This is a genomic window from Agarivorans sp. JK6, assembly GCF_045277145.1.
GTDB lineage: Bacteria > Pseudomonadota > Gammaproteobacteria > Enterobacterales > Celerinatantimonadaceae > Agarivorans > Agarivorans albus.
In genome coordinates this window covers 3,748,309-3,805,979 of sequence record NZ_CP113525.1, presented here as the reverse complement: position 1 = coordinate 3,805,979, position 57,671 = coordinate 3,748,309, and the positions used below count along the sequence as shown (strand labels likewise).

The following is a 57,671-nucleotide window of genomic DNA, read 5'->3' as shown; positions in this document are numbered from 1 at the left end:
GACGGCACTGATGCAACAACTAGCCCTGCCAAAAATAGCTTTATTTGGTTCCTAGAAAACCAGCGTTATACCGGTGGAATTGCTGACCTAAACGCAGCCTGGGGAACCGATTATGCGTCTTGGGATGCGATGCGCCCAGCGCAAGAGTTAGCTTATGTGGCTGGCATGGAAGCTGATATGCAGTTCCTTGCTTGGCAATTTGCTTTCCAATACTTCAACACCGTAAACACGGCATTAAAAGCTGAGTTACCAAACCACTTGTACTTGGGCTCTCGCTTCGCAGATTGGGGACGTACTCCTGATGTAGTAAGTGCTGCTGCGGCTGTTGTTGATGTAATGAGTTACAACATCTACAAAGACAGCATCGCAGCTGCCGATTGGGATGCTGATGCTTTAAGTCAAATCGAAGCCATTGATAAGCCAGTAATTATTGGTGAGTTCCACTTCGGTGCGCTTGATAGCGGTTCGTTTGCAGAAGGTGTAGTAAATGCCACTTCGCAACAAGATCGTGCAGACAAAATGGTTAGCTTTTACGAATCAGTAAATGCCCATAAAAACTTTGTAGGTGCGCATTGGTTCCAATACATCGATTCACCATTAACGGGTCGTGCATGGGATGGCGAAAACTACAACGTTGGTTTTGTTAGCAATACTGACACGCCATATACATTGATGACAGATGCTGCGCGTGAGTTTAACTGTGGTATGTACGGCACTGACTGCTCTAGCTTAAGCAATGCTACTGAAGCTGCTTCGAGAGCGGGTGAGTTGTACACCGGTACCAATATTGGTGTTAGCCACTCTGGCCCAGAAGCGCCAGATCCAGGTGAGCCAGTAGATCCACCAATTGATCCGCCAACACCACCAACGGGTGGCGTAACTGGCGGTGGCGGTAGCGCAGGTTGGTTATCGCTACTAGGTTTGGCCGGCGTATTTTTACTAAGACGTCGTAAAGTGTAAGGACTGTGCCGCCTCGTAAATTAAGTTGTATTGCGAGGCGGCCTTTTTATTTTCAGGAAGAAATATGAAGTATCTATATATTGTCCGCGGGCCATTTGGCAGCGGTAAAACCGAGTTTGCAAAAACCATCACCAATGACGTGGTGTCCTGCTGGGATTACTACGCTCAATATGGCCAAAACAAGTGGAATGAAGAACTTAAGCCGCATGCCGATGAGTATTGTCGTGCCTCTGTTGCTGAGTTAATGGAAAAAGGCGTTAACAGCATCGCCGTGACTAACTCCTTCTCTAAATCTAGTGACTTAGATTTTTACCTTGAAGCCGCCAACCTGCATGAATACAAAGTATTCACCCTGGTGATGGAAAATCAAAACAGTGAAGAATACAAGCGAGATGCCCCAGAAGATGTGGTACTCAAGCAGATTATCAACTTAAAAAATAGCGTGGTATTCCACCAAGGTTTTTAACAGCAATTGATAGCGTTTTGGTAAGAGAAAAAGTATGAAAAAAATAACCATTGCCAGCTTCTTTTTGTTTTGCGGTTTAACCTTATCTAATAGCGTTCTAGCACAGGTAACAACGCCCATGGTTTTGGGCGAACGCGACCGCTTAGTCGTTGATTTGATTAAATTAGCATTTGAAAAAAGTAACTATTCGCAAAAAATTCAACCCATCGATACCTATTACAGTGAGGCTCGATTAGTTGAAGAAGTAAAACAAGATCAGGTGAGTGTTATTTGGGCTGGTGCGTCAAACTCGATGCAGCAACAGCTTAAAGCCATCAAGATCCCTATTTTTAAAGGATTATTGGGCCACCGCGTTTTTGTTATTGAAAAAAGCAATCAAGCAGCCTTTGAAGGTGTGTCTAGTTTAGCCACGCTAAAGCGCTTAAAAGCAGGCTTAGGCCGTTTTTGGGGCGATACCGAAATCCTAGAAAATGCCGGACTAGAAGTAGTTAAACCGGTTAAAGCACAAAGCTTATTCTACATGGTAGATGGCGGGCGTTTTGACTACCTGCCTTTAGCCGTGCACGAAGCCTGGGAAGTGGTAGAAACTCAAAAGGAAGTAAACCTTGCCGTAGAAGATGACATTCTGTTGGTCTACCCAATGGCGATGTATCTCTACGTTAATCCTAAGAATCGCGCCTTGTATGATGCGATTAACGATGGCTTAGAAACCGCCATTGCTGATGGCAGCTATAACCAGCTGTTTTATCAATCTCCCCTTATCTCAAAAACCTTTGAAACAGCGCGCCTTACCGAGCGCCGAATAATAAAAATAGATAATCCTTTACTGCCCGCAGACGCACCTTTGCACCGCGAAGAGTTGTGGTTGGACATACAAGAAAGATAGACATAAGCGAGACTAAACGTGAAAGCAAGTTTGAGTAAATCCCTAATTATTATATTACTGCTATTTGGTTTGCTAGGCCTGTTATTAGGCGGTGGCGTTAGCTACTTCAATACCAAAAGCAAATTGGCTGAAGGCTACTTAGTAGAGCAACAAGCCATTACCGAGATGGCCAAAGCATCATTAATAGAGGCCGTGTTTGTTTATGATTTTGAACAAGCGCAAGCTATTGTAGATGCTCTGGTTCAATCCCCAATCCTAAATGCAGTGGAAGTAGTAGACCAGCGTGGTAAAGCTATTTCTCAGGCCAGCATTGCCAATCAAAAGCAAGACTTCAATCTAATTGAGCTGCAACGTGGCGAGGACTTTATTGGTACCTTAAAGCTGCAATTTGATGATAGCAGCGTGATTGCCACGCTTAACAGCGAAATAACTAATGTAATGCTCAACATTATATTGGTATTAGCGGTTGTGGTTGCGGCCGTGTTTTTCTACGTGCGTAAGCTGGTGGTAATTCCAATCAACGACGTGGCAAACTCTTTGCACCAAATTGCCACTGGTGACGGGGACCTTACCCGACGTATTCCAGTGAACAACGATAACGAGATAGGTGTACTTAGTAGCAACTTCAACTTACTGATGGACAACCTATCACACCTGCTTAATAGCATTCGTTCGGTGAGTGAGCAGGTAAGCTCGGTGTCTCATTCGTTAAGTTCATCTTCTAGCGAATCTCAGCGTGATTCTTTATCACAACAAGATCAGATGGAGCAGGCCGCTACTTCACTGCAAGAAATGAGTGCCTCCGCTGAAGAGGTGTTTGTAAACGCTGAGCAAACCGCCGAGAAGTCGCAAACGGCCCGTGAGCAAACCTTGCTTGGTGTAGAGTTGGTGCGCGAAAACAGCCAATTAATTACCCGTTTATCGCAAAGCATTACCGATACCTCTTCACGCATCGATAAGTTAATTGATTCAAGCTCAGCGATTGGCTCTGTAGTGGAAGTTATTCGTAATATTGCCGAACAAACCAATCTACTTGCCTTAAACGCGGCAATTGAAGCCGCTCGAGCTGGTGAGCAAGGGCGAGGGTTTGCGGTGGTTGCCGATGAAGTAAGAGCACTGGCCCAGAAAACCCAGGAGTCTACCCAAGAAATTGAATCTATTGTTGCTGCGCTGCAAGACAATGCCTCAAATGCGGCTAGCTCTATGGGGGCAAGTTTGCAATCGAGTAAAGAGGTGGATAATGCGGCGGGGTCTATTTCACAAGCCTTACAAGATATCTGCGAGCACATTGAGAACATTAACCAAATGAACACCCACGTTGCGGTAGCTGCTAAACAACAAAACAGCGTTACTCAGACCATTGCTGAAAATGTTACCACCTTAAATACTCTGGCTAGTTCTATTGCAAATAATGCAAAAAATGTGAACGGACAAGTGATCTCACTCGAAGAACACAACAATGAGCTTGTAGTAAATATCAAACGTTTTAAAGTATGACAAATAAACTTAAATAGTAGGAAGTAATCAATGTTATTTGGAAACGTGAATAAGCTCTCTTTAGTAAAATATGTAAATCCATCCTTTGTTACCTGGATTGATGAAGCGATGGCTTTAGCTGCTGAGAAAGAAGACGGTAGATATGAGCTTTCTGGTGAAGGTGTATTTGTATTACTAATGTCGCCAGAAACTGAAGAATTTGCTAAGCGTAAAGCGGAAATTCACAAACAGCATTTAGATATTCAAATCGTGTTAGACGGCGAAGAGCAAATTGGCTATACCCACGAACTAGCCGAAGAAGCTTTAGCCTTAACCGAACTTGAAAATGATGTGGCGTTTTTTGAGCAAGCGAGCAATGAGCAAATGGTTAAGCTTGGCAAAGGTGACTTTGCAGTGTTTTACCCAGATGAAGTTCACCGTCCTCTTTGTGCGGTAGCCGAGCCTCGCCAAGTGCGCAAAGCGGTGGTTAAGATCCCTGTTAGTGCTTTGTAAGTGCACTAAATCCACTTAGCCAAGGCTAAGTGGATTCTTTTTTGCTGTTATTCGCTTATTAGCCTTTCACCCATCACTACTGATATTCCTTGATTAATGCCAGTTAGCCTGCGCGCTGCTGTTTACTTCACCATAAAAAATCCCAGCAATATTGACTGTTATGCTAGTCGAACCCCATAGTGATACCTTTATTGACTTAGGGTTAAAGCATTAAGGCTTAGCACTTCGTTTACGCTTAAGCTTGGCTAACACGAGGCATGGTTCACAAGTTTGCAAAAATTGGTTTTCCAATAATTTGAATTGGTTGACATTTGTTTGGCTGAAGTCATTATTACCCTTAGATATTTTTCTGTTTTAACGCGTCGCTTGGCAGCTAGAAAGTTTAATACTTAAGGTTTGTTAGTTAAGTTTTCTCTATGGCTTAGTTATATTGCCTAGACTCTGCCATGGCTATCAGGACGCTAATCATTTGAGGATACATAATGGAAACGCGCTTAAGGGCTGACTCAGCTAAAACTATATCTGAGCATGAGCAATCAATTTTGATTTATGATTTTGCTGAGCAAATTCCTAAGGCTTTTAGTTTTAGCAACGTGGACGCAGAACTGGTAAGTGAAGGCAACGGCATTACTACTGGTTCGCAAGCCTTAAAAGTTACTACACATAGCAAAGAAAACTTTTACACCTCAATCTTTATCGAACCTGAGCAGCCTTTTGATTGGAGTGCGCTTCCTAACTTTAGTTTTGCATTTGACGTCACAAACTTAGGCCGTCGTTCAACACAGATTTTCATCAATATCTTCGACAAGCAGGGGCAAATGCATAGCCGCAGCATTAACGTGGCGGGCGGTTCTTGCAAAACCTATTTAAACGAGCTTAAGGGTGAGTTTTTAAAGGGTGGGCTTAACTATGAATCGGGTTTTCGCTCTAACCCTGCAGCCTGGGATACGCCATTTCACTATGCAACGTGGATGTGGGGCGAGATGAACATCGATTTAAGTGCTGTTGCCAAAATTGAACTAAGCATTCACGGTACATTGATTGATCATCAGTTGGTGTTAGATAACTTTAGAGTGATTTTTACCCCGGAATGTAATCCCAATTTTCTTAAAGGTTGTTTAGATAAGTTTGGTCAAAATGCTTTAGTAGAAACCGCGGAAAAAGTGCATTCTGAAGAAGAGTTATTGGCGGTTACAGCCAAAGAGCTTAAAGCCTTAGAGCAAGGTGCTATGCCCCAGCGTTCGCGCTTTAGTGGTTACACTGGAGGTCCGCAGCTAGAGGCTACCGGCTTTTTCCGTACCGAAAAAATCGACGGTAAATGGTCGTTAGTTGACCCCGATGGCTACCCATACTTTGCTACCGGCCTCGACATTATTCGCCTAGCAAACTCATTTACCATTACCGGTATTGATTACGACCACTCAAAAGTGGCTGCGCGTAGCGATGACGATGTAACTCCTGAAGACTCTAAAGAAAAGCTCGAAATTAGCCAAGAAGCCTTTGATTCAGCCTATGTTGCTAACCAAACTCGCCGAGACTTTTTTGATTGGTTGCCTAGCTACGACGACCCCTTAGCTGAGCATTACAGCTATATGCGTGAGCTGTTTGAAGGGCCAGTTGATCGCGGCGAGATCTTTAGTTTCTACTCGGCAAATCTACAGCGCAAGTACGGTCAAGATGGCGCCGATTACATGGGCAAGTGGCGCGAAGTTACCATGGACCGCATGCTTAACTGGGGCTTTTCTTGTTTAGGTAATTGGACTGCTCCAGAATTTTACAGTAACGACAAAATTCCTTATTTCGCCAATGGCTGGATTATTGGTGACTTTAAAACAGTGACTAGTGGCGATGACTTTTGGGCGCCACTGCCAGATCCTTTCGACCCGGTATTTAGAGAGCGCGCCGAAGCAACGGTAAGCCAAGTTAAAGCCGAAATGCAAGGTTCACCATGGTGTGTGGGTATTTTCATTGATAATGAGAAAAGCTGGGGCCGAATGGGCACCATTAATGGCCATTATGGTATTGCGATCCATACTCTAGGTCGCAGCGATGAAGAAAGCCCAACTAAGGCGGTATTCACTCAAGCCTTAAAAGACAAGTACGGCACTGTAGAACAGCTTAATCAAGCTTGGGGGACGAACATCGACTCTTGGCAAGCAGTAGCTGGTGGCGTTAGTGATTTAGCCCATAACGAAGCACAGCTTAGTGACTACTCCATGTTATTAGAGTTGTACGCCAGCGAATACTTCAAAGTGGTAAACGAGTCGCTTAAAGCTCAATTACCTAATCACTTGTATTTGGGGGCTCGATTTGCTGATTGGGGCTGTAATCCAGAGGTGGTAAGAGCGGCTGCAAAACATGTGGATGTTGTAAGTTACAACTACTACAAAGAAGGGCTACATCCAGAACCTTGGAAGTTTTTGGCTGAAGTAGATATGCCGAGCATTATTGGTGAGTTTCATATTGGCGTTAAAGAAGGTTTCTTCCACGCAGGTTTGGTGACGGCTAATGACCAAACCGAGCGCGGCGAGATGTTTGAAGATTACTTAAACTCAGTAATCGACAACCCATATTTTGTCGGCGCACATTGGTTCCAATACATTGATTCACCGATTACTGGGCGTTCGTTTGACGGTGAAAACTACAATGTGGGTTTTGTAGGCATAACCGATGTGCCATATCAGCCAATGGTTGATGCTGCTAAGCGGTTAAATGGCGGCATGTATCAGCGCCGTTTTAATAAGGCGAAAAAGTAGCGCACTTTGACGTTTAACCATAAGTAAGAAAGGGGGCTTCGGTCTCCTTTTTATTGATATACCAATACGTGGTTTATCTACTGGGAAAGTCTGTTGCTACTTCTTGTTTATCGTGGTTAATACGATCAGCGGTAAGCATGTCGATGTAATGATTGGCTTTGCGCCAGGTGATACAAGAATTGTAGCCACACCTTAATGAATCCGTTTGTTAAATAATCCAGTGTGGCTATAACGCCAGAAGTGCAAGATCGGCTTCTGGTGTTTTTTTGTCCTTTCTACTCTCGTTACTAAACTTCAACAATTAGCTTGTGACTCATTACTCTTGGCTCATGATAGTCTTACAAGCTGATGGCTTAATTGCTTAGTTATATAAAGCTGCGTGATGTCTGTTTAGTATGATGCTGGTGGCTTAAGTATGCTTCGACTAAGGGGCGCTTAATGATTGCCAGTGGCTAACCCGCTGCTGTTTAACTCCTGATTGCTGAATGGCTTTTTCAACTAAACCTAAGCGAATGATCTCAGCTAAGCCTTGATCAATGGCTTGAGCAATTTCAGCGCCGTGTGGGTGCTGTTTCGACACCATAAAATGACGGCTTTCTTGAAATTCTATTTTCATATTAGGGATCGGATAAAAGCTGCCATAACTATCTTGAATGGCTAGATCTGGGGTATTCGGGAACTCTAAAAAGGCAACGTTAATTCGGCCCTTACTTAACATGCCAAACAATGACTGATTTCGGTTGAGTTTATCTATGTTGTTAAAGCCACTACGCTGTAACTGGGCTATGTCTTGATACCAAGTACTTCCCACACTGATGGGTAATTCTCTGAGCTGTTCATGAGTTAAGGTTTGGCTGAGCAGGGGAGAACCTTGGTTTACATAAAAGCCTTTTTCAAAGGTATTCTTAGGGATAATAGCCACCGATTTGTAGGTACTATCATCAAAGTCACTCTCCCAGATGTCGGCTTGATATACCGCCACATTGCCTTGTTTCAACTCTCGCAGGCTGCGACCGGTATTCGGCGAGGTTACAAAGGTGAGCGAATACTGCAAATCGCTATAGCTAAGGGCTTGAGTTAACAGCAGCAAGCTTACGGTTGCGCGATCTGAGTAGGGCGATTGATAATCACTGATTTGGGCTGGGTTGCCGCCTTTTAGCTCAAGCACTTGCTGGTAATTTGAGAAGGTGCCTTGGTCACCAATAATCGACACTTCTATAGCGGCGAAAGAAGAAAAGCTATACAGGCATAATATGCTAAGTATCCACGATCTCACTATTGCTCCTTATTTGTTTAGGGCGGCCTTAACTAATTTGGCAGTTACTTACTGTAGCGTAAGATAACAACTTAAAGTGTAGACCGCTTCACAGTCGCTATTAGGAACAGCGGTTTTAGGAGCGATTAAGCCTTGTTTTTAGATGATTTAATACGCTGAATAATGGTGAGAATCAGCACCCAGGAGGCGAGGATAAAGGTAATAATATTGGCTAAAAAAACCGATAAATCTTGTATTAAGAAGCCGTAAATCATCCACAGACCTACGCCAGTGGTTAATATGGAATACATGGTTAATGAAATTCCAGCAACATTCTTGGTCTTAATAATGTGAATTACCTGCGGGACAAACGACAAAGTGGTACAGCTAGCTGCTATTAATCCAAGAACCGTAAGGGCAGTCATCTAAACTCCATTTTATTGGTAAACCAATTTTGGTGAATTATACCTTTTTGGTTAACCTTGTAAATGATGAAACCGATTAAACCCTGCACTCATCACTTAGTTAAGCACGCTAGCTTCTAGGATGTTTTGACTAACCAGCTTTTTGAGTAGTTGCTGGGTATTCTCCCGCAAGTTATCCCGTAACAAACGCATCGCTGGAGTAATTGATTGGCGGCTGGGGCAAATAAGCCATAACTCGGTAGGAGTAGGTTGGTAATCGTGCATCATGCTCACTAAGTTACCGGCTAAGATATCAGAAGCCATATCTAAGCTAGATTTAACCGCCAGCCCATGGCCGGCTACACACCAGCGCCTTACTAAATCGCCATCGTTTGCTGCTCTGTTGCTTGTCATTTTAATCTTGTAGCTTTGTTGCTCATCACTAAAGCGCCAAACATCATGAACAATGTCGTGCAGCTGATAGAGCAAGCCGTTGTGTTTGCTTAGCTCTTTAGGGTGCTTGGGCGTCCCATGTTTTAATAGATATTCTGGGCTAGCGCACAATAGCCGTGGAGCGTTACATATTTTGAAGCCGTAAACACTGGCATCGCTGGGTGAACCATAGCGCAAAGCCATATCTACTGAATCACGATAAAAGTCGATGTTGCTGTCGCTAATACTGCTGCGCAGGTTTAGTGCAGGGTAGTGCGACATAAATTCATCTAGCCAGGGGCTGATTACATTTCTTCCCAGATCAGAAGAAAGAGCGATTCGTAGCTCACCGTCAATCACATCCAAATCGTGTTTCATATTTTGTTTGGCTTGTTCAAGCATTTGCAGCGCTTGTTCGCATTGCGGAACATAACGCTCACCCGCGGCAGATAAACGCAGGTGTCTGGTTGTTCGAATAAATAGCTCCGCACCTAGTTGGCTTTCTACGCGCTTTAGTGCGGCACTAGCCGTGGCTGAACGCATATCTAGCTTGGCTGCAGCGGCTGTAATACTGCGGCATTCTGCTACCTTTAAAATTACCTGTAAATCTTCCAGTAGCATAACGGCACCTTTTATTGTCTATTTATTTTTGATAATGATTCAAATATTACCCTGTTTATTGAGCTGTATGCAAAAGGCTACTATTTAACCCGTTAAAGCGAACCAGCAATTTACTTATTTAGAGGATAGCCAAATGGCCAAGTTAACTATCGTTGCAAACATTAAAGCAAATGCAGACAAAATTGAGTTAGTAAAAGCAGAGCTGCTTAAGCTGATAGATATCACTAGAGCCGAAGAAGGCTGTATTAACTACGATTTGCATCAAGACAATGAAAACCCAGCGCACTTTATGTTTTACGAAAACTGGGAGTCACGTGAACTATGGCAAACCCACATGGGCAATACTCACTTAGCAGAGTACATGGCGGCCACTGAGGGCGCAGTAGCAGAGTTTACCTTGAATGAGATGACGCAAATTGCTTAGGCTGTTTGCTTTGAAATGAGCAACAAAAAAGCCAGTCGAATGACTGGCTTTTTCTATATGGGCAATAAAGCTTAGTGAAGGATTCGGGCGCGAATAGTGCCGTCAATTTCTTTAAGCTTAGTAATCGCTTGTTCGGCTTGCGCTGTTTCTACATCAATCACTACATAGCCAATGCTGTCATTGGTTTGCAGGTACTGGGCTGCGATGTTGATTGAGTCTTCGGCAAAGGCCAAGTTAATTTTGGTTAGCACACCCGGTTGGTTATGGTGAATATGCAATAAACGGCTAGTGCCAGTGTGCTCTGGTAGTGCTACTTCTGGGAAGTTAACTGCAGACAAGGTTGAACCGTTGTCAGAGTATTTAGCCAGTTTAGACGCTACTTCAATACCGATATTTTCTTGTGCTTCTTGGGTTGAACCACCAACGTGTGGGCTAAGAATTACGTTGTCGAAGCCACGTAAGTTAGATACAAACTCTTCTTTGTTTGATTTTGGCTCAGTTGGGAATACATCAATCGCCGCACCAGCAAGCTTTTTGCTTACTAATACCGATACCAAAGATTCAATCTCAACTACCGTACCGCGAGAGGCGTTAATCAGAATAGAACCTTGCTTCATAGCGGCAAACTGCGCTTCACCAAACATGTACTTGGTTTGCGCGGTTTCTGGTACGTGTAGGCTTACTACGTCACTCATTGCTAGTAGTTGGTCAAGGTCGGCGATTTGGGTGGCGTTACCCAAAGATAGCTTGTTTTCTATATCGTAGTAGTAAACTTGCATGCCTAGGGTTTCAGCCAAAATACCCAGCTGAGTACCAATATGGCCGTAACCGATAATGCCTAGCTTTTTACCACGTGCTTCATAAGAGTTGTCGGCCGATTTTATCCATTCGCCGCGATGTGCTTTGGCGTTTTTCTCTGGAATGCCACGTAGTAGTAAAATAATTTCACCTAATACTAGTTCAGCTACGCTACGAGTATTAGAGAACGGTGCGTTGAATACTGGAATACCTTTTTGCTGAGCAGCTTTAAGGTCAACTTGGTTAGTACCAATACAGAAACAACCAATTGCAACAAGCTTGTTTGCTGCTGCTAGCACACGTTCGTTTAGGTCTGTACGGGAGCGAATACCAATGAAGTGAACGTCTTTAATTTTTTCAATCAGCTCTTCTTCTGCTAGCGAGGTTTTGATCATTTCTACATTTTCATAACCCGCAGATTGGAAAGATTGCAGTGAGCTAGGGTGTAAACCCTCTAACAACAATACTTTGATTTTTTCCTTGCCTAACGAATACTTTGCCATGTTTGCTTCCTAATACCCATGTTACCGCTCGAGCGGCTAAATTTAGCAAAAAAGCAGCACTTAGGGAATGTAATTTTATTACATCAAATTTTATTCATGATGTGTTTATTATTCTATACGATGATTTTTTTGTAGTTTTTAATGTTGCAGTGAGGGTTTGGTTTAGTGCTTGATCGAGATTATTTATGGGGTGTTGGAATATTTCACAAAAAAAAGAGCGCGCAATGCACTCTTTTTTTTTAAGGTCTTACTTGATTAGCGTTTTTTAGCGCCTTCTGGGGTGCCAATGATCACTTCATTTGCGCCGCGAGCAGCAAATAGACCATTAGTTACTACACCTACAATTGCGTTAATGTCGCGTTCCATTGTCACTGGATCTACAATCTTCATGTTGTGAACATCTAAGATCACGTTACCGTTATCGGTTACTACACCTTCACGGTAAACTGGGTCGCCGCCAAGCTTAACCAGCTCGCGCGCTACATAGCTACGGGCCATTGGAATCACTTCAACCGGAAGAGGGAAATTGCCTAATACTGGCACTTCTTTGGTATTGTCTACGATACAGATGAACTGGTCGGCAACCGCGGCAATAATCTTTTCACGGGTTAGGGCTGCACCACCGCCCTTGATCATGTGGTTTTGTTCGTTGATTTCATCGGCACCGTCTACGTAAACCGACAAGTCACTCACACTGTTTAAATCAAACACTTCAATGCCATAAGCAAGTAGCTTTTCGGTAGACGCTTCAGAGCTTGAAACAGCCCCTTTAATGCTGTCTTTCATGGTCGCTAAGGCGTCAATGAAATGGTTCACGGTAGAGCCTGTGCCTACGCCAACAATGGTGTCTTCTTGAACATATTCCAATGCGGCCCAGCCAGCGGCTTTTTTCATTTCATCTTGTGTCATTACAGTGCTCCGAGCAAAGTGAGGGGGAGGGCAAAAGTAGCCCGCTTGTTTGGCGCGGATTATAACCAAGCGCTGGCGTTAACGCCATGCTCGTTTGGCGCTTTTTTCGGCGCTTTTATTATTACTGTTTTAGTTATTACCAGCACCAATATCTGCTAGGGGTAATAATCCGTTTAAGTGGTTGATCCCATGCTTGAACCGGCACTTCGTTTATTTGCTGGCAATCGTGAGCGAGGCCAATAACTAAAGGTTTATCTCCACTGATTTGTGCCAGCAAGCGATCGTAGTAGCCGCCGCCCATGCCTAGGCGGTTACCCTGCGAGTCAAAGGCTACCAAGGGGGCTAATATTAAATCCAGTTGCTGAGCGTCAATTACCTGTTTGGCATCGAAGATGGGTTCGCCAATGCCAAATCTATTGGCTTGTAAGGGGCTACTGGCTTGGTAACGATGAAAGCACATCTCGCCATTTTTCGTGGGGTCAACTAAGGGCACATAAACCTGTTTGCCTTGTTGCCATAGCCAATTGATTAACAGGCTCAAATCAAGCTCGCCGTCAAAGGCTAAATAGAGTGCTACCCGTTGCATAGGAATAAGCTCGGGATCGTCTTGCAAGTATTCAAGAATGGCTTGGCTGGCCTCTAGTTGTTGCAAAGGGCTTAAGGCGCTACGCTGTAGGCGTATCTGTTTGCGTAATTGCTGGCGAGGATCTAGCTGGGGCATATAAACAGACTTAACTGACAAATTAGACTTTTAGTGTGTATCTATATTGGCAATCAAGCAAGGCGCTGCAAAACATTAAGCCAAAATTTGAGTCGATACCGAGAAGAGGAAGTAAAGGTCACCAAGCCTGATGAACAGGCTTGGTAAAAACCAGTAGAGTTATTCTTGCTCTACGTTGTGATACACGTTTTGCACGTCGTCACAGTCATCAAGCATGGCTTGAAATTTCTCGAACATCGCCACGTCATCACCGCTAATGGTGGTGTAGTTTTGCGGAATAAAGCTAATTTCTTCTAGTTCAAACTCTAACTCAGGCAAGGCTTGAGTTAATGAAGTTTTAACTTTGAAGTATTCAGTATGTGGAGCAAATACGGTAATCATTCCGTCTTCACTTTCTACATCGGTAACTTCCACGTCGTCCATTAATAGGATTTCTAGAATGGCGTCTTCGTCGTCACCTTTAAAAGCAAAAATAGCTTGGTGGTCGAACATATGCGCCACGCTGCCTTGGTTACCAATCTTAGATTTGGTTTTTACAAAGGCTTGGCGAACGTCGGTAAAGGTACGGCTGTTGTTATCGGTTAAGCAGTCAACAATTACCATACAGCCGCCTGGGCCGTAACCTTCGTAACGTGCTGGAACGTAGTCTTCGCCAGCGCCGCCTTTGGCTTTGTCGATAGCTTTATCGATTACGTGACTAGGAACTTGATCTTTCTTAGCGCGGTCTACAACACTGCGTAATTGCAAGTTAGCTTCTAGATCGGCACCGCCATTTTTAGCGATAACGTAGATTTCTTTACTGTATTTAGAATAAACCTTGGTTTTTGCACCAGCGGTTTTGGCCATTGAGGCCTTACGTACTTCAAAACTTCTGCCCATAGGGATGCTCTTTTTGTTCGATGCTTAAAAATTCTGGGAAAGGATTTTACCAGCTGAAATACAAGGAACAAGGGCTGGCGCGGGTTCTCGATCAATAATGCGGTTAATTTAGTTAAATCGTGAGGTATTTAACTGTTAAATCCTCACGATTATCTAGGTGCTTGAGAGCCTTTTGCGACTAAATAGCTGTTTGTAGCATATTTAAAGCTGCTCTAAAGACTGCTTACTTAAATAGGCAGGGTTATAGTATTTGTCGGCAAGGCTATGCGCTTGCACCGACTCGTAATCAATCACCGTGCTTTTATTGGTTTGGATGCTATCAACCAAGGTCATGGTTTTAACTACGGTTCGCCCATCTCGCTGGCCTTGCTCAAAGTAAGCTTGTTTTGCCAGTTTGCCAGACTTTAAGTAGAGGTCGGCTTTTAGTGGGAAATTGCTGCGGTGATCCACCCACAAGTCTATTTTTTGATAGCTGGCACCACTGGTTTTAGCCTGCAATTGTAAGTGCAGAGCCGTTACCCCATCTAACTCACTAACTTCACCCAACTCGCCTTGGTAATCTTCGCTCCAAGTGAGGGTGGAGATGTCGCCTACCGAGGCTTCTCCCAATAGCTTTTGCATGGGTGTAATGCGAATTGGCCTGCGGCTATTTGGCATAAGCAGCCAGTAGTTGTCGCCAAGCATCAGCATTTTTTGCCCCAGCTCCGATTGCTCTTTAAACACCACCAATGATTCACGCTCCGGGCGAATATACACGTTGTAACGGTGTTTCTTTTTTAGCTGCTGTTTATCAAATTGACTCACCTCGGTAACCACTTTGGCCGATGCGCTTTGTAAGCGGTAACTGTCGGCTTCAAGCAAGCGCAGGCTAACTTCTTCATTCGCTTGCACTAAACCAATGCTAAACAAGCTACCTAATAACCACAGTTTAAATAGACTAAACATAAATAAGTGCCTCGGTAATGGGCTTTTTTAAGCCTTTGTTTGCAGCAATGGCAGACGCCAATGCGCATATACACACCACGCCTAAAGAGACGATGGCAGCCAACATGAATGAGAAACTAATATGTAGTGGGTAGCCTACGCTGCGCCCCGGTGGAGGAGGCATTTGAATATCAGCAAATAGCAGCGTTAATGATACTGAGCCACTAAGTAGCACGCCTATTAGGCTGCCAATTAAGGCCAGAACTACAGCTTCTAATACAAAGCCAATTAGCTGTTCTGAATTGGCAGTGCCCAAGGCTGATAGGGTGCCTATTTCTCGGGTTCGCTCGGTGACCGACATGCTCAAGGTATTAAATAACGACACAAACACCACTAGCGCCATAATAAAGCCCATCACTCCAAAGATGCGGTTGTACAAGCCTTTTACCGCTTCGTAGAAGAAGGCCTGTTCCCACCATGGCGTTACCAACAAACTTGGTTGCTGTTGCTCAACCTGTTGTTTGAGCTGGCTAACATCTTGATTAGCGAAGGCAAATACCGACATTAGGCTCACCTTATCGGTGGCGAGCAGGGCTTGGCTATCACTTAATGAGATATACACTAGGCGTTTGTCCATCTCTGGAACACCAGTAGAAACAATGCCTTGCACGGTAAAGTCGAAGGCATTTAGCGCGCCCTCTGTGGTGGTGCTAAGCAGCGTTAGCCAATCACCTGGTTGTACCTTCATGTTGCGAGCTAACTCGTCGCCTAGCAGAATTTGTGGCAAGTCTTGGTCACTTTGCTCGGTGAGCAATTTACCAGCCTTTAGGTCTAAAAAGGGCCCTTTCTGGGTGAACTCGCTGGGCAATACGCCTTGGCCAACAAAAATTGCCGATTTGTCGCCGTTACTAATTAAGCCGCTAAATTCGATGCGCGGTTGCACCGCCTTTATGCCGTTTAAGGCCATTAAGCCTTGGCGCTGCTGTTGCCAATTCGCTAAGCCGTATTGCAGGGGAGTGTCTTCTTGCTCATTAAAATACTCTGGGCTAGACAAGGTTAAATGGCCTGTGTCGCGTGCTGCAGCTTCGGCGAGAGATTGATAGGTAAACAAGCCAAACCCGCCGGAGGTGACCAAGGCCATTACCGCAATGGCGATAATAAGTACCGACATAATGCTGCGGCGGCGATTTCGTTGCACATTAAGTAATGCATGTTTTAGGCGACGCATGCGCTAACCTCCTTGGATAATACCTGTCCGTCTAGTAGTTCTATTTGTCGATCACAGTGTTCACTCATCCGGTTATCGTGAGTGGCGATCACAAATGTAGTGTTGTGGCTCTTGCCAATGGCCTTCATCAGCTCTACAACTTGGTGGGCGGTGTGGCTGTCGAGGCTAGCTGTTGGTTCATCGGCAATGACCAAGCGTGGCTGGTGAATCAAAGCTCGTGCCACAGCAATGCGTTGTTGTTGGCCTCCCGACAAACGGTCGGGTTTAGCTTGTGCAAAATCGGCCATGCCTACTGCATCTAAAATTTGCATAATGCGCTGCTTGCGTTGTTGGCTAGGCACTTTATTTAGCATTAGCGGGTACTCTACGTTTTCGTAGGCGCTCATTACAGGCACCAAGTTGAAGCGTTGGAATACAAAGCCCAGCTGTTGTCGCCTTAGCTGCATACAATGCTGCGGATCTTTATCCAGTTTTACCCCATCAAAATACAGCTCGCCTTGGTAGCTAAGATCTAACAAGCCACAAATATTAAGTAAGGTGCTTTTGCCTGAGCCTGATGGGCCGCAAAGGGCAATCATTTCACCAGCTCGAATATGTTCATTAACATTGTTTAACGCCTGCTGGCTTACTTGGCCGGTTTGGTAAAACTTACTTAAGCCTTTAAATTGCAACATATTCTGTCCTTAGCTCTTGTTTTGTTTAGCCATTAGCTGCGCGGTGAGCTGGCTGTAATCATCATTTACACCGCTTTGCTTAAGTTGCTTAAACCATTGTTGAGCCAGTGCCGGTTGCTGATTGTTTAAGGCCGCCTCTACAGCAAAGCGGTACACCCAAGAAGTGGCTTGCGCAGGAGATTGCAAAAAGCGCTGGTCATTAAGTACTTGTTTGAACAACTGCATACCTTGGTCTTGGTAATTAAAAAAGTCTGGCACGCTGGTAAAGGTAACTGCGGCCGTTGCCTGCATATATATCGCTTGAGGAAGGTAGCGATATTGCTGCTGCCATTGCTCTTCACCAATCAAATTTAAGGCTTTATCCATGCGTGCTAAGCCATCTTCGGTGTAGCGCATTTTGCTCCAAGGCATCCAAGCATCGTCACCTTTTAGAGTCTCGGTGCCGCCTAGATAGAACAAAGTCCAAGGGTCTGAAGGTTGCTGCTGATGGGCGAGTTGTAACTCTTTATACAGTGAATCTAGCTGCGAGTAGTCGCCTTGAGCTGCTTGAAAGTAAGAGGCAAGTTGTTGCTCGTTAATGCTAGCGCTTGCTGAATAAGAGCAAACAAGTAGTAGGCTGGCTAAAGTAAGCTTTTTCATGATCAATCCTTGTCAGTTGAGTACATGAGCAAGATTACGATTGATGTTCCCTTACAGCTGCATGATGCGATAAAAGGCAAAACCGCCGGACTAAATGCCGATAGCGAAGGATGAATGGATTGAGAGTACCGTTATCGATGGCGACGCTTTTCTGTAAATTGCGGCTAGCATTGGATTGTCATTAAAACCTTATAAGTTAATCCTTAGCGCTGCCATTGCTGAGGTTGAATGGTTATTTGGAGTGGTAGCGTTGTTTACCTGTGAAAAATGCGCTGCTTGATGAGTTCACCATTTAAAAGCTGAATAAATATAAAATCTTAGAATTTACAGATTATAAACACTGCTTTAATGTCAGCTATTTATACAAATATTTTTTTTGAATCACTTATTATTTATTAACTACTTGTTTTAAAAGATATTAGTGTTTTGGTATGACAAGTGCATCCGTGTTTAGTGATATGTAGGAAATTACTTGCTACATCCTAAAAAGGAATTAAACATGCTGAATCTACGTCATTCATTGGTATTAAGCTTATTACTGGTGTTAGGTAACGCCCACGCTGGAGTGATAGTTGTTGATTACAATGGGTCTTTTGATGAGGCAGATGTAGTTGCAGAAGGTGGTTTGCCTGCTGGTGATTTTGACACCATTGGTGGGGTCGATGATGTTGCACTTTTCAATTTAGTGGAAGGTGAGAACGCCTTTTATGGTTCAATTTACAGCCCGCTGGACAGCGGAGATGTTTTCAATATTGGCATCACTGCAGGTATGCGTTTAGTGGGAGCCAGTATCGATTGGGGAACCAACTTGCCTGGTATTAATTGGACCTTCGGCACACCTATTTCACCTGATTATCGCCAACAAACTACATTTGGCGCTACTGCGCCAACTTGGTTCCTTGAAGAGAGTTCTACAACGCCAGAAATTTTTACCATTCCTGAACTAGAAGATGGGGTTTTGGGTTTAAATGGCAAAAGCTTTGATGCACCAAGTTTAGATGTTACTGAAGGTATTTACTTGAGTAGCCTGCTTGATCAAGGCAACACCTGTGCACAAACCTATGTGGTTAATTTTCCAGGTTATAGCCCTGAATGTGTGGAAGGTATCGATTATAAACTTACTTTCATTGTAGAGAGCACTTTGCCGGTAACGCAGGTTTCTGAGCCGAGTACTATTTTGTTAGCTATGTTTGCGATGCTTGGATTTGGTGTTTCAAGAAAAAGACTTAGCAAATAACAAGCTAGTTGTTTATTCATTAAAGCCTTGGTCTCACCAAGGCTTTTTTTATTGGCTGGTTTAGCACTACAGCACAATATTAGTGGTGATTTTGCTGTTCACGGAGTTGGCAATAAAACATTGCTGGTGGGCTTGATGATGCATTTTCTCAAGCTTAGCTAGGCTCACCTCTTGCCCTGAAAAAATCACTTTAGGGTTGAGCTTTACCTCTGTCATGGCCATTTCTCCTTGTTCATTTAAGGCCATTATTCCTACCGCTTTGTCTTCATAGCTATCCACTACCAAACGGTTTTTCGCGGCAATGGATAAGAAAAATAACATATGGCAGCTAGACAGTGAGGCAACAAAAGCTTCTTCTGGGTCAACGTTTGCTTCTACCGAGTAAGGCAGCGGCACCACATGCGGTGACGACGAGGCGGCAACAGTTTGGCCGCCATCAAAGTGCCAATGGTGGCCTCGGCTGTAATGGTTGTCGGTATAAGCTTCATCGGTTTGGCGTTGCCACTCTACAATGGCGAAGTATTCAGACATAAGCATTCCTGCGGTGAGTTAGCAAAGTTAAAACAACACGGCCTTAGCATGCTGCAGTCGTTAGTGCTTGGCAATGACAAATTCAAGCTTAAGGGCATGAGCTTGAAATTTATTGTCAAGCAAGCAACTCTAATGGTTAACAGCGTTTTTTAGGAACCATTATGCTCAACATGAATTTTGACCAAGCCTTGGCGATCGATACCGAACAAATGGATTGGCTAGCTAGCCCCTCTGCTGGGGTATTGCGTAAACCGCTAGAGCGAGAAGCTAAAGAGTCTGGTCATGTCACCAGCATTGTCCAGTATCAGCCAAAGTCTTTTTTCCCTGAACATCCGCATCCACAAGGTGAAGAAATCTTGGTATTAGAAGGCGTGTTTTCTGATGAGCATGGCGATTACCCAGCGGGTACGTATATTCGTAATCCGCCAGGCAGCAAACATAGCCCTTTTAGCAAACAAGGCTGCGTGATATTTGTGAAACTTAATCAGTTTGATGCGCGCGATCTTACTCAGGTAAGAGTTAACACTAAACAAACACCTTGGCTGCCGGGAATTGGGGGCTTGGAAGTAATGCCTTTGCATGAGTTTGAACATGAACATGTGGCATTGGTTAAGTGGCCTGCCGGTGAGATTTTCCAACCGCATCGTCATTTTGGTGGTGAAGAGATTTTAGTTTTGTCGGGAGAGTTTAAAGACGAACATGGTAGCTACCCTAAACTTACTTGGCTGCGTAGCCCGCATATGAGTCAGCATCACCCCTTTGTTGAACAAGAAACGATTATTTTGGTGAAAACGGGTCACTTACCGGTAGAGAGTTAAGCATAATTGTAGGCAGAGGGATGAATCAGGACTTAGCGAGAAAGAAGTAAGAGCGGTGCCCAATGAGGAGAGTCGGGCGGGCACCGCCCCTACAAAACTGTTTACTGATCGTGTGCTCATTTGTAAAAGCTAACTTGGTTGTAATCACCGGCTTCTATACCTATGTGGATAAGGCTTTGAACCCAATTAGCTTTGTTTAAAGAGTCAAACAAGCAGCCATATGACTGAGCGACCAAAATAGTACATTCTATTATTGTATTACAATATGTGATTTAGCTTACAAAAGCAGCGATTATTTTGTTTTTGTTTATCTTAGCGATGACGACGTTAGTCGTTAGCGACTAGGGCCTGTTGATCTTTGGTGTTGAAATTTTATTCAAGATAAGCGGGCTTTAATCGCGGCGAGCACTTTGTGGGCTAAATGAAAAGTGATCAACGAAGAGTAAAGTTCGCTTATCTGAACCCTTCGGGCAGCATTTCTTAGCTATTTATTCAGCGTTAGCGAGTGATTATTAAGCCCACTTAACTTCACACTCACTGCCTTGCCTAAATGGCTAATAAATTGCTGTAAAAACCATCAGCAAAGATCAACAGGCCCTAACAACAAAGTCGCCTTAAATTGCGATAAGCAAAAAAAAACAGGTGCGTAAAAAAACCTACACCTGCCTATAACAAGATCTAAAGGATTAGATTTTTTTGTGTTGGCGTCTTAAACCTAGGGCGATAAGGCCGATGCCAAATAAAGCCAAGGTTCCAGGTTCCGAAACTGAGACAATGGCAAATTGACCGTTAAGAATGGTATCGCGATAGGCTTCACCTTCATCACCAAGGTAAGGAGTATTCATATTGTCGGTGATGTTAAAGTTAAGCTGCCACACTAGGTTGTCTCCATTTTCCCAAAGCTCAAATAAGCTGCCGTAATCGGTAGAGAAAAAGTCTTCAGCTAGCGCATCGTCTACGGCTGCATCGTACCAGCTGTAGTCAAAAGACCCGGTTAGCGATACATCACCCATTACTGCGCTGCCAGAGTTAACAACTAGCTGCGCCACTTTAATGCTGTCACCATAAATAATCTCTCCACTGTTTTGGTCGTAGCCTAAAACGCTAGTGAAGTTAATATTGATGTTGCCACCCTGGTCGAAGCTAACGCCACCCGTATCGGTAAACCCGCCGCTTAAATCGTTGTAGTCAAAGGTCATCGCCCAGTTATTATTTAAGCCAGCGTTATAAAGTGGGGTATTAGGGTTTCGGTATAAACCTGTAGCATTGCCGTTGCCTGACTCAGTAAAGCTTGAGTTGACATCTGGGCTGCAAAAGCCACCAGAGCAGTTGCCATTTTGCAGAGCCGAAGTAGCATGAATGTTAGTGGTTAAGTAGTCTGCCTTGGCTGTGCTAGTACCACCTAAATTTAAGTAGAAGGGCACCGCATGGGCTACGTTTATGCTAGCCGCGAGCACCAAGGCCCAGCAGCAAGAAGGGAGTATCTTCATTTTACATTTCCATTATAAGTTGATGATAGTAATCAGCTTTTCCGTTTTACAATAATTGCTGACTTATTTGTTGTTAAGCAAAAAACAGACCTATCAATATAACCTTATAAAAAATATGGATATTGATTTTTAATTGATGTATCAAAGACTTATATAATGTAAAAAAAGTCGACAGCGATTTGTTTAAGCGAATTGACCTAGGGAGAAAGGATCTAAAATGAATGTGATTGAATTACGCGAGTACCAAATTAAGCCCGGAAAAACCGCTCAGTGGCTTAATTTGATGGAAAAGGAAATATTACCCTACCAGCGAAGTAAGGGGGTGGAGGTGATTAATAGCTACCTATATTGTGACGACAATGGCGATGAATGGTTTGTTTGGTTGAGGCAGTTTAAAGATGAGCAAAGTCGCCAAGAGATTTGCAGCCAGCTGTATGATCAATGGTGGATTTACGAAGTACGCCCTAAGGTGTTTAGTTTAATTGAAGAAAGCAGTGTAAAAGTACGCACGCTGCAAGCGGCTTTTAGCGCAAACTAGATTAACTTTACTTGCTAAGGCAATGCATTTTTAACTTGCTGTAGTAGCTGCTCTATTTGTGCCTTATTGTAAGTTTTCGAGTCTAAGGTTTGAGTACTCGCTCGCTCAATCAGCTGGGTTGCTACAGAGGCTTTAAAGGGTGGTTCGCTGGCCGAATCGTTAAACAACATGTCTACCGCCTGGGCCGATATTGCCGCAAAGTCTTGCTTAATGGTGGTAAGCGGAGGGTAGAAGTAGGCGCTATCGGCGCTGTCATCAAAACCAATTACCGCAACCTGTTGCGGTACCGCTAGGCTATGCTCGTGCAGGGCGCGTAATACTCCCAAGGCCATCTGGTCACTCGCAACTAATACGCCGTCGATAACCGCGCCATTGTTTAATGCTTCACGAGTAAGCTGATAGCCACTGCTGGCCAGCCAGTCTCCTTCAAGTTGAGCAACCACAGTAGCCTCAAAGTGCTTAATTTGGCTAAGCCAGCCCTGTAAACGCAGGGTTGAAGCCGTTGAATCGTGAGGACCTGTAATGAGCAACAAACGTTGGCGTTGCTGCTTAAGCATTAGCTGAGCAGCTTCACTGGCACCTTGATGATGTGCTGCACTCACCGAGTTAACTTGGCTGTTATTGGGAACATCGATAAAGACAAAGTGCAGATCTGTGAATAGCTCTACCAATTGCTCGGCTTCTTCTTTAGTGAGAGGCAGGTTCACAATGATGTATTCAATACGTTGTGATTTTAACTCTCGAGTCGCTGTTACGATCTTTTGGTAGGCGTGTTCATCCACCACCGCAAACGAGGTACCGTAGCCATGCAATTGGGCTTGAATACGAATATTGTTGGCAATAATCGAAATGCCATGCAGTGATACATCAAGGGTAATTAAACCAATAACCTTAGATTTAGCCCCACTTAATAGCTGCGCTCCTTTGTTAGGCACGTAACCAAGTTTGTCGATAGCGGCATTTACTTTGTCACGTGTTTCTTGGGCAACATTACTGGCACCGTTGGTTACCCGAGAAACCGTTTGTGTAGATACGCCCGCCAACTCTGCAACCTGTTTAAATGTAACGCTCACCTGCAAATCCCTTGTTTTTAGTTCACTGTTTCGCTTTAGCAAGCAAATTGTAACACCCAGTTTAAGGGAAATCTTAGTTGAGCCAATAAAACGCGATTTAGCGCTACAGTAGTTACTGTGTTTTCGAAAACATAACTCGATCAATGTCACAAGTAAACGTTTTCCCTGTCGATCTCGATCACATTGTGCTGGCGATTAAATAGCCTTACACACCAAATAGGCGCATATTTCGGCTAAATGTTTACGCAAACACTTGGATGTTGTTATGAGTCAGATTGTTCACCTTTGTAGCAAAAATTGCAGCCTCATTATTAAGCTGGCGCGAGTGCCAGAAATTTTACATTGGGGCAATAAAATAGAGCAGATAGATGAAGATATTCTGCTATCGACAGAGCGGCCAATTTCACAAGCTCGTTTAGATGTGGATGTGCCTTTAAGCCTTTGCCCTGAATTGGGTAGTGGCCACTTTAATGCCCCCGGAATAGAAGGGCATCGCAATGGTTACGACTGGGCGCCGGTTTTTACCACCACGGAACATTATTCAAGTGAAGGCTGTGCAGTATTCACTTTACGAGACGACGTTGCGCACTTAGAGCTTAAGATTGAGATAGAGCTTGATTACGATAGTGATGTGGTGAAAAAGCGCATTAGTGTAACCAACTTGGAACACACCAAGTACTATCTCACTAAGCTTTCCGCCACTTTACCCTTACCGCATCACGCCAACGAGTTGATGACTTTTCATGGTCGCTGGAGCCGCGAGTTCCAAACGCACCGTCAGGCGTTCTCCCATGGTGGCTTTATGCAAGAGAACCGCCGCGGCCGTACTTCACATGAAAACTTCCCTGGCTTGTTTGCCGGTAGCAATAACTTCGACCAGCAAAATGGTCAGGTGTGGGGCTTCCACTTAGGGTGGAGTGGTAACCACCAGTTACGGGCTGACGTAAAAAGTGATGGCCGACGTTTTGTGCAAGCTGGTGAGTTATTGTTAGCTGGCGAAGTACGTTTAGATTACATGCAAAGTTACAGCACTCCTTGGTTGTATGCCTGTGCTAGCAATACCGGCTTAAATGGTATCTCGGATCGCTTCCATCGCTATGTTCGCGCCAACATTATTAAATTCCCTGAGAATAAACCTCGACCAGTACACCTAAATACCTGGGAAGGGATTTACTTTGAGCACGATCCTGAATACATCATGAAAATGGCCAGCGAAGCCGCCGAAATGGGGGTGGAACGTTTCATTATTGACGATGGTTGGTTTGTGGGACGCAGTGGCGAGCGCAGTGCCTTAGGTGATTGGTATTTAGATGAGAAAAAATACCCCAATGGCCTAGAGCCGGTTATTGAGCATGTAAATCAACAAGGCATGGAGTTTGGTCTTTGGGTTGAGCCTGAGATGATCAGTAAAGACTCTATCCTATTTCGCGAACATCCAGAGTGGGTGCTTGAGCTTAAAGGCTATCATCAACCTTCTGGCCGTTGGCAGTACGTACTTAACCTGCAAAACCAAGATTGTTTTGATTACTTGTTTGAGCGTTTAAGTGAGCTGCTTACTCGCTACAACATCGCGTACTTAAAGTGGGATATGAACCGCGAATTAGTACAGCCAGGTCATGTTGGACGACCAGCGGTTAATGGCCAAACTAAAGCGCTATATGCCTTATTAGACAAATTACTAGCAACACACCCTAAGGTTGAAATCGAGTCTTGCTCTTCAGGCGGTGGCCGCATTGATTTTGAAATTCTAAAACGTACTCATCGTTTTTGGGCCTCAGATTGTAATGATGCATTAGAGCGCCAAACCATTCAGCGTGGCATGAGCTATTTCTTCCCGCCAGAGGTGATGGGCGCACACATCGGCCCAGACGAGAGCCATACAACTCGTCGTTGCCATCACATTAACATGCGTGGCATGACGGCATTAAGCGGACACATGGGTGTAGAACTAGACCCAGTTAAAGTGGCTAGCGAAGAAAAACAAGCCTTTGCTCACTACATTGCGCTGCACAAAGAATATCGCCAGTTGTTACACAGTGGCCGAAGCTTTCGCTTAAATGCTTCGGATCATCGCCAACACATTAATGGCGTACAAAGTGACGACGAAATGTTAATCACGGTATGCCAGTTAGCGATGCCAGATTACGCCTTACCTGCACCCCTGCGCATTAGCTGCGTAGAGCCGGGAGCAAGCTACCAAGTTAAGTTGGTAGAAATGCCAGAGACCAGTTTCCAGTTAATGAAACAGCGCCCAAGTTGGTTAGATAAAACCCTCACTTTGAGTGGCGATAACCTGCGTGAAATTGGCTTAACCCTGCCGATCCTCGATCCCGAGTCAGCGCTAATGGTGCACCTGAAACGAATTTAGTTATTGAGTTTTTAGTATCAACCGAGTGGTCAGTGATTGCCGCTCGCCAACTTTTTGAAGGATTAACCATGTCTATAACAGTGTTCTTATCGTTCCTGCTGTTTACTGGCTTTGTGGGGGTATTTACCTACAACAAAGTTAAGAAAAACAAGCACGATTCCCAAGATGGCTACTTTTTGGGTGGCCGCAGCTTAACCGGTGGCTTAATTGCCAGCTCGTTAATTTTAACTAACTTAAGTGCCACCAGTTTTGTGGGTATGAGTGCGCAGTCTTACACGCACAACATGAGTGTAATGGGCTGGGAAGTGGCCTCGGGTGTTACCCTGATTATTATTGCCTTGCTGTTAGTGCCTCGCTATCTAAAGCAAGGAATTACCACCATTCCAGACTTTTTAGAAAGCCGTTATGACTTATCGGTGAAGAAGTTTGTCACCTTGCTGTTCCTATGCCAGTACGTGATTAACATTCTGCCTACTACCTTGTACGCCGGTGCAGTGGTATTAGGTGAAATCTTCGATATTCAAACTTTACTGGGTGTGTCTGAGTTTGCAGCTATTGCGATTATTTCTGCCACTATTGGTGTTTTAGGCTTCTTTTATGCCATTTACGGTGGCTTAAAAGCGGTAGTAATTGCCGATACCATTAACGGTGTAGGCTTAATTATTGGCGGCTTAATGATTCCGGTATTTGGCCTAATGGTGTTAGGTGGCGGTAGCTTTAGTGATGGCTTACATCAAATTGTTACGGTTGCACCAGAGAAACTGCAGTCGGTGGGCACCTCAACTGATCCACTACCATTCTCAACCCTGTTTACCGGTTTGCTGTTAGTAAACTTGTACTACTGGGGAACCGACCAATCTATTATCCAACGTGCTTTAGGGGCTAAAAACCTTAAAGAAGGACAAAAAGGGGTAATTTTAGCTGGTGGTATTAAAGTTATTTCACCATTGTTCTTAATTATTCCCGGCATTATTGCCTTCCATATGTTCGGTGCAGATGCTGGTAACCCAGATACAATGTATACCCGCTTAGTAAACGAAGTATTACCAAAACCACTAGTGGGCTTTTTTGTGGCGGTAATGTTTGGTGCCATTCTTAGTACCTTTAACGGGGTGTTAAACAGCTCTACTACCTTGTTTGCCCTTAACGTATACAAGCCTTTGTTTGGTCATGGTAAATCAGACCAAGAGTTGGTGGCTAAGGGCCGAGTATTTGGCGTACTTATTGCCATTATTGCAGTGTGTATTGCACCATTTATTATGTTTGCCCCAGAAGGTTTATTCCAATACTTACAAATGGTTGCTGGCTTCTTTAGTGTGCCAATCTTTACCATTGTATTTGTTGGCTATATTTCTAAGCGTGTTCCTGCTGTTGCTGCCAAAGTAGCCTTGGTGGTGTTTGTATCGTCTTACGCTGCGATGCAGTTAGTGTTTGAAACGCCTTTGCACTTCCTACACCAGTTAGCCATCTTGTTTGTGGTTTGTACCATCTTAATGTTTGTAATTGGTGCCTTTAAACCACGCGAGCAAGACTACGTTATGCCTATTAACAAAGACATGGATGTAACACCTTGGGAGTTTCGTTTTGAAGCATCGGCCATTGTGCTTTACATGGTATTGGGCGCGTTCATCATGTTCTCAGATATCGGCTTAATGTCGGATGACCCAACATTGCTGCAAACTTACGGATTCTGCGGTTTGATTATGCTGGTGGGTATTTTCTTCAGACACCTTAAACGTAAACAACTTCAGCCAGAAGCTGAAGCAAGCTAATTCTTAGCAGGCTTTTGCCCAGCCTTAGCGCTGGGCTTTTTTATGCCTAGGAAAAAGGTTAATCGTTAAGGCTTACATCGCTTTAAACAAATGGTTGGCGCTGCGGCTTACCGGATATTCGCTATTGTCAGCTAGTGCAACCGTAAGTTTGCCAAGCATGTTTTTGTTCACCCGTTTAATGGCGTTAACTCGAACTAAGGTTGAGCGATGAATTTGCCAAAATAATCCCGGTTCAATTTGGCCTAGCAACTCTTTTAGTGGCGTTCGAATAACGTAGTCACCTTGCTGGCTGCGTACCGTGGTGTATTTATCTTCCGCCACAAAGGCCAAAATGTTATCGATGGCAATAAGCTCTACCGCCTCTCCTTTACTGGCTCTTATCCACTGCAAATATTCGGGCTTTTCATCTAGTGCTTGCACTAATGCTTGAAGGTCGTAGCTGGGACTAGCTTCAGCACTTGTTTGGCGCTGCTGAATACGTTGGCAGGTTTGCAATAAGCGCTGCTCATCAATGGGTTTAAGCAAATAATCAACGGCTTGTTGTTCAAAAGCTTGAATCGCATATTCATCAAAAGCCGTGGTGAATACAATATGTGGTGGTTTAGCTAGCTGGTTGAGCTTTTGTGCCACTTCAATGCCGGTCATGCCGGGCATACGAATATCCAGAAATACCACGTCGGCGGCCAGTTGCTCGGCAGCGATTAAGGCGCTTGGGCCATCGCCGGCCTTATCTACAATCTCTAACTCTGGCCAGCATTCACCCAGCATTTTGTCTAAATGAAAACGCAGTAAGGGTTCGTCATCAACAATTATTGCTCGCATGGAAACTCCAATTTGGCCAAGGTGCCGCCGGTTTCTAAAGCTTGAATATGTAAACTAGCTTGATTGGGAAATAAGCTCGCTAGCCGTTTTTGGATGTTGCTTAAGGCCAAACCATGGCCTTGTTTGGCAGCTTGCTTAAAGCCAATTCCGTTATCTTCGATAGTTATTTGCCAGCGCTGCTCGGCCACATTAATGCGCACATATACATGGCCGCCTTCAGCCTTGGGTTCAATGCCGTGAAAAACCGCATTTTCAACTAAAGGCTGCAATAACATCGGTGGTAATTGGCGCTGGTTAAGCTCTTGCGAAGTAAGCGTTACTGAATACTGCAGACGTTCACCTAAGCGAATTTGTTGAATCGCTAAATAGGCACTAATACCTGCTACCTCATCCTCTAGGCGAATGCTCTCTTGGCGGCTTTTTTTAAGGGTAACTCTTAATAGCTCGGTGAACTTATCTAAAAGAATTTCTGCTTGTTTCGGCTCTACTGCGATGAGTGCTTTTAAATTGGCTAGAGTATTAAACAAAAAGTGCGGCTCAATTTGGCTTTGCAGTAATTTTAGTTGGCTGTAGGTAAGTGCTTGCTCCGCTTTTAGCTTTTCTAATTCGGCTTGTTGCAGCGCCGAAGCCATGCTTAGGTTTTGCTCGCGGCTAAAAAAGTAGTAGTAAATAACGGCACAGAAAAATAAGCCAATAATCACTACTTTAAGCATTAATGGCCAATCAAAATCGTCGTAATAAGGGCTTATCCAATACCAAGTATGGGCGCTACCAATGCTTAAGGTGAGTGGCGCGCTCAGCACAAATGCCCAAAAACTACTCATCTTTGGAAACATGGTATCAATCAGCATAGTGGTGCAAGTGCCTACCGTGCCAAAGCCTAAGGCAATAACAAAATGCATCCAATAGGGACCGCCCCAAATTGCATTGGTGAGGTAGGCAATGGGGAAGGAAAATAACGCGCAAATTGCCAACGAGCGCCACACTGATAAAAGGCATTTATTGTTCAAAAGAGTCCCTCGAGTTTTATTAAGCCAACTTTATTTTCCGGTAATAAGCTATATACCGCATCACTCGCTCCACCAAGATAGCGCAGCCTTGCGCCAAGCGTCCATCCTTGGCTAAATTCGTAATCCAGCCTTGCTGTAGCGATCACGCCACCGTCTTCTGGCGCTAGCATTAAATCAAACGCCGGTTGCCAATCTTCTATGTCACGGTGCCAATGCAGCATTACATTGTGTTGCAGCAAATTTTGACCATTAAACATTTCACCTTGGGAAAAACGTAAGTTGCTAATGTCGCCACTTTGTTGCTGCAAGTAATAACTAATATCGGCGACTTGTTGCCATTGTGTTTGGTTTAGCGCGCGGTTATCAAACCAATATTCTAGGATAAGGTTATCACCATTTAAATTTGCCCAGGTCATGCCTATTAGGGCTTGAAAGCCATGATTAAATTCTTGTTCGATTACTGGTGATACTTGACCAATGTTGCTGCTGTTTAGTTGGCTAACACTGCGCTGATAATGCTGCTGGTAACGGCTCTCGGCATGTACTTCCCAAGCATCGCCAAAGGTGGTGACCCAAGTTCCACCTAGGTTAAGTGCGCGTTTATTATCGTAATAACTCACTGCCTGCCATTCGCTATCGTTATTAAGTTGGTACCAACGTAAACCTAGGCCGCGTTGCTGTAGGCCTTCGGATTCGGTTGCTAGGTAAGAGTCGGTATAAAATAAAGCATATTCGCCATTACCACTAAACTGGCTAAGGCTTAATACGCCCACGCCTTCTTCTACTTGAATAGCTACCGGGTTACGCCGATACGGCAGGAACATATCCAAAGGGCGAAAACCATAACTTACGCCTAAGTCGATGCGTTGTTTACCAACTAACAAGTCTCGCTCGGCTAGCTCGGTTTTCCAGAATAGCTCGGCCACAATTAAATCGTGCTGGTTATCTTGCTTTTGTTTGGCTTGGCTTAATGCCACTAGCTGCCCTTGTACATTGCCATATTGAGGAAACCAGCGCAGGGCTGCATCGCCAAACCATTGGTCCTCACTGTCGAACACCGGGCTATTTGAAGCGCTAGCAAAACCGCTATCTAGTTCTAAATGCCATTGCTGTTGCCAAGCTGCTTGGCTAAAGGTACTGGTAAACAATAGCAGCCAAATAAAACGAAGTTGAGCCAAAACTTTTCCTAGTTAAAACGTGTCCTTTGAGCATTAGATTACGAGAGTGGCTAGGGGAACGGTTTTGAATGCGATAAACGGTTAGTTAAGTTGATAAAGTGTTTTAACTAGCGATAAATGGATGCGGGAGTTACTGAGGTTTTATGTGGAGTAATTGGAATATGATCTGTTTGGGTGCACTAAATAGGTTTTGCTCCTTTGTGTGTTAACTATAGAGTAAAGGCTTTCGCCTGCGGCGACGTCATTAAGCTTCAACGAGCAAAGCTTAGCTAAGCAAAAAGAAAACTCACCCTGCATCTTCTTAGATCCTCCGTTGCGCGTTCACAAGGGAGTTGAAGTAACTCGCTACGCTCAAACAGACTTCAACTCTGCTCCCTTGTTCATTTGCGCTACTCGGCGAAGATGATGGGATTGAAAAGCACAGTCTTGGCTATCGAGTGTGTGATTACTATTTGTGGGTCGGTTTTTTGGGAAATAAGTACCCAGAATACCGCTGTTGATTATAGCCCTTGAGCTATGAGGTTCTTATGGAAAGGGAAATCGTGTCTTTAAAGGAAAGAAGTAACTGACTGCATGTGTTGTTTTTAGCCTTTGAGCCATGAGGTTCTTATGAAGGGGGAAACAATTAGAGGAAGAAAGAAGTACCCAGAGTGCCGCTGTTGATTTTAGCCCTTGAACCATGAGGTTCAAGGCGGGAAACAAGACCCTACCGTAGGCTTCTCAGTCGGGCTGAGCATGCTCAATAGCAGGGAAAAATTACCCTTAAGATACAATTATCGGCTCAGGGACATCACCAACTGGCGAACACCCCAGGAAACTAAACTCTTTATACACTGTAGTAAAACTTCGAATACCCTGCGAGTACTCTATTCAACATTACCCACTGGTTGGCTCTGCTCTAGCAAGGCGCGTTCAATGGTGTTTTGTAGCTCTACTATGCGCTGATTCATGTTATCAGCATAATTCTGATTTTTTGCTTGTTCGTTATGCAGCTCGTAAGAGAGGTGCAAACCAACCATTATTGCTAAGTGCTCGGTACTATTAACGCTGCTCTTTTCTTTGAGCGCTTCTAAACGTTGAGATAATTCGTCGGCGGCTTGGCGAAGTTTATCTTCTTCACCTACCGGGCAAGCTACTCGGTAGTTCTTGCCTAACAATATTATGTCTACGCCCTGCGTCATGATTCGCCTTAGCTAAACTCTATTATCGACTGAATATATAGCGCAGCGCGTTAACTTGCAACCATTGTTGCTGCGGCTTGGTGCAAGCTGCGGCAATTACGAGCAGTTTGCTGTAAAGCTAAACAAATCTGCGTTATCGGTCTCATAAAACCCAGTTTGTTTGCTTGAATATCACTAACGATTTGTCCACCATAGCCAACTATAATTATTTGAGCGTTAACGCTAACGCCAGTTTACAAAGTTTTTTAGGTAACAGGATACAAAGCTTCATGGCGCAAGCAGGCAGTTTTGCCGATGAACGTCGCAGATTTTATCGCATTGTTTACCCAGTGCGTTTGATTCAGCTCCTCATAAAAATGGTTAACACTAAAATTGCCAATGTTGACCCTCAAGGCCGCAAAAAATCAGAAGTGAAAGACGCTTACGCTGCGCAATTCATGCCGATGATGTACTTAGGTGATCATGTTTTCCCTGTATTGGATGTATCTGAAGGTGGCTGCCGTATTCAATGGCGATCTTCAGCCGAGCCTTTGCCTATTTCCAGTAAAATATTGGTGGGGCGAATTATTTTCCACAAAGACCTAAGCAAAATTGTTGATTACCTGCCCAAAGATCTCCAAGACGAATTTGAAGACTTAAGCCTGCTTTACAGTACCGAAGGTTACGAGCATCAGTTTGAAGCGAGAATTATTCGCAAGATTGAAAACAAGCGCGATCCTTACCCACAGTTGTGCCTGCAATTTACCAAAGCCACTCACATGTCGGCGCGATTTATTCGCCAGCAAGAAAGCACCTTAATTAAACTGTTTCGCGATCAATATATTGAGCGAGTGCGCCTGCGCCGCCAACAGCTGAAAGAAGCTCAGCAGAAATAGCCCATAAACTGCCACTAAATATAGGTTTAAAAATGGCTGCTACCCTTAAGCAGTGTTAGGATTAGCCAACTAAAAGTAGCTAGGTATTTAATGTGACTAAAATTGCATATCCAGATTACGAAGATCTGGGTGAACTACTCATAGGTTCAAAAATATTGGTAAGCCCTGCCGAAGTTCATGGCTTGATAAGCGGCCTACTGGCAGCGGGTTTACCCAGTGATGGCGACTGGATGAGCCAGATTAATGCGCTGATTAACGATGGCCAGGGCCTACCTGTTGAGATTAAAAAGCAGCTAAAAATTGTAATGGAAGCTACCCACAGCGGTATGAGCGACAGCTTGTTAGGTTTTCAATTAATGCTGCCCGATGACGAGGTAGTGGTAGAAGAGCGCACCGAAGCCTTAGCTCAATGGGTGCAAAGCTTTTTAGTGGGTTTTGGGGTAGTGCAAAACGACCTAAATAAACTCTCGGAAGATGTGCAAGAACTGGTTAAAGACTTCACCGAAATTAGCCAATTATCTTCCGATTTAGATGATGATGAAGAAGAAAACGAACAAGCACTTTTCCAAGTAGTGGAATACGTGCGTATTGGCGCCATTACTATCTTTGCTCACCTAACTGCCAGTGATAGCGACCAACAACAACCTACATTGCATTAAACACTCATAAGCCAAGGAGTTGCTGTGTTTTTACAACGTCGTCAGCAGTTATTTGCTGCCATGTCAGACAACAGTGTTGCGATTTTCTGTGCTGCCGAAGAACAAACGCGCAGCCGCGATACTGAGTTTCCTTTTCGCCAAGACAGCGACTTTTATTACTTCTCTGGGTTTAACGAACCCAGCGCATTGTTATTACTGATCAAACACGCTGGCGAAACTCGCACCGTGTTGTTTAATCGTCGTAAAGATAAGCTTGCCGAAATTTGGCAAGGCCGCCGTTTAGGCCAAGAGCAAGCCGTTAGCAATTTAGGCATGGATAAAGCCCACGCCATAGAAGAGCTAGGCGAGCACTTGCATCTTGAGCTAGATGGTTTAGATAAGGTGTATTTAGCACAAGGGCGTTACCCGGCTTACGATCAACAAATTTTTGCTGCCATCGAATGCCTACGCAATGGTTTGCGCCAAGGCTTTAAAGCGCCTAAGCAAATCGAAGACTGGCGCTTAATTGTTGATGAAATGCGCTTGATAAAATCTGCCGACGAAGTGGCGCTAATGCGCAAAGCAGGTGAGATTTCTGCCGCTGGTCATGTGCGTGCTATGCGCAGTTGTAAAGTAGGCATGTGGGAATACCAGTTAGAAGCCGAAATCCATCACGAATTTTTAATGGCTGGCTCACGCGCACCCGCTTACGGCACCATTGTTGGTGCTGGCGACAACGCTTGTATTCTGCATTACACCGAGAACGAAAGTGTGATGCAAGATGGCGATTTAGTGTTGATTGACGCGGGCGCCGAATACCAAATGTATGCCGGAGACATTACCCGCACCTTCCCAGTAAACGGCAAGTTTAGCCCAGAGCAAGCCAAGCTTTATAAGGTGGTTTTAGACGCCCAGTTAGCCGCTTTAGATATGTTAAAGCCGGGCGTGTCTATTTATGAGGTGAACCAAGTAGTGCTTAACATTATGGTAAGTGGCTTGGTTGATTTAGGCATTATGCAAGGTGATGTAGCCACACTTATTGAAGAAGAAGCTTACAAAGAATATTACATGCATGGCTTAGGACATTGGATTGGCCTAGACGTACACGATGTGGGTGACTATTACGATGTTAAGCGCACTCGACCATTGGTAGAGGGCATGGCCATCACCATTGAACCTGGCCTGTATATTCCTGCAGATGCCGAGGTGCAAGCGGCTTATCAAGGCATAGGTATTCGTATTGAAGACGATGTGGTGATAACCAGCGATGGTCGTGAAATTCTGACCAGCGATGTGCCTAAATCTATCGCCGAAATAGAAGCGTTAATGGCAAATGGCTAGTATGAGCAAGGCTCAAATCCAAGACCAAGAGCAGTATCAGCACTTTGATATTGCCATTGTGGGTGCGGGCATGGCAGGCGCAAGCCTCGCCTTGGCCTTAAGTAATGGCCGCACTGAGCAGCCATTACGCATTGCGGTTATCGAGGCCGCCGAGCTAAATTTTGGCCAACACCCAGGCTTTGATGGTCGCGCTATTGCTTTATCGGCTGGATCAGAGCAGTGGCTTAAACAGCAAAATTTGTGGCAATACTTAGCACCACATACCTGCGCCATAGAGCTTATTCATGTTTCAGATCGTGGCCATTGCGGCTATACCACCTTAGATGCTCAGGAGTATCAGCTTGATGCTCTAGGGCAAGTGATAGAGCTAGAACACGCCGGTCGAGAGTTTCACACACTACTTAGCCAACGCCAGCAGGTGCAGCTGTTTTGTCCCAACAAGGTAAACAAGATTGAGCAGCAGTCTGAGCAAGTACTTATAGAGCTAGATAAGCAGCAAACCATTAGCGCCAGCTTGTTAGTTGGCGCAGATGGTGCCGAGTCTTTAGTAGGTAAACAAATAGGCAATCAACAGCAACATGACTTTGGCAAGTTTGCCCTTATTGCCAATGTGCAAGCCGAGCAAGATCTTGCTGGTCGCGCCTTTGAACGCTTTACCGAAGATGGACCATTAGCGCTATTACCCATGACCGACAATCGTTGGTCGGTAGTTTGGTCACTTACTGGCGAGGATGCTCAGCGCTTACAAGCGGCTAGTGAAAGCGAGTTTTTAGCGGAGCTACAGCGCGCTTTTGGTTACCGTGCTGGGCGCTTTATTGGAGTTGGCAAACGTGTTGCTTACCCACTGGTGCTGCGCCACTACCCACGCTTATTTAGCCACCGTTTATTGGTGTTAGGCAATGCCGCCCATGCGCTGCATCCTATTGCCGGACAGGGCTTTAATTTAGGGCTGCGCGACGTGGCAGCTCTGACGGAACTAATTCAGCAGCAGTGGAGCTGCGGTGGAGATCTAGGCGCGCACAGGCTATTAGATGCATACCAACAAGCGCGTGAGCAAGATAATGCCCGCACTATCTCTATGACATCTACGCTGGCTAGTTTGTTTGCCAGCAACGACAAAACTTCGGTGGTTCCACGTAACCTTGGCCTTATGGCTATGCAACTTTCACCTCGCTTTAAATCGCTACTAGCGAAACAAAGCTTAGGTTTATATCTCTCTTAACAAGCACTAGGACAGGCAAATGCAAGCGGTTGATTTAACAATTATTGGTGGTGGAATGGTAGGTTTGGCCTTAGCCAGCGCACTGGCCGACAGCCCATTGCGTATTGCCATAGTTGAACCCAAACCCTCACAGCCGCGAGAACTGAGTGAATACAGCTTGCGAGTGAGTGCACTTAGTTTGTCTTCTCAACAGTTTTTACAATCGCTAGGAGTATGGCAAAGCATAGTAGAGCAGCGAGTTGCACCTTATAACGACATGCAAGTTTGGGAGCTCGACAGCTTTGCTAAAATTCGTTTTCAAGCAGAAAAGATGATGGTGCCAAACATTGGTCACATTGTAGAAAACGACATTATTCGCCACGCTTTATGGCAACAAGTTAGCCAGCAAAGCAATGTTACTATTATTGAGCAGGCGGTAGATAAATTACACCGCGGCGATAGTGAATCATGGTTAAGTTTTGCCAATGGCCAAGGCTTAAGCTCTAAATTGCTGGTGGCGGCAGATGGCGCAAACTCTTGGTTGCGCCAACAACTAGATATTCCTCTCACCTATTGGGATTACCAGCACACTGCCATTGTGGCCACCATTAAAACTGCGGAACCACACCAAGATTGTGCCCGCCAAATATTTACCCCAGAAGGCCCCTTAGCTTTTCTCCCATTAAGTGATGCCAATACCTGTTCGATTGTTTGGTCGGTTTCCCCCGACAGAGCGGCAGAGCTGCAAGCCATGAGCGAGGCTGAGTTTAATAAGCAACTTACCATGGCTTTTGATAATCGCTTAGGTTTGTGTGAACGAGTAGGCGAGTGCGCCGGCTTCCCGCTGCGGATGCGTTACGCGCGCGATTTTGCCGGTAAAGGTTTTGCATTAATTGGCGATGCCGCCCACACCATTCACCCCTTAGCTGGGCAAGGTGTAAACCTTGGTTTAATGGATGCTGCCGCGCTAGCGCAAGAGCTAATTGCAATGCAACAAGCAGGCAAGAGCATTAACGACTACGCCAATTTACGCCACTTTGAGCGCTGGCGTAAAAGCGAAGCCAGCCAAATGATCGCCTCAATGGAGTTTTTTAAACGCTTATTTGGCAACGCCAACCCAGCACTTAAGTTACTGCGTGGAGTAGGCATGAGTTTGGTGGATAAGGCCGAACCGCTCAAGCAACAAGCGATGCGCCGTGCCTTGGGTTTAGAAGGTGATTTACCGAAGCGAGCTAGTTTAAAAGCCTAAGTTTTAGCGCTGACACTCAGAGACAGTCTCAGCGCTTTTAGTTGTTAAGCTTATTGATGGTGGTTCCCGATGAGGACATGAGTTGTTGTACTCATTGATGAACACTCTGCGGGAGCATCAGCGCATAGATGCGCCAACGCGTAACTATTTTTCTGTCAGACTCGAAATTTAGCTACTGCTGCTTAACATTCGTCACGTTGAAACTCCATTATCGGTCCATTGAATCCTGCTCTTTTTATTGCTATCTGCATCCCATAGTTGTCTTCACTAGTATCGATAATAATCCTTTTAGATTTGTTCCTAGCTTGTATGTGTTGCGTTGCAAAAACTAGAGCTCGGGTTGCTAGCCCTTGTCCACGCATGTTTTTGTTAGTAAACACAGGACCAATAACTGCGTCGGAGAGTTCTACTGGGTAATGCTTGCAGCGGCCATAAGTAATGAATCCGTGGCTATAAAGTGTTTTCTTAGTTCCAGAGCAATACATTGAACTTCTCTTCAACGAGATTTTTAACAGAAGCTTTAAGAGTGCTCTTCCTGAGCCAAAATGGTCACTCAGCATGCTTATATTTCTAATAAATGAGGTGAAACTATCAATAATCACCATCTCGCTTTTAGAAGAATGATCTTTCTTTTCACAAGGAACAACTTCATTAAAGTCGAGTGAATAAACAAACTGCTTCATCAGTGTAATTTCCAATGCACATGGTAAGGCTTAAACATCAGTTTCTTTTTGAATCGAGCTAATGTTTCAGAAGAGTTTACATATGAACCGTAAACGAAGTATTTAACACCTGAGTAGCCCTCAATGCTTTTTCTGGCAATCTCGGTAATAAGTAAGGGGACGATTCCATCTTTTTGGTAATCTTTGTGCCCAAAAAAATGTGAAAGCTCAAGAAGTTCTCCGGCGACTATACAGCCCGCATAAGCGACTAGTTTTCTGTTGCTATCAAATACTCCAAAGTATGGATAGTTATGGGTGCCACTCTTAGATTTTTTATCAGTGTTAGGCTTTGGCTTGTTATTCAACATTTCTGCGTCCATTGCCCCTTGGCGAACGCTAGTCGAGCAGCGGATTTCGTAAATCTCATCAAGGTAGTCATTGTAAATGATAGGTTCGAATACATAACCCATGCGCAACGCTTTTCTTACGTTTCTTCGAGCTGAACTTTCTAGAGACTTAAAATATGAATCGTAGTCGGCACCCAACGTACAAACCGCTACTCCACGGGTCATTCGGCCAAATATTGGCATTTTAGGATGTCGTCTTGTTACTTCTTTATAAAATGATCGTGTGAACTCGCTAAAAAAAGGTCCTTCATTTTTTGCAAGATTGTATTTTAAGGAAATGTTTAAGTTAGGTGATTTGAATATTAATCGTAGCTTACCTTTTAACTCATTAAGTGAATTCATTTGAGATCCCTTCATAATTCATTCACTTACAGGTTAGATGATAAATATGTTTATTATTATTGATCTTAATCAGTAAAAGCTGATGTTTTTTTGGTGGTTATTTTTAGTTATTACAGATGTCACATAAAAGCTTGGCTTTCATGAATAACCAGCTGAGTTTTCTTTAATATCTATTTATTGCTTTGAATTGCTATTATTTAGTGCTTACAACGCTAACGTTTACTACTTTGGAGAGCAGTAAATACTTAATTCGGGCTGTGTCTATATTTGGCTAGGCTCTTCGTGTCGTAAAGCTAGCTTGTACTAAGCTAAGCGAAATAACTGATTCGTTATTGGAGGGATTTACATCCACAAAATGGCTAACTGGATGCGCCCAAACAGGTGATTTATTTTTATTAAGTTTTTTCTTGTGGATTAGTTTAACTAATGATTGGTGGTTTTGAGTCAGCCTTTTAAATTGTGGTTATGTTTGCGCAGGCTAGCAATAATTAGTGAATAACTAAGGATTGGCTTGGTTTGTTGGTGTTTTTTGCTGTTTTTGGGCGTTTTCAGCTAAAGCTTGTCACCACGCTGTTGAAGGGATGTAAGTAAATTGTGCAGCTTATAGATTAGCTCAGCTTGTGATTGGTGCTTTCTTGTTGCGCACATCTCGCTATAATTGTTCAGCATTGGCAGGGGGAGTTTATCCTTCGCGTCCTCATAATAAAGGGATCAGCACATGACACAGCAAACGGTACTTCATCAAGCGCACCTCGACGCAGGCGCAAAGTTAGTGGATTTTCACGGCTGGGAAATGCCGATTAACTACGGCTCACAAATCGAAGAGCACCACGCTGTTCGCCAAGCCGCCGGCATGTTTGATGTATCCCACATGACCATTGTTGATGTGCAGGGCGAGCAAGCCCAAGCCTTCCTTCGAAAACTATTAGCTAACGACGTAGCCAAGCTTACCGTTAAAGGTAAAGCGCTTTACGGCGGCATGTTAAACCATGAAGGCGGCGTGATTGACGACCTTATTACCTATTACTTTAGCGAAACCGATTACCGCTTAGTGGTGAACTCGGCTACGCGTGAAAAAGATCTAGCGTGGATCAACCAACAAGCCAGCGATTTCGCAGTAAGTATTATTGAGCGACCAGAGCTAGCGATGATAGCGGTACAAGGCCCACAGGCTAAAAAGCTGACTTCTGCAGTATTAGACAACGACCAAAACCTCGCGATAGAAGGCATGAAGCCATTCTTTGGTGTACAAGCTGGCGACTTATTTATTGCGACCACTGGTTATACCGGCGAGCAAGGCTACGAAATTGTGGTTCCTCAAGATAAAGCGGTAGCACTTTGGAAAGCCCTAGAAGCACAAGGTGTGCAACCTTGTGGCTTAGGCGCGCGCGATACCTTGCGTTTAGAAGCTGGTATGAATTTATATGGTCAAGACATGGACGAGAGCGTATCACCGCTAGCGGCAAACATGGGCTGGACCATTGCATGGGAGCCGCAAGAGCGCGACTTTTTTGGCCGCCAAGCCTTAGAAGCTCAAAAAGCCGAAGGCACCGACAAGCTAGTCGGTTTAGTCATGGAAACCAAAGGCGTAATGCGTGCAGGCCAAGCGGTTACCGTTGTGAATGAATATGGTGAAGCCTTACCTGGCGTTGTCACCAGTGGCACTTTTTCTCCTACTTTGGGTCAAAGTATTGCCTTGGCTCGTATCGCCAATTGCGACGTAGAAGAAGCCTTAGTGGAAATGCGCAAAAAACAGGTTAAAGTGAAAGTAGTAAAACCTGTATTTGTGCGTAATGGCGCCAAAGTGTAAGCCCCAATAATCGAATTTTGTTTGTAGATTTAACTTTAAATTAAAACCTTAAGTAAGAACTTATAGAGGAAAGGAATTATGGCTAATATCCCTGCCGAATTGCGTTATGCCAGTACTCACGAGTGGGTACGTTCAGAAGGCGATGGCGTATACACCGTTGGCATTAGTGAGCACGCGCAAGAGCTACTAGGCGACATGGTATTTGTAGACTTACCAGACGTAGGCGACGAGATTGACGCAGGCGATGACTGCGCAGTAGCGGAGTCGGTTAAAGCTGCCTCAGACATCTACGCGCCACTAAGTGGTGAAGTAGTAGAGATTAACGAAGAGCTAGAAGATTCACCCGAGCAAGTAAATAGCGATGCTTACGGCGACGGTTGGATGTTTAAAGTTAAAGTGAGCGACGAAAGCGAGCTAGAGAACTTACTCTCGGCCGAAGATTACGCCGCCACTATCGAAGAAGATGAATAAGCTTTGATCAAAAATGCGCTCCGCTAGTCGGGGCGCTTTTTTTATCCGTAACACAATAATAAACCCGACTAAACGCAACGCATTTTGTTTCAGTAATACAGGAATAGTTTAATGAACCCGTCTTTGCCGTTAACCGAACTAGAGCAAAACCAAGACTTTATTCGCCGCCATATTGGCCCCGATCAAGCCGAAGTTAACACCATGCTTAAACAGCTTGGCTTAAGCTCTGTAGAGCAACTTATTGAGCAAACGGTGCCTCAGCAAATTCGTTTAAACCAAGACCTAAGTATTGGCGATAGCCTTACCGAGCAACAAGCGCTTGCTGCATTACGTAAGCTAGCTAAGCAAAACAAGGTTTACCGTAGCTACATTGGTATGGGCTACCACAATACCCATGTACCGCACGTTATTTTACGTAATGTATTTGAAAACCCAGGTTGGTACACCGCCTACACGCCTTACCAGCCAGAGATCGCCCAAGGCCGCTTAGAAGCACTGCTTAACTTCCAACAGTTAACCCTAGATTTAACTGGCTTAGAGCTAGCCAGTGCTTCGTTATTGGATGAAGCTACTGCAGCAGCCGAGGCCATGGCGCTTGCTAAGCGTGTGTCGAAAAATAAAAAATGTAACCTGTACTTTATTGCCGACGACGTTCACCCACAAACCATCGACGTGGTAAAAGAGCGTGCCGATTTCTTCGGTTTCGACGTTGAAGTAGGCCCAGCCGAAAGCGTGGTTGAGCACAATGTGTTTGGCGCGCTGCTGCAATACCCCGGCACTACCGGCCGAGTGCGCGATTTAAGCGAGCTTATTGAACAAGTGCATAGCAACAAAGGCATTGTGGCTGTAGCGGCCGATATTATGGCTTTGGTGATGCTTAAATCGCCAGGTGCCATGGGCGCCGACGTAGTACTAGGCTGTGCCCAACGCTTTGGTGTGCCAATGGGTTACGGCGGGCCACATGCGGCATTTTTTGCAACCCGTGATGCTTACAAACGCTCGCTACCGGGTCGTATTATTGGTGTATCTAAAGACAGGCGCGGCAAGCCTGCCTTGCGCATGGCACTGCAAACCCGCGAGCAACATATTCGCCGCGAAAAAGCTAATTCAAACATTTGTACTGCCCAAGTATTGCTAGCCAACATGGCTTCGTTTTATGCAGTATTTCATGGCCCAGACGGCCTGCGCACTATTGCCCAGCGTATTCACCGCTTAACCGCTATTCTTGCTCACGGCCTAGAGGCCAAAGGCCTAAGTCCAGAACACGCGCAATACTTTGATACTCTAAGCATCAAAGTAAGCGATAAAGACGCGATTAAAGCACGCAGCGAAGCATTAGGTATTAACTTGCGTATGGATTTCGACGGTGGCGTAGCGCTAAGCCTAGATGAAACCACCACAGCAAGCGACGTAAATGACTTATTCACCGTATTGCTAGGCGAAGATCATGGCTTAGATGCCGCGCGTTTAGATGACATTGTGAAAGGCGAAACCTGCATTCCGGAAACGCTACTACGTGATACGCCAATTTTGGAGCACGAAGTATTTAACCGCTACCGCAGCGAAACCGATGTACTGCGTTACATTCGCAAACTAGAAGGTAAAGACTTAGCGCTAAACCACTCGATGATCTCGCTAGGCTCGTGCACCATGAAGCTGAATGCCACCGCCGAGATGATCCCAGTAACTTGGCCAGAGTTTTCAAGCATGCACCCCTTCTGCCCAAGTGACCAAGCGCAGGGTTACCACGCCATGATTAGCCAGCTAGAAGACTGGCTAGTAAATATTACCGGTTACGATTCAATTTGTATGCAGCCAAACTCGGGCGCGCAAGGTGAATACGCAGGCCTGTTAGCTATTCAAAAATACCATGCTAGCCGCGGCGACCATCACCGCAACATTTGTTTAATTCCTAGCTCGGCGCACGGTACTAACCCAGCTTCTGCACAAATGGCTAACTTAAAAGTAGTGGTAGTGGCCTGTGATAAAGAGGGCAACGTAGACATGGACGACATGCGCAGCAAAGCCGAAGAACTAGCCGAGCAGTTGTCTTGTGTGATGATTACCTACCCAAGTACTCACGGCGTATACGAAGAAACCATTAAAGAGATTTGCGACATTGTTCATGACAACGGCGGCCAAGTGTACATGGACGGCGCCAACATGAACGCCCAAGTAGGCATTACTTCACCGGGCTTTATTGGCTCCGACGTAAGTCACTTAAACCTACACAAAACCTTTGCTATTCCACACGGTGGCGGTGGCCCAGGTATGGGGCCAATTGGTGTTAAAGCCCATTTGGCACCGTTTGTGGCAGGCCACAGCGTAGTAAGTAACGGTAAAGCTAGCCACGCCAATGCCGCGGTATCGGCTGCGCCTTATGGCAGCGCGTCTATTTTGCCTATTAGTTGGATGTACGTTGCCATGTTGGGTAACCAAGGGCTGCGCCAATCATCAGAAATAGCCATTCTAAACGCCAACTACCTTGCCAGCCGTTTAAGCCAAGGCTTCCCTATTTTATATAGCGGACAAAACGGCCGCGTTGCGCACGAATGTATTATTGATATGCGCCCACTTAAAGAGGCCACCGGCATTACCGAAATGGACGTCGCCAAGCGCTTAAACGACTACGGGTTCCACGCGCCAACCATGAGCTTCCCGGTAGCGGGCACCTTAATGGTAGAGCCTACCGAGTCGGAATCGCTAGCCGAAATGGACCGCTTCATTGATGCGATGCTATCGATACGCGCTGAGATAGCCAAAGTTGAAACCGGCGAGTGGACCTTGCAAGACAACCCGCTCGTGTTTGCCCCGCACACTCTAGACGACTTAACCGACGCCCATTGGACCCACAACTACAGCCGCGAGCTAGCCGTGTTCCCATGTGACGCAGTTAAGCAAAACAAATTCTGGCCTACAGTAAATCGCATTGATGATGTTTATGGGGATAGAAATCTATTCTGTGCTTGCCTTCCAATGGAAGCCTACCAAGAGTAAAAATTAAAACCTTTTCAGTGTTTTATGATAGAAAGCGAAGCAGTGATGCTTCGCTTTTTTGTCTTTTTTAAATTTCTTTGGCGCTCGTTAACTACACGAAACTTGATTTAATCCCCCTCTGCTTAATAATTAAATTTACTTATTGATAACAATGTAGAAAAAATGATTAATACTCTATCGCATGAAATATTGGAGTTGATTGGTGATATCTACGATTGTGCGATGTCAGGTGATTGGAATAAATTGCTTGAGAAGATTCGTGTGGTTACCAACTCAAATAAAGCATTCTTTATCCTGTGGAACGCAACCAAGAATCAAATGGTCAAATATGAGATGGTTACTAACTTTTCTTATGACTCTAGCCTTATCGAAACATACCAAAACCGATTTAGTGAAGATCCCTGGCATCGCTATTCTCAGTTAATAATTGAAGGGGAAGTGACTAATTATTCTGAAGTAATTCCGATAAGTGAAATAGAACATCTGAGTATCTATAAAGATATCTTTGTTCCAATGAAATCTTATCATTGCTTAGGAGCTATAGTTGTTAGAGATGGGACTCATGATGGGTATGTTGCGTTGAATAGAGGGGCAGATGAAGAGTCATATAAGCATGAAGATGTTCAGTTGCTGGAGGTTATTACTCCGCACCTTATAAGGGCTGCAAAAATTTATACAGAATTGATATTTTATAATGATAAAGTCAGATTTTTAGATGCTATTTCGGAGAGTTCAGCTAGTGGTGTTGTTGTATGTGATATTAATGGTTTTATTATTAGTATTAATAAATTGGCTAATAATTTAATTGTTCTAAATAGTAATTTTATTCACGATCCTAGATTTCTTAGGCTTAATCTACCTTATCTAAACTCTAAACTACTTGCATTGATCGAAAGATGCTGTACCCCATTTATTGAGGATGTTAATGTAGGCGGTTACATATTTTTGGATGGTGATGAAGCTATATTTATTACGGCTTCACCTATAAAGAGCGAGTATTTTGACTTAGCCTTAGATAGAAGGTTTTGTTTAATAACTATGATGTCAACACCTAGTTTGAATTGGGCTGCTTTGGCTCAAGAGTATGATTTTACTCTTCGGGAAGTTGAACTGTTGAAGTTGATGTATGAAAGAAAGTCGATGGCTGATATTGTTGCGTTGATGGATATTAAATTGAACACCGTAAGGACTCATTGTCAAAATATATATCGCAAAATGAATGTGAGTACGCAAATGGAGCTTATGGCTAAGCTATCGTTATTTAATAGAGGCTGATTGTTTGATTATATTGTCATACCTAAACCACTGCTTTTGGCGGTGGTGATTGTTCCTATAGGTTGTTGCCTGAAACATGCCCATGTTAGAAGTAAGACTTTTACTTCACCACAAGTAAGAGGTAACAATTAGCATAGTGATTATAGAAGTTCATCACACGTTTACTGGGTAAGAAAATACCATATCGTTTGGAATTCAAAGACAGGTTTAAAGTTATTAAGGACAACATTGAAAATAGTTGTACAAATCTATCTATATACTTTGCAACATGAAGGATTGTAAGGTGCTTTAGTTAAATATTCAGTCTGACTACTTTCATTTTGTTGTTATCGCCTCACCAAAATTTTCGATTGCAACGTTAATGGGTAACCGAAAAGGTCGGTCTGCAATTCGATTGTTTAATAAGTTTGCCCATATTCGAAAGAAGCGTTGAGGTAATCAATTTGGGCAAGGGGCTACTTTGTCGATACGTAAGTGTAAATGAGGAAATAATTCGGCGTTATGGTAGGTATCAAGACAAGATAGACCATAGTATGCAGTGCATTCGTAGCGAATGATGAGCTAACAGTCTGGAGTTGCCCCATTTAAGAAGGGTGAAGTTGCGAATATTTTTTGAACGTTCGGCGCTCAATTAGCACTCTATTTTAGCGCGAAAAACGTCCAAGCTAACAGTACTAATTTGGAAAATCGATCAATTAGAAGCCCAGTCGTTCATAAAGTGAGCATTCACGCTCTCGTCCTGCTCTTTGAAGAAGCTGAGAGCTAAAGCCGCCTTCTAAGAAGGCAGGTTTTTACTTTGAGTTTTAATTTATTTCTCTATCTAGTTACATATTACTAGTCAAGTGCCTTTACATTTCTCATTGATACTTTGTTTATATTTTCATTGGTCTTTTTTAAAATCATGGCTTTAGATGTTTTGGTTTGGTTTTTGCTTTTGTTTTTTTGAATTCCTTCTGAATGATTTATAGTTTTTCGGTGTTAGTCGACTTGAATGGAATTTAGTTGGTATTTGGTTACGATGTTTTTATTTTATTTAATTAAGTGGGGTTATTGTAATGTCAGATATAAAAGTTAACAAAGGGCAGTGGGATTCAATATCTACTGATGAGCAAAATAGAATTACTGATGCATTAGTTGATTCAGGAGCTTTGAAGAAAGGTGACAAAATAATCGGCTCAGATTCTGTACCTGTATTCGATGAAAATACTCCAATGGAGCTGAGTTGGAACCCTCTAAAAGACCTCTGTAAGGCTGCCTGTGATGTTGCAGCAGCAACAGCTTTAGCTTGGTGCACGGCTAACACTGGGGGAGTGGCATTGGCTGCGTGTATTGCTGCAACAGAAGCGACTAGGCGCGAGTGTAAAAATAGATGTTAGCTTGAATGTTATCACTAAAGTTTTTTGGGTGTAATTCCGTTCACGTTTAAAAATTAGGCTGGAATTTCGATTTATTTACAAAAAAAATGGAGTAAACATGAGTGGTGTATGGGTCTGTAAACTTGATGGGTCAATTCAATGTGATGAAAGCTCTATAGTTACAACACTTTATGAGGATAGAAACCTACTCGAAAAGGCTATTGGAGAGCACCACATTTTGAGTATGGAGAAACGCTCTCATAAAGTGATTCAGTTATGCGGAGTTCCTACTGGTATAGTTAATGCCTATGAGATAACCGAAGAAGGATGGATTAAGCTTAATACTGGTTTTTTAGGTTCGCTTGGCTTTGTACTTTATTCGGATTATGGAACTAAAAATGTCGAAACAAATCTTGCTGAGATGATTAGTACCTTAAATGGGTATAGCCCAAAATCAATTAGGGAGTTAATTGGTCACCCTTTAAGGTTATATAAAACAGGAGATGTAATTACTAAAGATTGGAAACCTGAACGAGTAAATGTGGAAACTGATGATAAAATGATAATTGCTAACGTTTGGTTTGGATGATTATAAAAAAGGGAGCTGAGTAACTTTAAATACCTACTCCCTTTAACTTCCTTATTAAAAATCACTTATCACATTGAACGCTCTAAATTCATCGTAGGCATATTGGTCGGTCATGCCGCTGATGTAGTCAATAATCAGCCTCGTGCGGTAGTAAAACTCGCGACATTGTTCGTTGCCAAACGCATCACTTACTGGTGCTTCGCCCATAGCCTTTTGATAGGCCGCCAAATGCTTAGCTGGCAGCTTTTTGAATAGGCGCTTTATGTAAGCAGAGATTTTTGCTTTGGGCTTGGTGTTATCGACTAAGTATTCAAATTGGCCTTGGCTTAGCGCTAGTAGTGGTTGGTAGCAGGCCATTAAGCCAGAGATAATTTGGTAGCCTTGTAGTTCGCGGGCTTCTACCTCTGGGTGGCAAAAGCAACGCTCTAGCGCGACGCTTTTAAAGGTTTCTACAATTAGGTGGTTTACGCTGCCATCTTCGATAAGCGCGCGGTTTAAGTTGCCTTGATAAACCGCTTCTGAGTTTTCTACAAACTGATTTTTGGCATGTTCGGGCAAGCGTTGGTTTACTGCTACGCGTAGGTAAACAAAAAACATCGAGTCTCTTTCTTCATCACTTAGCTGTTGTTTTTTGCTTTGGTGAGCAAAGTCGAGAATGGTTTCCATTTCTTTTGGTTTGCAGCAGCCATGTTCACTGCTTAGCTTGACAAAGGTGGCTAATAGGGCGTGCTTTAGTTCTTTAATGCTCAGCACGCCTTTTTCTATGGCGTCTTCTAAATCGGCGATGCCATAAGACACATCATCGGCCGCTTCCATAATGTAAGAGAACGGCGAGCGACAGTATTGGTCTATGTCTAGGCTGTTGCGAAGTTCCTCAACATAACTTTGCTCGCTAAGGTAATAACCCACCTTCTTTTTTAAGTAACTAAACGGGGCGCTTTTATCTGGCTTGGCTTCAGTTCCGCAGCGGGTGTATTTGAGTATGCCAGAGGCTTGCGAGTAGGTGAGGTTTAGCTTTAATAAGGAGTGAATAAGCCGAATGCCTTGGGCGTTGCCCTCGAAGCTGATTAGATCTCGGTGAATCGCTTCTGGCAGAGTTTGTATGGGCTTTTCGTTCTGGGTTTCGCCTAACTCAGTTGCTTGGCAGCTTTGGTAAAGGCTATTGAGGTTTTTACTTAACCAATCGATTAAGGCTTCTTCACCAAAGTGACCAAAGGGCGGGTTGCCAATGTCGTGCATTAAACAGGACATTTCAACAATGCTTTCTAACTGGCGTTCTAGCCCTTTAAGTTGGTAGCTGTTTTGTTCATCAACTAAGGCTTCACAAATAAGCTGAGAAATATAGCGCCCCACCTGCTGTACTTCAAAAGAGTGGGTAAGGCGGCTACGCACTGCGGCGTTGCGCTCTAAGGGAAATACTTGGGTCTTTTGCTGCAAGCGCCTAACTGCAGCGCTGTTGATTATTCGGCCTCGGTCGCTTTCAAATTTCTTTAGGTCGGCATTAAGATCTGGCTTAGCTGGGTAGGGCCGAGTACCGAGAATTTTGCTAGCGAAATTTACCGTCATACTCTTAAGCCGCTCTCTATCAATTAGAGTATTTATACTGCTGTATTATCAATAGAAAATCAATTAGTGAGGTTTTTGAAAATAGTAGTTTGGATCATTACTGAGAAGTGGCTGGCGTTAATAACAGTGGGAGTGATGTTTTTATATTTACTTGCGATAAAGGCGACGGTTTTAGCGTGGTATTTAAGGCCTTGGCGGTTACACTAAGCCGCTTAGCTGGTGAGTATTTACTCCCAGTATTACAGTGCTTTTATTAAAGCACCTTGTTTTATAAGGCTTGTTTATGTCGTTTAGTGCGTTAGGTTTGTGTGATGCTTTGCTAAAAGCCGTTGCAGAGCAGGGGTATGCCACGCCGTCTCCAATACAGCTTGAAGCGATTCCAGCTGTGTTAAGCCAGCGTGATGTTATGGCGGCAGCACAAACTGGCACCGGTAAAACGGCCGCTTTTACCTTGCCAATGGTGCAGCTGTTAGTGGGTGGGAACAAGCCGCAGGCCTTAGCGGTGCGGGCATTAGTGATTGCCCCAACTCGAGAGCTGGCTGCACAAGTTGCCGAAAGTGTTAAAAACTACAGCAGCAATATGAACATTTGCACTGCTGCGGTATTTGGTGGGGTGAGGATTGAGCCGCAAATCGCTCAGCTGCGAGATGGAGTAGACGTGCTGGTGGCAACACCGGGTAGATTGCTTGATCTTTATAAACAACAGGCTGTTAAGTTTGAGCAGCTTGAGATTTTAGTGCTTGATGAAGCAGACCGGATGTTAGATTTAGGCTTTATCGACGATATTCGCAGTATTCAAAGCTTACTGCCTAAACAGCGCCAAACTTTACTGTTCTCTGCCACCTTTTCTCAACCGATTAAGGCACTAGCCAGGGGCATGCTTAATAACCCCAAGCTTATTGAAGTAACCGCAGTAAATAGCACCGTTGATACGGTTAAACAACGTATTCATCCGGTAGATAAAGCACGTAAAAACGCCTTGTTAATCCACCTGCTTAAAAAGCATAAATGGCCGCAAGTGCTGGTGTTTAGTCGCACTAAACGCGGTGCCGATACTTTGGTCTCTCAGTTAGCGAATGCGGGGATTACCGCTGCTTCTATTCATGCAAACCGTACCCAACATGCGCGAACCAATGCCTTAGAGGGCTTTAAAGGTGGCAGCATAAAAGTGCTGGTGGCTACCGATATCGCCTCACGTGGCATTGATGTTAGTCAACTGCCATGTGTGATTAATGTTGATTTACCTTATGTTGCAGAGGACTACGTGCATCGTATTGGCCGCACCGGGCGTGCAGGAGCCTCTGGCTTGGCGATTTCATTGTTTAGTGAAGACGAGTCTAAACAGCTAAAGGCAATAGAACGACTCATTGGCCGCCAGTTTACATTGGATGTTATCCCGCGCTTTGCTCCTACTCAAAAACAGCCAGAACCGCCTTGCGATGACGACGATGTATATGGCAATTTTGAGCCAGACCCCGTTGCGGATTACAAAGGTAAATCGAAAGGGCGAGGAAGCCGCAGTGGGAAAAGCTCTGGCAGGAGTGCTAAAAGTAACAAGCGGACAAGGTAGCCTTATCTACTAACGGTAAATGCGATTATTTGCTTTACTGAATCTGAAATTACTTTATTGATTGTTGTGTTACTAGTGGTAATATCCCTATGTACTCGTAGCATTGTTATTGGGCTCTAATTATCTTCTGATGATTGAGTTTTATATTGTATGAAGGGAAACACTGTACACATGGAAGAGATAAAGGATTTCATCGTTGATGTTGGAGATGACAACTTAGTTGTTTCTTTATCTGATACCAGCGAAAAGATTAGCCTAAGAGGTGTTGTTGTGGAACATGGTTTTAGCGTTCCAGCAATTGGTACTCTTTGGTTGACTAGCGATGATTCGCCTTATGAGGAAACGCTACACATAAGTTTAGTTGATAAAGACTTAAAGCTCGTTGAGCAAGTTGAGTTGTATAAACCATACACCCCCGGTGTTCTAAAGGATGTTGTAGCTAAAGATAACTTGATTCAATTTGAGTTTTGGCAAGGCGTTTTTCACCAAGTAACCATAGAAAATCAAAAGAAATTGCGTTTTTCTCGTTTCTTTCCTCAAGCTGGCTGTCATTACTCAAATAAATTTGAGGCTAGCTACTTAACTATTTCGAAGTAAGGCATTAAGAATGGATGCTTATTTAAACGATAAAGATATCGAGAGCTGTATCCAGCAAATGGAGGTTGCAGCGATTAACTTTGGTAGCCGCTTTATTAATGATTCAAAAGTGCGTGTTCTATACATGGCTCAAACTAAGTCCATGGCAACAGAGTTGAAGGCTGCATACAAATCAGGGCATATTACACCAAAGCAAGCAGCGTTATCAGCAAACCAGATGCGGAATGAGATTATGGATTTTGCTCGAAGTAAAACAAGCGATATCGGCCGAGCAAAGGTAGTAAAGCTTAAGGCTAGGGGGCTAGATCTTGAAACGCTGTTAAATAAATATTCGAATAAGCATTTTGGAAAAGCTTTTAGTGATTTAACTGAGCCTGAAGCTGCAACTATCTACAAGAATATCGTGTCTAGTGCAGGAAGAGCCAACCCTAAAGTTAGTGTGAGAGCGAACAACTTAGGCAGAGCGGGGCGCGCTCTTTGGGTGCTATCTGCTTGTATAGCTGTATATAACATTAGTAATGCCAGCAATAAGCTCAAAGCTACTGGCAGGGAGGCGGCTAACGTTGGTGGTGGTTTCGCTGGCGGTGCTGCAGGTGGAGCTGTAGCAGGCATATGGTGTGGACCTATTGGAGTGGCAATTGGAGTTGTCGTTGGTGGTGTATTGGGTTCAGTTCTTTCTGATCAAGTGTATGTTGAGTTAGCTGGACCTGACGGAGATTTTGCTAAAGCATTTATCCCAAGGTTCACGAATGCTTTCTCTACTAAAGAAAGTCAAATGGCTTCAGCCTTAGTGAAAGAGTGTTCTTACGAACTCGATAAAGTGTTCAGTGTTTTTGTTGAGTTAAATGACAAGTATTCAACTGATGCTGACGATGTTGCAATGTACTACACCAAATTGGTAAAAAGTGGTGACTTCCCGCTGGTAAAGCAAGCTTTATCTCTTCATCAATCTTTAAAAAGCTACTTAATTCAATCAATGGAAAGTGGTTGGACGTCTGCCGATGAAAAAGACTGTATAAGATATTTGCATCAAATATAGCTTCAATGAATAAAGGCGTAGGTTTGCTTAATTTAAATAGCTAATTGTCGCCTTCTTCTTAACATCTTCCCTCAACTCATATCTCAGAAACGATTCTGATTAATCTTTAACTTACCTTCGAAATGCTGTAGTTTATTTTTAATTGGACGTTCAATTAATAAAAATTTGAGTGATACTTATGCCAAAGGTAGGGATGCCTGAAATACGTAAACCGCAGCTGGTAGAAGCTACTATGGCGGTGATAAACGAAGTAGGTTTGTCGGGCGCAAGCGTGACTTTAATTAGTAAAAAAGCAGGTGTGTCTTCGGGCATTATTCATCATTATTTTGGTGGTAAACACGGCTTATTAGAAGAAACTATGCGTACTGTGTTACGTAAGTTGTCTGCTGCTTCCATTGCACATTTGCAAGCGGTTGAGCCCAACGATGTAATGGCGAGGGTTAAGGCGATTGTTGCTGCCAATTTTGATGGCTACCAAGTAGAAGGCAAGGTAGTTAAAACCTGGCTAGCATTTTGGGCGCAGGCCATGCACGACCAAGATTTACATCGCTTGCAACGTGTGAATGAGCGCCGCTTATTGTCACACCTTCGTTTTGAGCTCAAACACATTTTACCTGCCGAACAAGCCGCTTTTGTTGCCCAAGGTATAGCGGCACTTATCGACGGTATTTGGCTACGCGGGGCACTTAATCCCGAGGGTATTTCTGCTGATTATGCGCAAAAGCTGGTAGCAGATTACCTAGAAAAACAGCTCGCCCCCTATTTAGGCTAAGTTTTAACTAAGCAACAACAGCTAATTACTAAGGCATTTTGATGACAATGAAGTCTCTTTATATCCATGGTGAAGCCCTTGAAGGCTCTTCGGCGGATACATTTATCACGACTAACCCTGCCACTGGCGAAGTGTTAGCACAAATTAGCCAAGCCTCTGCAGAGGATGTAGATCGCGCTGTGGCCTCTGCGCAGCAGGGCTTTAAAGTGTGGTCGGCTATGAGTGGCGCTGAGCGAGGCCGCATTATGATGCGAGCGGTGGCCATATTACGCGAACGTAACGACGAGCTGGCAGAGTTAGAAGTGAAAGACACTGGCAAGCCGATTCAAGAAGCGATAGCGGTAGATATTGTTACTGGTGCCGATGTAATTGAGTATTACGCCGGTTTGGCGGCGGCTATACAAGGCCAGCAACAAGATCTAGGCCACGGTCAGTTTTTTTATACGCGCCGCGAACCCTTGGGTGTATGTGCCGGAATAGGCGCGTGGAACTACCCCATTCAAATTGCTATGTGGAAATCTGCCCCTGCCATAGCGGCAGGCAACGCCATGGTGTTTAAACCTTCGGAAGAAACGCCTTTGTCTGTACTCAAATTGGCAGAGATCTTTAGCGAGGCTGGCGTGCCTGAAGGTGTATTTAACGTGGTGCAAGGTGATTACCTAGTTGGGCAAATGCTGTCGCGCCATCCTGATATCGCCAAGGTCTCTTTTACTGGTGAATCTGGTACTGGCAAAAAGGTTATGGCCGATGCAGCTGGCACACTCAAAGACATCACTATGGAGCTGGGTGGTAAGTCACCTCTCATCGTATTTGACGATGCCAAGCTAAATAACGCGGTGTCGGCAGCTATGCTAGCTAACTTTTATACCCAAGGTGAAGTATGTACTCACGGTACACGGGTGTTTGTGCATGATGCAATTTACGATGAGTTTGTAGCGCAAATAACTTACCGAACGCGCAAGCTAAAGGTGGGGGACCCAAGTGATATGGAGACACAAATTGGCGCGCTTATCTCACACGAGCATTTAGAGAAGGTGCTGGGCTTTATTGAAGCAGCAAAAGCTTCTGGCGCACGTTTACTATGTGGTGGCCAGCGTGAAACGGCCAACGGCTTAGATAAAGGTTACTTTGTGCAGCCCACCATTTTTGCTGATTGTAGTGACGATATGCCGCAAGTTAAGCATGAAATTTTTGGCCCGGTAATGTCGATTCTTCGTTTTAGTGATGAGGAAGAAGTGATTAAGCGTGCTAACGCTACCGAGTATGGTTTGGCGGCGGGTTTGTTCACCCAAAACTTATCGCGTGCTCATCGGGTTATTGCACAAATAGAAGCCGGCATTTGCTGGGTAAATACCTGGGGCGGCTCGCCAGCAGAAATGCCCGTAGGCGGTTATAAACAGTCGGGCATCGGCCGAGAGAATGGCATAGAAACGCTTAATCACTACACCCAAAACAAAAGTGTAATGATCGAGTTAGGTGACTTAGAAAGCCCTTACGAATAAGCCATTCAGCACTAATCACTGCTTAGGCTAGTTTGGCCAAACAGGGAATAAGATGAACACCAATTACGATTACATTATTGTTGGCGCAGGCTCGGCGGGTTGTGTATTAGCCGACCGCTTAAGTGCTTGTGGTAAACATACGGTTTTATTGCTTGAGGCGGGCGGCAGCGACAAAAGTATATTTATTCAAATGCCTACTGCTTTGTCTTACCCCATGAATAGCAAAAAGTATGCATGGCAGTTTGAAAGCCAGCCAGAGTCGGGTATTGATAATCGCCGTTTGCATTGCCCAAGAGGGCGAGTGCTTGGTGGCAGTTCTTCGATTAATGGCATGGTGTATGTGCGTGGTCATGCTTGCGACTTTGATGAATGGGCAGAGCAGGGCGCACAGGGGTGGAGTTACCAAGAATGTTTGCCCTATTTTCGCCGGGCTGAGTCATGGATAGATGGTGCCGATGATTACCGAGGGGGCGATGGCCCACTGGCTACCTGTGGCGGTAATAATATGAGCTTGAACCCGCTTTACCAAGCCTTTATCGATGCTGGCCAGCAAGCAGGTTACCCAACAACCAGTGATTACAACGGTTACCAGCAAGAGGGGTTTGGTCCCATGCATATGACCGTAGACAAAGGCGTGCGCGCTTCAACATCAAATGCTTATTTACGCCGAGCCCTTAAGCGCAGCAACCTCACCTTGCTAAAAGGTGTGCTTACCCGCAAGGTACTAATTAAAGACCAACATGCCATTGGGGTAGAAATTGAGCGAGCTGGCCAAGTAGAAAAGCTGTTTACCAACAAAGAAGTGCTGCTGGCTGCAGGCTCTATCGGTTCGCCGCAGTTATTGCAGTTGTCGGGCATTGGGCCCAAAGCTGTATTAAAAGATACAGGTGTTGAGCTGGTGCAAGATTTGCCAGGTGTAGGGGAAAACCTGCAAGATCACTTAGAAGTGTATTTTCAATATGCTTGTCGCCAGCCGATAACCCTTAACAGTAAGTTAGGGCTAATTAGCAAAGGCTTGATTGGCGCGCGTTGGCTATTGCGAAAAGACGGTTTAGGCGCGACTAATCATTTTGAATCTTGCGCGTTTATTCGCTCGCGGGCTGGACTGAAATGGCCGAATATTCAATATCACTTTTTACCCGCCGCGATGCGTTACGACGGCCAAGCTGCTTTTAGTGGGCATGGTTTTCAGGTTCATGTTGGGCCTAATAAACCCCAAAGCCGAGGGCGAGTGTGGATTAGCTCGGCCGATCCTCACGCCAAACCTAATATTCAGTTTAACTACATTAGCACCGAGCAAGACAAGCAAGACTGGCGTGACTGTATTCGTTTAAGTCGAGAGATTTTGGCGCAACCAGCCATGGATGATTATCGCGACGAAGAGATTCAACCCGGCGCTAATATTAACAGCGATGAAGCGATAGATGCGTGGGTAAGGCAAAATGTAGAAAGTGCTTATCACCCTTCGTGCAGTTGTAAAATGGGTGCTGATGATGACCCAATGGCCGTGGTAAATAGCCAGTGCCAAGTAAAAGGCATTACTGGCTTACGGGTGGTTGATTCCTCAGTATTTCCTACTATTCCTAATGGTAATCTTAACGCCCCTACCATTATGGTGGCCGAGAAAATAGCGGACTCTGTTTTAGGAAAACCACCGCTTGCTCCTTCAACGGTAAGCTCTTGGATAGCCCCTGATTGGCAAACGAAGCAGCGCCCCGGAACACCTCGGCGTTAGTGATGTTTTTGTAATGTTAAGCCTGTAAATAAGCAAGCCCTGCTAGCAGAGCTTGCTTATTAGCATTGAAGTTGACCGACAACTCAATTTACTGGAAGCTAACTCTAGCTTGGTTACGCTTAATAAGCTTTGCGTTCGCTTGCTCGGGGGCTTTGGCTAGCACCTCTCTGCTGCCGGTTTCTTGCTTGCTGATTAACTGCACCGAGCTTATTTCCCAGTTGTTTTGCACTCGTTGCAAGGTGAATACATACTCGCCTGATATTTGCCAAAAACCATCTGAGCCTAGCCAGTGGCTCGCTGTAAAATCGACGCGAGCATTGGCGCTGTTATCGTTCACTGTAACCCTATGATTGCTGATCTGGTGGAAAGTAGTATCAAATCCAGGAAGAAAGCCTGCCCATTGCATCATTAGTTCTTCACGATTGATTTGTTGAACTTCACCACCAAACAATGAGGTATAGTCAAGGCTTACCTCTGGTGCAAATAAGCGACCTAAGTATTCAAAGGCTGCTTGGTCAGCTAGCGCCGCATAGCTATTAATGTTGCTGCGGATCTGAGCTTCATCTTGACTTAAAGTGCTAGCGTTTACTGTCATGGAAAGTACTCCAATACTGATTATCAGAAGCTTAATCAATTTCATTGCAGCCTCCTTATAGGTTTGTGCTGAAGTGTTGAGCAATTGCTTCTACTGCGTTGTTTACAGCAGCGGGTTGGTCGTAGAAATCAAATTGAGAAACGCCATCTAACCAAGTAGCGCTTACATTGCTACCAGCATTGTTTAGGTACATATGGGCACCAGCAGGCAGAGCCATGGCTTCAGAGGCGACCATTAGCGTAGGTTGCTTAAGCAAGCTGGCACTAAGCTGAGCATTGTAGTTTAGCCAACCATCCCAAGAAGCCACGTTAAATTGGTTGTCGTATTCGGCAATCAGTCCGCGATCGATTTCTGTGTAATAAGGCGCTTGATACATTAATGAGTTGGGGTTTGTGCTGCTAGCGGCTTCTATATATACCGGCTGCTCGGCCTGTTGAGCGGTTTTTGCTGCAGCCAATAGGCCTTCAACGCTTTCCGCTCCGCCGTAAATTTGGGTGGCCATTGCCACGTTATGCAACCAAGGAGCAACTACAGCAACGCTAGATACCTTGTTGTTGCCTGCTACTGCGTCGAGCATGTAACCAGCTGATGCACAAATTCCTAGCCCAGCAATGCGGCTTGTGTCCACTTGTTCTAGCTGAGATACCGCGTCAATTACCGCTCGTATATCTTCAGTTTTACGGCGTGGGTCTTCGAGGAAGCGAGTTGTGTCGCTCGATTGACCCCAGCCTCTAAAATCAAAGGTAAGTGCCGCGTAACCTTGTTGCGCTAGGGCTTGTGCATATACTGCTGGCATTTGCTCTTTTACGCTGGTCCAAGCGCCGGTAACAATTACAACAGGAGGATTTTTTACCGCTGTTGGAAGGTAAAGGTTGGCGGCTAGGTTTCCTACGCGGGTAGTTAAGTTTATAGCTTGCATTGTGGTGTTCTCCAAGTTGTGTTTGTTACTTGTGCTTTCAGAGCTTGAGAAAGCGCTGCTAGATAGTGCTAGTAGCGCAAACGTTAGGTATTTTTTAAACATCTGGTGTCCTTACTTTGCTAATTTTGATACGGGCAAAGACTTCCCTTTGCTAAGACGGGATAAGTGTATTGTTTGTAGCTTTAGCCTTATTGAAGATTGCTGCTTGGGTTTTGGTACTTTATTGCAGGCGCTTGAGAAAGGCTGGTTGACCTTAAACTAGAATGTCCGTTAAGGTTTTTTGCATTGCTTGTGGGTTGGCAAATCAGCCTGTTACTTGGGAGAGTGAAATGAAATCGCAATTGAAGTTTTATGACTTTGATTCAAATGCATTATCTGATTGCGGGCAAGCTTTAGATATCGAGTTTTCTAATCATGCTCTTGATTGGCCAGGTGTAGTTTTAGAAAAGGGCAGTTCACCACACTTTTATCCGCAACATGTATATACCCCTTACTTTTATTTCGCTTTAGCCTTAGACAAAGATCTAAATTGGAGTGCAGAAAAGGATGGTCGTTTTACTTCGCTTAAAACCAGCCCCGGCGATATTTGGATTAATCCTCCACATACTCCGTTTACTCATAGCATTTCTGAGCCCTGTTATTTTGTTATTTTGGCTATTGAAGAGAAAGAGTTTTTAG

General features: G+C 44.4%; 53 protein-coding genes, 1 other RNA gene and 2 pseudogenes (2 of these 56 only partly in view). 31 read left to right on the top strand and 25 right to left on the bottom strand.

Annotated features, from left to right (window positions below):
- The 6 genes from OV592_RS17560 to OV592_RS17535 all read left to right on the top strand — a co-directional run.
- On the top strand, positions 1–960 hold the 3' end of the coding sequence (locus OV592_RS17560; protein WP_406609497.1) for a beta-agarase. The gene continues 2,028 nt to the left of window position 1, outside the view; the window shows 960 of its 2,988 coding nt (coding positions 2,029–2,988); its start codon lies off the left edge, out of view; the stop codon is at positions 958–960.
- A 64-nt stretch (positions 961–1,024) separates the two neighbouring features.
- A complete protein-coding gene (locus OV592_RS17555) occupies positions 1,025–1,426 on the top strand; it encodes a hypothetical protein (protein WP_016403209.1) in 402 nt (133 codons plus the stop codon).
- Between the two features lie 34 nt (positions 1,427–1,460).
- Positions 1,461–2,312 (top strand): transporter substrate-binding domain-containing protein, encoded by an 852-nt coding sequence (locus OV592_RS17550; RefSeq protein ID WP_016403208.1) that lies wholly within the window; start codon positions 1,461–1,463, stop codon positions 2,310–2,312.
- Positions 2,313–2,330: 18 nt separating this feature from the next.
- Positions 2,331–3,809 carry a methyl-accepting chemotaxis protein gene (locus tag OV592_RS17545; RefSeq protein WP_406609496.1) on the top strand — a complete coding sequence of 493 codons (1,479 nt, stop codon included), beginning with the start codon at positions 2,331–2,333 and terminating at the stop codon, positions 3,807–3,809.
- A 30-nt stretch (positions 3,810–3,839) separates the two neighbouring features.
- On the top strand, positions 3,840–4,301 hold the full coding sequence (locus OV592_RS17540) for a YhcH/YjgK/YiaL family protein (protein WP_406609495.1): 462 nt from the start codon (positions 3,840–3,842) through the stop codon (positions 4,299–4,301).
- A gap of 482 nt (positions 4,302–4,783) precedes the next feature.
- Complete coding sequence (locus OV592_RS17535) at positions 4,784–7,057, top strand: beta-galactosidase (RefSeq protein ID WP_406609494.1); 2,274 nt, start codon at positions 4,784–4,786, stop codon at positions 7,055–7,057.
- Positions 7,058–7,481: 424 nt separating this feature from the next.
- Here the strand turns inward: OV592_RS17535 and OV592_RS17530 are convergent, their stop codons facing one another.
- From OV592_RS17530 to OV592_RS17520, 3 genes are all read right to left on the bottom strand, one after another.
- Positions 7,482–8,333: a hypothetical protein gene (locus tag OV592_RS17530; protein ID WP_406609493.1), complete on the bottom strand. Its 852-nt coding sequence runs from the start codon at positions 8,331–8,333 to the stop codon at positions 7,482–7,484.
- A 125-nt stretch (positions 8,334–8,458) separates the two neighbouring features.
- On the bottom strand, positions 8,459–8,737 hold the full coding sequence (locus OV592_RS17525; RefSeq protein WP_040307515.1) for a SemiSWEET transporter: 279 nt from the start codon (positions 8,735–8,737) through the stop codon (positions 8,459–8,461).
- A gap of 96 nt (positions 8,738–8,833) precedes the next feature.
- The gene (locus tag OV592_RS17520; protein ID WP_406609492.1) at positions 8,834–9,769 is read right to left on the bottom strand and encodes a LysR family transcriptional regulator; all 936 of its coding nucleotides are present in this window, start codon (positions 9,767–9,769) and stop codon (positions 8,834–8,836) included.
- A gap of 133 nt (positions 9,770–9,902) precedes the next feature.
- Here OV592_RS17520 and OV592_RS17515 point away from each other — a divergent pair, with 133 nt between their 5' ends.
- Positions 9,903–10,193: a putative quinol monooxygenase gene (locus OV592_RS17515; RefSeq protein ID WP_016403201.1), complete on the top strand. Its 291-nt coding sequence runs from the start codon at positions 9,903–9,905 to the stop codon at positions 10,191–10,193.
- Between the two features lie 71 nt (positions 10,194–10,264).
- On the opposite strand, the gene serA is transcribed toward OV592_RS17515, so the two are convergent.
- The 8 genes from serA to OV592_RS17475 all read right to left on the bottom strand — a co-directional run bounded on the left by serA (position 10,265) and on the right by OV592_RS17475 (position 17,468).
- Positions 10,265–11,494, bottom strand: a complete 1,230-nt coding sequence (gene serA / locus OV592_RS17510) for a phosphoglycerate dehydrogenase (RefSeq protein ID WP_406609491.1) — start codon at positions 11,492–11,494, stop codon at positions 10,265–10,267.
- Between the two features lie 255 nt (positions 11,495–11,749).
- Positions 11,750–12,403: a ribose-5-phosphate isomerase RpiA gene (rpiA, locus tag OV592_RS17505; protein WP_152780346.1), complete on the bottom strand. Its 654-nt coding sequence runs from the start codon at positions 12,401–12,403 to the stop codon at positions 11,750–11,752.
- 136 nt (positions 12,404–12,539) lie between these two features.
- Positions 12,540–13,124, bottom strand: coding sequence for a 5-formyltetrahydrofolate cyclo-ligase (locus OV592_RS17500; RefSeq protein WP_152780344.1), 585 nt, complete (start codon positions 13,122–13,124; stop codon positions 12,540–12,542).
- A gap of 159 nt (positions 13,125–13,283) precedes the next feature.
- Entirely contained in the window at positions 13,284–14,003 is a 720-nt protein-coding gene (locus OV592_RS17495; protein WP_016403196.1) for a YebC/PmpR family DNA-binding transcriptional regulator, read from the bottom strand.
- Positions 14,004–14,204: 201 nt separating this feature from the next.
- A complete protein-coding gene (locus OV592_RS17490; protein WP_406609490.1) occupies positions 14,205–14,948 on the bottom strand; it encodes an outer membrane lipoprotein-sorting protein in 744 nt (247 codons plus the stop codon).
- On the bottom strand, positions 14,941–16,155 hold the full coding sequence (locus OV592_RS17485) for an ABC transporter permease (protein WP_406609489.1): 1,215 nt from the start codon (positions 16,153–16,155) through the stop codon (positions 14,941–14,943). Before OV592_RS17485 ends, OV592_RS17490 begins: the two co-directional genes overlap by 8 nt.
- Positions 16,143–16,829, bottom strand: coding sequence for an ABC transporter ATP-binding protein (locus OV592_RS17480; protein WP_406609488.1), 687 nt, complete (start codon positions 16,827–16,829; stop codon positions 16,143–16,145). The genes OV592_RS17485 and OV592_RS17480 overlap by 13 nt, the downstream gene beginning before the upstream one ends.
- Before the next feature lie 9 nt (positions 16,830–16,838).
- On the bottom strand, positions 16,839–17,468 hold the full coding sequence (locus OV592_RS17475; RefSeq protein WP_406609487.1) for a hypothetical protein: 630 nt from the start codon (positions 17,466–17,468) through the stop codon (positions 16,839–16,841).
- 499 nt (positions 17,469–17,967) lie between these two features.
- Here OV592_RS17475 and OV592_RS17470 point away from each other — a divergent pair, with 499 nt between their 5' ends.
- A complete protein-coding gene (locus OV592_RS17470) occupies positions 17,968–18,705 on the top strand; it encodes a PEP-CTERM sorting domain-containing protein (protein ID WP_406609486.1) in 738 nt (245 codons plus the stop codon).
- Between the two features lie 66 nt (positions 18,706–18,771).
- Here OV592_RS17470 and OV592_RS17465 read toward each other — a convergent pair whose 3' ends face one another.
- Positions 18,772–19,236: an OsmC family protein gene (locus OV592_RS17465; RefSeq protein WP_406609485.1), complete on the bottom strand. Its 465-nt coding sequence runs from the start codon at positions 19,234–19,236 to the stop codon at positions 18,772–18,774.
- Positions 19,237–19,397: 161 nt separating this feature from the next.
- On the opposite strand from OV592_RS17465, the gene OV592_RS17460 reads away from it, so the two are divergent.
- The gene (locus OV592_RS17460) at positions 19,398–20,054 is read left to right on the top strand and encodes a cupin domain-containing protein (protein WP_338622183.1); all 657 of its coding nucleotides are present in this window, start codon (positions 19,398–19,400) and stop codon (positions 20,052–20,054) included.
- A 376-nt stretch (positions 20,055–20,430) separates the two neighbouring features.
- Here OV592_RS17460 and OV592_RS17455 read toward each other — a convergent pair.
- A pseudogene (locus OV592_RS17455) lies at positions 20,431–20,613 on the bottom strand (hypothetical protein).
- A gap of 127 nt (positions 20,614–20,740) precedes the next feature.
- Positions 20,741–21,544: a PEP-CTERM sorting domain-containing protein gene (locus OV592_RS17450; protein WP_406609484.1), complete on the bottom strand. Its 804-nt coding sequence runs from the start codon at positions 21,542–21,544 to the stop codon at positions 20,741–20,743.
- Positions 21,545–21,761: 217 nt separating this feature from the next.
- On the opposite strand from OV592_RS17450, the gene OV592_RS17445 reads away from it, so the two are divergent.
- A complete protein-coding gene (locus tag OV592_RS17445; RefSeq protein WP_406609483.1) occupies positions 21,762–22,082 on the top strand; it encodes an NIPSNAP family protein in 321 nt (106 codons plus the stop codon).
- 14 nt (positions 22,083–22,096) lie between these two features.
- Here OV592_RS17445 and OV592_RS17440 read toward each other — a convergent pair whose 3' ends face one another.
- Positions 22,097–23,155 (bottom strand): LacI family DNA-binding transcriptional regulator, encoded by a 1,059-nt coding sequence (locus tag OV592_RS17440; protein WP_406609482.1) that lies wholly within the window; start codon positions 23,153–23,155, stop codon positions 22,097–22,099.
- Between the two features lie 265 nt (positions 23,156–23,420).
- Between OV592_RS17440 and OV592_RS17435 the strand changes: the two genes are divergently transcribed.
- Both OV592_RS17435 and OV592_RS17430 read left to right on the top strand, forming a co-directional pair.
- Positions 23,421–25,523: an alpha-galactosidase gene (locus tag OV592_RS17435; RefSeq protein ID WP_016403183.1), complete on the top strand. Its 2,103-nt coding sequence runs from the start codon at positions 23,421–23,423 to the stop codon at positions 25,521–25,523.
- Positions 25,524–25,591: 68 nt separating this feature from the next.
- Entirely contained in the window at positions 25,592–27,295 is a 1,704-nt protein-coding gene (locus OV592_RS17430; RefSeq protein WP_406609481.1) for a solute:sodium symporter family transporter, read from the top strand.
- 72 nt (positions 27,296–27,367) lie between these two features.
- On the opposite strand, the gene OV592_RS17425 is transcribed toward OV592_RS17430, so the two are convergent.
- From OV592_RS17425 to zapA, 5 genes are all read right to left on the bottom strand, one after another.
- Positions 27,368–28,117 (bottom strand): LytR/AlgR family response regulator transcription factor, encoded by a 750-nt coding sequence (locus OV592_RS17425; protein WP_406609480.1) that lies wholly within the window; start codon positions 28,115–28,117, stop codon positions 27,368–27,370.
- A complete protein-coding gene (locus OV592_RS17420; RefSeq protein ID WP_406609479.1) occupies positions 28,105–29,127 on the bottom strand; it encodes a sensor histidine kinase in 1,023 nt (340 codons plus the stop codon). The genes OV592_RS17425 and OV592_RS17420 overlap by 13 nt, the downstream gene beginning before the upstream one ends.
- Entirely contained in the window at positions 29,124–30,305 is a 1,182-nt protein-coding gene (locus tag OV592_RS17415) for a hypothetical protein (protein ID WP_406609478.1), read from the bottom strand. Before OV592_RS17415 ends, OV592_RS17420 begins: the two co-directional genes overlap by 4 nt.
- A gap of 638 nt (positions 30,306–30,943) precedes the next feature.
- Positions 30,944–31,124: non-coding RNA, 6S RNA (ssrS, locus tag OV592_RS17410), on the bottom strand.
- 47 nt (positions 31,125–31,171) lie between these two features.
- Positions 31,172–31,486, bottom strand: coding sequence for a cell division protein ZapA (gene zapA, locus OV592_RS17405; protein ID WP_152780319.1), 315 nt, complete (start codon positions 31,484–31,486; stop codon positions 31,172–31,174).
- A gap of 269 nt (positions 31,487–31,755) precedes the next feature.
- On the opposite strand from zapA, the gene OV592_RS17400 reads away from it, so the two are divergent.
- The 5 genes from OV592_RS17400 (at position 31,756) to OV592_RS17380 (ending at position 36,790) form a co-directional block, all read left to right on the top strand.
- The gene (locus OV592_RS17400) at positions 31,756–32,361 is read left to right on the top strand and encodes a hypothetical protein (RefSeq protein WP_338622175.1); all 606 of its coding nucleotides are present in this window, start codon (positions 31,756–31,758) and stop codon (positions 32,359–32,361) included.
- A 92-nt stretch (positions 32,362–32,453) separates the two neighbouring features.
- Positions 32,454–33,020, top strand: coding sequence for a UPF0149 family protein (locus OV592_RS17395; protein WP_406609477.1), 567 nt, complete (start codon positions 32,454–32,456; stop codon positions 33,018–33,020).
- 24 nt (positions 33,021–33,044) lie between these two features.
- A complete protein-coding gene (pepP, locus tag OV592_RS17390) occupies positions 33,045–34,340 on the top strand; it encodes a Xaa-Pro aminopeptidase (RefSeq protein ID WP_406609476.1) in 1,296 nt (431 codons plus the stop codon).
- Between the two features lies 1 nt (position 34,341).
- On the top strand, positions 34,342–35,562 hold the full coding sequence (gene ubiH, locus OV592_RS17385; RefSeq protein ID WP_406609475.1) for a 2-octaprenyl-6-methoxyphenyl hydroxylase: 1,221 nt from the start codon (positions 34,342–34,344) through the stop codon (positions 35,560–35,562).
- Between the two features lie 19 nt (positions 35,563–35,581).
- Positions 35,582–36,790: an FAD-dependent monooxygenase gene (locus tag OV592_RS17380; protein ID WP_406609474.1), complete on the top strand. Its 1,209-nt coding sequence runs from the start codon at positions 35,582–35,584 to the stop codon at positions 36,788–36,790.
- A 182-nt stretch (positions 36,791–36,972) separates the two neighbouring features.
- On the opposite strand, the gene OV592_RS17375 is transcribed toward OV592_RS17380, so the two are convergent.
- Positions 36,973–37,473, bottom strand: coding sequence for a GNAT family N-acetyltransferase (locus OV592_RS17375; RefSeq protein WP_406609473.1), 501 nt, complete (start codon positions 37,471–37,473; stop codon positions 36,973–36,975).
- Positions 37,473–38,201: a hypothetical protein gene (locus OV592_RS17370; RefSeq protein WP_406609472.1), complete on the bottom strand. Its 729-nt coding sequence runs from the start codon at positions 38,199–38,201 to the stop codon at positions 37,473–37,475. Before OV592_RS17370 ends, OV592_RS17375 begins: the two co-directional genes overlap by 1 nt.
- Positions 38,202–38,919: 718 nt before the next feature.
- Between OV592_RS17370 and gcvT the strand changes: the two genes are divergently transcribed.
- The 7 genes and pseudogenes from gcvT to OV592_RS17335 all read left to right on the top strand — a co-directional run bounded on the left by gcvT (position 38,920) and on the right by OV592_RS17335 (position 46,698).
- Positions 38,920–40,011 carry a glycine cleavage system aminomethyltransferase GcvT gene (gene gcvT / locus OV592_RS17365; protein ID WP_406609471.1) on the top strand — a complete coding sequence of 364 codons (1,092 nt, stop codon included), beginning with the start codon at positions 38,920–38,922 and terminating at the stop codon, positions 40,009–40,011.
- 78 nt (positions 40,012–40,089) lie between these two features.
- Positions 40,090–40,482 carry a glycine cleavage system protein GcvH gene (gcvH, locus tag OV592_RS17360; protein ID WP_406609470.1) on the top strand — a complete coding sequence of 131 codons (393 nt, stop codon included), beginning with the start codon at positions 40,090–40,092 and terminating at the stop codon, positions 40,480–40,482.
- Between the two features lie 111 nt (positions 40,483–40,593).
- Complete coding sequence (gcvP, locus tag OV592_RS17355; RefSeq protein ID WP_406609469.1) at positions 40,594–43,479, top strand: aminomethyl-transferring glycine dehydrogenase; 2,886 nt, start codon at positions 40,594–40,596, stop codon at positions 43,477–43,479.
- Between the two features lie 162 nt (positions 43,480–43,641).
- A complete protein-coding gene (locus OV592_RS17350) occupies positions 43,642–44,754 on the top strand; it encodes a helix-turn-helix transcriptional regulator (protein WP_406609468.1) in 1,113 nt (370 codons plus the stop codon).
- Between the two features lie 183 nt (positions 44,755–44,937).
- Positions 44,938–45,311: pseudogene (tnpA, locus tag OV592_RS17345) on the top strand (IS200/IS605 family transposase).
- Between the two features lie 498 nt (positions 45,312–45,809).
- Entirely contained in the window at positions 45,810–46,130 is a 321-nt protein-coding gene (locus OV592_RS17340; RefSeq protein ID WP_406609467.1) for a hypothetical protein, read from the top strand.
- A 97-nt stretch (positions 46,131–46,227) separates the two neighbouring features.
- Positions 46,228–46,698 carry a hypothetical protein gene (locus tag OV592_RS17335; RefSeq protein ID WP_406609466.1) on the top strand — a complete coding sequence of 157 codons (471 nt, stop codon included), beginning with the start codon at positions 46,228–46,230 and terminating at the stop codon, positions 46,696–46,698.
- A 54-nt stretch (positions 46,699–46,752) separates the two neighbouring features.
- Here OV592_RS17335 and dgt read toward each other — a convergent pair whose 3' ends face one another.
- A complete protein-coding gene (gene dgt, locus OV592_RS17330; RefSeq protein WP_406609465.1) occupies positions 46,753–48,264 on the bottom strand; it encodes a dGTPase in 1,512 nt (503 codons plus the stop codon).
- Positions 48,265–48,547: 283 nt separating this feature from the next.
- Here dgt and OV592_RS17325 point away from each other — a divergent pair, with 283 nt between their 5' ends.
- From OV592_RS17325 to betA, 6 genes are all read left to right on the top strand, one after another.
- Positions 48,548–49,834, top strand: coding sequence for a DEAD/DEAH box helicase (locus OV592_RS17325; protein ID WP_406609464.1), 1,287 nt, complete (start codon positions 48,548–48,550; stop codon positions 49,832–49,834).
- A gap of 171 nt (positions 49,835–50,005) precedes the next feature.
- Positions 50,006–50,431: a hypothetical protein gene (locus tag OV592_RS17320; RefSeq protein WP_406609463.1), complete on the top strand. Its 426-nt coding sequence runs from the start codon at positions 50,006–50,008 to the stop codon at positions 50,429–50,431.
- Positions 50,432–50,441: 10 nt separating this feature from the next.
- On the top strand, positions 50,442–51,470 hold the full coding sequence (locus OV592_RS17315; RefSeq protein WP_406609462.1) for a hypothetical protein: 1,029 nt from the start codon (positions 50,442–50,444) through the stop codon (positions 51,468–51,470).
- A 178-nt stretch (positions 51,471–51,648) separates the two neighbouring features.
- Positions 51,649–52,242, top strand: coding sequence for a transcriptional regulator BetI (gene betI, locus OV592_RS17310; RefSeq protein ID WP_040306845.1), 594 nt, complete (start codon positions 51,649–51,651; stop codon positions 52,240–52,242).
- 47 nt (positions 52,243–52,289) lie between these two features.
- Positions 52,290–53,744 (top strand): betaine-aldehyde dehydrogenase, encoded by a 1,455-nt coding sequence (gene betB / locus OV592_RS17305; protein WP_406611442.1) that lies wholly within the window; start codon positions 52,290–52,292, stop codon positions 53,742–53,744.
- A gap of 52 nt (positions 53,745–53,796) precedes the next feature.
- Positions 53,797–55,479, top strand: a complete 1,683-nt coding sequence (gene betA, locus OV592_RS17300) for a choline dehydrogenase (protein WP_406609461.1) — start codon at positions 53,797–53,799, stop codon at positions 55,477–55,479.
- Positions 55,480–55,567: 88 nt separating this feature from the next.
- Here betA and OV592_RS17295 read toward each other — a convergent pair whose 3' ends face one another.
- A complete protein-coding gene (locus OV592_RS17295) occupies positions 55,568–56,119 on the bottom strand; it encodes a nuclear transport factor 2 family protein (RefSeq protein ID WP_406609460.1) in 552 nt (183 codons plus the stop codon).
- A 10-nt stretch (positions 56,120–56,129) separates the two neighbouring features.
- Positions 56,130–57,095: an alpha/beta hydrolase gene (locus OV592_RS17290; protein ID WP_406609459.1), complete on the bottom strand. Its 966-nt coding sequence runs from the start codon at positions 57,093–57,095 to the stop codon at positions 56,130–56,132.
- A gap of 227 nt (positions 57,096–57,322) precedes the next feature.
- Between OV592_RS17290 and OV592_RS17285 the strand changes: the two genes are divergently transcribed.
- Positions 57,323–57,671 carry the 5' end (the start) of a helix-turn-helix transcriptional regulator gene (locus OV592_RS17285; RefSeq protein WP_406609458.1) on the top strand. It continues 557 nt past the right edge of the window, so 349 of the gene's 906 nt are visible here — the first part of the coding sequence; it begins with the start codon at positions 57,323–57,325; its stop codon lies off the right edge, out of view.

Bases quoted from the DNA above. Each gene is read 5' to 3' on its own strand.
- OV592_RS17555 (WP_016403209.1), top strand. From the start codon at position 1,025: ATGAAGTATCTATATATTGTCCGCGGGCCATTTGGCAGCGGTAAAACC.
- OV592_RS17550 (WP_016403208.1), top strand. From the start codon at position 1,461: ATGAAAAAAATAACCATTGCCAGCTTCTTTTTGTTTTGCGGTTTAACC.
- OV592_RS17540 (WP_406609495.1), top strand. From the start codon at position 3,840: ATGTTATTTGGAAACGTGAATAAGCTCTCTTTAGTAAAATATGTAAAT.
- OV592_RS17535 (WP_406609494.1), top strand. From the start codon at position 4,784: ATGGAAACGCGCTTAAGGGCTGACTCAGCTAAAACTATATCTGAGCAT.
- OV592_RS17525 (WP_040307515.1), bottom strand. From the start codon at position 8,737: ATGACTGCCCTTACGGTTCTTGGATTAATAGCAGCTAGCTGTACCACT.
- OV592_RS17520 (WP_406609492.1), bottom strand. From the start codon at position 9,769: ATGCTACTGGAAGATTTACAGGTAATTTTAAAGGTAGCAGAATGCCGC.
- OV592_RS17515 (WP_016403201.1), top strand. From the start codon at position 9,903: ATGGCCAAGTTAACTATCGTTGCAAACATTAAAGCAAATGCAGACAAA.
- serA (WP_406609491.1), bottom strand. From the start codon at position 11,494: ATGGCAAAGTATTCGTTAGGCAAGGAAAAAATCAAAGTATTGTTGTTA.
- rpiA (WP_152780346.1), bottom strand. From the start codon at position 12,403: ATGACACAAGATGAAATGAAAAAAGCCGCTGGCTGGGCCGCATTGGAA.
- OV592_RS17500 (WP_152780344.1), bottom strand. From the start codon at position 13,124: ATGCCCCAGCTAGATCCTCGCCAGCAATTACGCAAACAGATACGCCTA.
- OV592_RS17495 (WP_016403196.1), bottom strand. From the start codon at position 14,003: ATGGGCAGAAGTTTTGAAGTACGTAAGGCCTCAATGGCCAAAACCGCT.
- OV592_RS17490 (WP_406609490.1), bottom strand. From the start codon at position 14,948: ATGTTTAGTCTATTTAAACTGTGGTTATTAGGTAGCTTGTTTAGCATT.
- OV592_RS17485 (WP_406609489.1), bottom strand. From the start codon at position 16,155: ATGCGTCGCCTAAAACATGCATTACTTAATGTGCAACGAAATCGCCGC.
- OV592_RS17480 (WP_406609488.1), bottom strand. From the start codon at position 16,829: ATGTTGCAATTTAAAGGCTTAAGTAAGTTTTACCAAACCGGCCAAGTA.
- OV592_RS17475 (WP_406609487.1), bottom strand. From the start codon at position 17,468: ATGAAAAAGCTTACTTTAGCCAGCCTACTACTTGTTTGCTCTTATTCA.
- OV592_RS17470 (WP_406609486.1), top strand. From the start codon at position 17,968: ATGCTGAATCTACGTCATTCATTGGTATTAAGCTTATTACTGGTGTTA.
- OV592_RS17465 (WP_406609485.1), bottom strand. From the start codon at position 19,236: ATGTCTGAATACTTCGCCATTGTAGAGTGGCAACGCCAAACCGATGAA.
- OV592_RS17460 (WP_338622183.1), top strand. From the start codon at position 19,398: ATGCTCAACATGAATTTTGACCAAGCCTTGGCGATCGATACCGAACAA.
- OV592_RS17450 (WP_406609484.1), bottom strand. From the start codon at position 21,544: ATGAAGATACTCCCTTCTTGCTGCTGGGCCTTGGTGCTCGCGGCTAGC.
- OV592_RS17445 (WP_406609483.1), top strand. From the start codon at position 21,762: ATGAATGTGATTGAATTACGCGAGTACCAAATTAAGCCCGGAAAAACC.
- OV592_RS17435 (WP_016403183.1), top strand. From the start codon at position 23,421: ATGAGTCAGATTGTTCACCTTTGTAGCAAAAATTGCAGCCTCATTATT.
- OV592_RS17430 (WP_406609481.1), top strand. From the start codon at position 25,592: ATGTCTATAACAGTGTTCTTATCGTTCCTGCTGTTTACTGGCTTTGTG.
- OV592_RS17425 (WP_406609480.1), bottom strand. From the start codon at position 28,117: ATGCGAGCAATAATTGTTGATGACGAACCCTTACTGCGTTTTCATTTA.
- zapA (WP_152780319.1), bottom strand. From the start codon at position 31,486: ATGACGCAGGGCGTAGACATAATATTGTTAGGCAAGAACTACCGAGTA.
- OV592_RS17400 (WP_338622175.1), top strand. From the start codon at position 31,756: ATGGCGCAAGCAGGCAGTTTTGCCGATGAACGTCGCAGATTTTATCGC.
- ubiH (WP_406609475.1), top strand. From the start codon at position 34,342: ATGAGCAAGGCTCAAATCCAAGACCAAGAGCAGTATCAGCACTTTGAT.
- OV592_RS17380 (WP_406609474.1), top strand. From the start codon at position 35,582: ATGCAAGCGGTTGATTTAACAATTATTGGTGGTGGAATGGTAGGTTTG.
- OV592_RS17375 (WP_406609473.1), bottom strand. From the start codon at position 37,473: ATGAAGCAGTTTGTTTATTCACTCGACTTTAATGAAGTTGTTCCTTGT.
- OV592_RS17370 (WP_406609472.1), bottom strand. From the start codon at position 38,201: ATGAATTCACTTAATGAGTTAAAAGGTAAGCTACGATTAATATTCAAA.
- gcvT (WP_406609471.1), top strand. From the start codon at position 38,920: ATGACACAGCAAACGGTACTTCATCAAGCGCACCTCGACGCAGGCGCA.
- gcvH (WP_406609470.1), top strand. From the start codon at position 40,090: ATGGCTAATATCCCTGCCGAATTGCGTTATGCCAGTACTCACGAGTGG.
- gcvP (WP_406609469.1), top strand. From the start codon at position 40,594: ATGAACCCGTCTTTGCCGTTAACCGAACTAGAGCAAAACCAAGACTTT.
- OV592_RS17350 (WP_406609468.1), top strand. From the start codon at position 43,642: ATGATTAATACTCTATCGCATGAAATATTGGAGTTGATTGGTGATATC.
- OV592_RS17340 (WP_406609467.1), top strand. From the start codon at position 45,810: ATGTCAGATATAAAAGTTAACAAAGGGCAGTGGGATTCAATATCTACT.
- OV592_RS17335 (WP_406609466.1), top strand. From the start codon at position 46,228: ATGAGTGGTGTATGGGTCTGTAAACTTGATGGGTCAATTCAATGTGAT.
- dgt (WP_406609465.1), bottom strand. From the start codon at position 48,264: ATGACGGTAAATTTCGCTAGCAAAATTCTCGGTACTCGGCCCTACCCA.
- OV592_RS17325 (WP_406609464.1), top strand. From the start codon at position 48,548: ATGTCGTTTAGTGCGTTAGGTTTGTGTGATGCTTTGCTAAAAGCCGTT.
- OV592_RS17320 (WP_406609463.1), top strand. From the start codon at position 50,006: ATGGAAGAGATAAAGGATTTCATCGTTGATGTTGGAGATGACAACTTA.
- OV592_RS17315 (WP_406609462.1), top strand. From the start codon at position 50,442: ATGGATGCTTATTTAAACGATAAAGATATCGAGAGCTGTATCCAGCAA.
- betI (WP_040306845.1), top strand. From the start codon at position 51,649: ATGCCAAAGGTAGGGATGCCTGAAATACGTAAACCGCAGCTGGTAGAA.
- betB (WP_406611442.1), top strand. From the start codon at position 52,290: ATGAAGTCTCTTTATATCCATGGTGAAGCCCTTGAAGGCTCTTCGGCG.
- betA (WP_406609461.1), top strand. From the start codon at position 53,797: ATGAACACCAATTACGATTACATTATTGTTGGCGCAGGCTCGGCGGGT.
- OV592_RS17295 (WP_406609460.1), bottom strand. From the start codon at position 56,119: ATGAAATTGATTAAGCTTCTGATAATCAGTATTGGAGTACTTTCCATG.
- OV592_RS17290 (WP_406609459.1), bottom strand. From the start codon at position 57,095: ATGTTTAAAAAATACCTAACGTTTGCGCTACTAGCACTATCTAGCAGC.